Source organism: Candidatus Poriferisodalis multihospitum, from assembly GCF_028283155.1.
Classification (GTDB): Bacteria; Actinomycetota; Acidimicrobiia; order Acidimicrobiales; family Poriferisodalaceae; genus Poriferisodalis; species Poriferisodalis multihospitum.
Window position 1 is genome coordinate 1 of the sequence record NZ_JAPYOK010000100.1, and the last position, 57671, is coordinate 57671.

Sequence of the window (57671 nt, forward strand, 5' to 3'; positions counted from 1 at the left end):
CGGCCCGGTCCGAGCCGTCCAGCACCAACGCAGCAGCACACAAGCTCATCCGCCGACACTAACCAACACCGCAACCAAACCCACGACAATCCACTAGGACCTCCTACGGCGGTATCACGTCTCCCGGCAGACGCTCCGGCGATTAGGGACTGCGCGCTGCGGTCGGCGCAGCGGCAGGGTCGCGGCCCGATGGGTCGTTGTCGGCGGGTTCGAGGGGTTGGAGGCGAGGTCGGCCGTTGGGTGGTATGTGGATCTTGCGGCCGCGGGTGTGGAGGTGTCGGTGGCAGGGTTCGCAGAGTGATGCGAGGTTGGGTATCTCCGTGAGGCCGCCGTTTTCGTAGTGGTCGATGTGGTGGGCTTGGGTGTGCTCTGCGGTGAGTTCGCAGCCGATGCAGCCGCCGTCGCGTGCGGCGAGGACGAGTCGTTGGGCATCGCTGGCGTTGCGGGTGCGGCCCAGAGCGAGCTGGGACCAGTCGGCGCTGAACATCGCGGGCAGCACCTCGGCGTCGAGCGCATGTTCCACGAGCATCTGCGCTGACAGGGGAGTGCCGTCATCGAGGCGGTGATTGGCGAGCCGGTCATTGACAGCGTCGTAGTCGGCGATGACGATTAAGTTGGCGGCGGGGCGCCGAGCCGTTTCTTTGCCGATCGCCAGATCGTAAAGGGCATCGGCGGTGAGCTGTGCCTTGGACGGAGCATCACCGCTTCCGTCGTCAGCGCTGCTCTCATCGTGGCGCCGGCGCATCGAGCGCACCGCGGCCTGCAGCGCCCCGCTGAGTCGTCGTCCTGTGAGGAAATCGAACTTGCCGCGCAGATGCCACATGCCATCGTCACCCATGCGCAGCGACGCCGAGCGCTCATGACGTTGCATTGCTAGCTCGGCGTCGATGGGGCTGAGGCCGTTAGCGGCAGCCTCGGCCGCAAGATCGGCTTCGACCTCCAGGCTGCGGTATGCGAGCGGGTGGCGTGCGATGGTGTCGGAGGGATATGCACGGGCGAGCTCTAGGAACTCGTCCTCGCTGCGGCGGTGTTTCTTGGGCGCTTCCCGGGCTATCACCTTCGCGTGTGACATGTGGATCTCGCCTGCCTGCATCGCGTCGAGCGTGTCGGTGAATCCTTCTGAGACCAGGCTCTCGGCCAGGCGGGCCTCGCTGCGGGCCTGCGCGCAGTTCATGCGGGTCTGGTCGCGCAGGACATAGGCGGCGGATTGTGCGCCATTGCGCGCTGCCAGCTCGCCGACCGCTGCTAGGTAGCGGCCCTCGACACGGGCACGCTCTTTCGCCAGTTCGACGACCAACTCTTTGAGGTCGCAGCCGCTCAGCGCCCCCAGCACGCTGGGGGCGCCGCCTGCAACGCCTCTTGCAGCGCCGCTGTCAGCCCACATCTCTGCCTCACCGGGCCAAGCCGAATCAGCGCCGACCCACGCAGATGTCGTGCTGTTGCCGTCGTCGTGCGCCTCCCAGTAGCCGGGAGCGAGTTCTCGCACAACGTCGCCGAACATGACGAGAGCATACACGCATTTGTTCTCAATTGCAAACACTCGCGCGCACAGATTTCGGTGAAATTCGGAAATCTGCAAGAATCGATTCCACGCAATATTCGGCCTGCGTGTGCATGCCGGAGGCCTCGCCTGCTCCGCCATTATGTATTTTCGCTGAGTGCTCTCTCTAGGAGTAGCTTGACGAGTCCTTGCGCGTCTTCATCGAGTTGAGCGACGTCTGCGACCCGAAAACGATAGCAACCATGTTTGCTTCGGTAGTCCATAAAATCGAGCGACGAATCGTCTAGCAACTCAGTCAGCGATGAGTCTTGCTTGCATTTTGCCTCTACTAGTACATGCTTCTTTCGAGGCCTCAGATACACTAGATTCATCACTGTTTGACTCGCGGCGTTCACGAGCCCGATATAGGCCCTATTGTAATTCAGAGTGAATTGCTGAGTCTCGGAGATGTTGTTGAGCACCTGCAACAGTTTGTCGGTGAATTGTAGAGACGCCGTGCTCGCCCTAGCCTCCCAGTACTGACGGTCGGCGGGAGCAGCCACGGCCTCGTCAGGTGCCTCAAGCGCCCTGTGGTCGAGTACCTTCGTGAAGGTCAAGGCGACGCTACCGTCAGTCATTTCATACGCTGTCGCTTGGAGAGCCACGATCGGAATGAACCGATTGAAGAGGCTAATGACATTGAAGAATCTCGCTGTGATTTCTTCGGCGACAATAACGGCGATATGCTGTCTATTCTGATAGCGAAGACGTTCTAGGTCCCAGTACTCGAGCGTTCGGATGATGTGTGACTCGTCAACAGGGCCGAGCTGTAATTCTATCTCGTACCATGTCTCATCCGCTTCATCGGAGAAGAGCAGGTCCAACCGTCCCCCGCTCGGCTGCATTCGCTCCTTGTCTCGCAGTACCACATCACCGAGTCCGAGCAATTCTGGTTGGGCAACCAGTTTTTCCTGAAGCCATCGCTCATTCAATCGATTATCCGATTTCATCGAGATGCGATTGAGTTTCGTGAGCTTGGGTTCCATATCTATTCTCTGGGATTCGAAGCGCGAGTTACAGGAGCGGGACACAGGGGTTTTGGGCTGCCTTGCCTATCGCGATAGTGTCATGAAGGCTACACACCGGTCCACTCGGGCGGGCGCTTCTCGGCGAACGCTCGCCCGCCTTCCTTGGCGTCATCGCTGTCGCCAACGATCCTGCGTATCGACTCGCCCATGCGCAGGGCCTCGGTCCAGCCCATGCGCTGGCTGCGCCACGCCACTTCTTTCACGGCTCGCACGGCAAGGGGCGCTCCTTGGCACAGCCGCTCGGCCAGGGAGCGGGCTTCGTCCATGAGCGTGTCGTGCGGAACGACCTTCCATGCGAGCCCCATCTCGTGAGCTTGCTCGGCGTCGAAGTTTTCGCCGGTCAGCAGGATCTCCATGGCGTTTGCCCAGCCGATCTTGTGCGGCATCCGCATCGAGCCCACGATGGTCGGCACGCCGATCCTCACCTCGGGCATGCCGAAGATGGCGCGGTCAGATGCGATGAGAAAGTCCGCCACCAGGGCCCCGGTGAGCCCGTAGCCGATGCACGCGCCGTTGATGGCCGCGATGATCGGCTTGTACAGCTCGAGGCCGCTCTCGAGGCTGTTGATGGTGGGGATCTCGAAGTACGACCCCGACCAGGTGCCTGCTGAGCCCTTGGTCGGATCGCGCAGGTCGGCGCCGGCGCAGAAGGCCCGGCCCTCCCCGGTCATGATCGCCACCCACGCGTCTGGGTTGTTGTAGAACTCCATCCACGCAGCGTTCAGGCACTGCCGCATGTCGCCGTTGATGGCGTTCATGGCCTCGGGCCGGTTGTAGGTGATGGTGGCGATGTGCCCGTCGAGCTGGTACGTGGCAGCGGCGCTGGGGTCGGAGATGTCGGGCACAGGGCCCTTGTAGGAAGGATCCGTCATGGGTGCCGTTCTAGCGCACCCACCCGTGCGGCCACCTGCGACTCCGGCTAGCTCAGCAGCGCACTACTAGCGTGACTGCCGCTCGCGACGGCACTCGCGACAGATGGGGAGCTCACGATGCGCACCGGCCAGCAGTACAAGGAATCGCTCGCAGACGGACGCCTGACGTACTTCGAGGGCAAGCAGGTCGACGACTTGGAGACTCACCCGATCCTCGGCCAAACGGTCGACGCGACTGCTGCGGGGTACGACCGCTTCTACGACCCCGCACCCGATGCCACTTCGCCGCTGATGACCGTGCCGCGCAGCGCGGACGACCTGCGTGAGATGATCCCCATGCTGCATTCGGCGGGGATGATGGCCCATGTCACCTACACGTCCATCCAGACGCTGAAGACGGCCGCAGGTCGCATGGTCGACACCAAGCCCGACTACATCGAGCGGATGGATGCCTTCATCGGCGAGGCGCAGCGCGACGACGTGCGGATCACCCAGTGCATCACCGATGCCAAGGGCGACCGCAGCCGGCCGCCGGCCCGCCAGGACGACCTCGACTCCTATGTGCGCGTCGTGGACCGCCAGCGGGACGGCGTGGTGATCCGCGGTGCCAAGCTGCACATCACCGGCGCCTCGTTCGGCCACGAGCTGCTCACTATCCCCACCAAGGCCATGAAGCCCGGCGAGGAGGACTGGTCGATCGGCTGCTCGGTGCCGGTGAGCGCCCCCGGTGTCAAGATCATCAACACCACCTACGCACCTCGGCATGAGGACCCCCGGGCGTTCCCGGTGTCGGGCGAGCATCACTATCCCGAGGGCTTCGTGATCTTCGACGACGTGTTCGTGCCTCACGAGCGCGTCTTCCTCGATGGCGAGACGCACTACGCCGCCGTGTTCGCCCATGCGTTGGGACTGTGGGAGCGCCTCGGCGGGCTGTCGGCTTTCGTGGAGGAAGCCGACCAGCTCGTCGGGCTGGCCCAGCTCGTGGCCGAGGCCAACGGCACAGCGGGGATCGGCCACGTCAAGGAGAAGATCTCCGAGTTGATCATCCACGCCACGCTGATCCGCGCTGCGCTGGAAGCGGCCATCGCTCACTGTTCCATCGGGCCCGAGGGTGCGGCGTTTCCTAACGAGCTCTACACCAACGCCGGCAAGTTCCAAGCGGCGGCGAACTACAGCGCCATGGTTCGCCACCTCCACGACATCGCCGGCGGTGCCGTGCTCACGTCGCCGGTGCCGGCCGACTTCGAGAATCCTGATGTCGGCGCGCTGGCACGCAAGTACATGTCCACCCGCCACGATGTCGACGGCGAGTACCGGGCACGCCTGATGCACACCATCCGGGACCTCACCGCCGACTCCTACGGCGGCTGGAAGTTCGTGACCAACCTGCAGGCCGGAGGCGGTCTGTACGCCCAGCGCATCGTGACGCGCAAGCACTACGACCTCGACGCGGCCAAGCAGAAGGCGCTGGCCGTGGCTGGGCTCGCCGACGCCGAGCACTAGTGCCGAGCGGCCCCCCTGACGGGGGTCGCGAGAGCGGCTCGCCTAGCTTGACGATGTGAGCGAATCCTCATCCGAGCCGGCAGTGATCGCCTCGACGACATCGCTGACACAGCAGTTCGGATCGACGGTGGCGCTGGACGCGCTCGACATTCGGATGCGGCCCGGCGTGACCGGGCTCGTCGGGGCGAATGGTGCCGGCAAGACCACGCTGCTCAACGCTTTGCTCGGCCTGCGTCCGCCGACCTCGGGTTCGGCCACGGTGCTGGGGCTCGATCCCCGCAGCCAGGGCGCCGCACTGCGCGCACAAGTCGGATTCGCGCCCGAGCGCGATGTGCTTCCCGACGAGATGCGGGCCGTCGATTTCGTGCGCCATCTGGCACAGGTACGCGGCCTGCCTCGCAGCGAAGCCCGCACCCGGGCATCGGACAGCCTGTGGCTGGTCGGGCTCGGCGAGGAGCGCACCCGCACGCTCGGCACCATGTCCACCGGTCAGCGCCAGCGCGTCAAGCTGGCGCAGGCCGTCGCGTCCGACCCGCAGCTGGTGCTGCTCGACGAACCCACCTCCGGGCTCGATCCGACGCAGCGCACCGAGATGCTCACGCTCATCGGCGAGATCAGCAACGAGCACTCGGTCAACGTGGTCTTGTCGTCGCATCTGCTCGAGGAGGTCGAGCGGGTCTGCGACCACATCGTCGCCCTCGACGCGGGGCGCTTGATTGCCGACGGGCCGATCACCGAACTGGTCGGCGACGGCGAAGGCATCACCTTGGAACTGGTCGACATCGCCGAGCCGGCGGGCTCGGTGGATGAGGTCGAGCGCTTGCTCACACGGGCCGGCGTGGAGGTGGAGCGCACCGGCACCACGCTGCGACTGGGCGGTCAGGGTCGGGATGAGCTCAGCGACCGGGCGCGCGACGCGGTTGCCGAAGCAGGTGCGCGCATCCGGCGCCTCGAAGCCCGCCAGCGCACGCTTGCCGATCTGTTCGAGGGATCGGCAATATGAGCGACACCACCGGAACCGCCGTCCACCGGGCGCAACCGCCAGAGGCAATCGGGGGCGCGGCACAGATTCTCGACCAGCGGTACCGGCCCTACAGCGGCGCCCGCCACGGACTCGCCGGCGCCATGCGGTCGGTCGTGGGGTCGTCGTGGAGATTCACGCTCGGCTTCGGCCGTCCGGCGCGCCACAAGTTCCTGCCTTGGCTGGCTGTGGTGATCGCCTTGGTGCCGGCAATCGTGTTCGTGGGGATGGCCACGGTGCTCGACATCGACCTGATCTCTGAGCAGATCCTGCCCGACTACCACGAGTACTACGTCCTCATACAGGCAGCGTTGTTCTTCTTCTGCGGGATCGTCGTTCCGGAGATTCTGGTGGCCGACCGACGCAACGGGATGCTGTCGCTGTACCTGTCCACGCCGCTGCGTCTGTGGAGCTATCTCGCATCGAAGGCGGCTGCGGTGACGGCGACGCTGGCGGTCATCACCGTGGGGCCGCTGCTGTTTCTGCTCGTCGCTTACACCATCGAAGGATCCGGCCCGGACGGGCCGGGGGACTGGCTGATCGTGCTCGTGCGCATACTGGGCGCCGGCATCGCCATCGCCGCCACGATTGCCGCCGCCAGCCTGGCTATCTCGAGCTTGACCGATCGGCGGGCATTCGCCGTGATTGGCGTGGTCCTGCTGCTGCTGGGCTCCAATCTGGTGACCAGCGTCCTGGTCGAAGTCGCCGAGATGGACGCCCGCATCTATGCGTTCAACCTCGGCGAGATCGGTGCTGCGCTGAAGGACCGGATCTTCGGCGTCGGACCGCCGCCGCTTGGCGACGACGAAGGCTCGCCTGGCCAGCGCATCAGCGAGCTGTCGACGCTGTTCGTCATCGCGGCGAATGCCGCGTGGGTGGCGGCAGGTGCATCTGTGCTGTGGTGGCGCTATCGCCGCATCGAGGGGGGTCGATGAACTCCCGACCTCGCCCCGCTCCTGCACCGGCCCCCATGCCTGACGCCGCCGGCGACGAACAGGCGTCCGCGCAGGGACCGGGCGCCGCTGCGGTTCCTGTGCCGCCCGCAGGCATGGTCGAGGTGCACGGTGTATCGAAGTTCTTCGGCGATGTGGTGGCCGTGTCCGATGTGACCTTCGCCGTCCGTGCCGGCGTCACGGCACTGCTGGGGCCCAACGGCGCAGGCAAATCAACGCTGTTCCGCATGATGTGCGGGCTCACGCCGCCATCGAGGGGAACGGTGCGCGTGCTGGGAGCTGATGCCCGGCGCAATCGCGATGTGCGCGGCCGGATCGGGCTGTCGCCGCAGCAGGACGCCCTCTTCGACCGGCTCGACGCGCTCGAGTTCGTGACGATCGCAGCCGCCACGCAGGGTGTGGCGGATCCTGAAGCGGCCGGGCGACACGCTCTGGGCATTGTGGAACTCGATCCCGACGATCATCGACCGGTGTCGGGCTATTCCAAGGGCATGCGGCAGCGCACCAAGCTGGCCGCGGCTCTTGTCCACGATCCGGAGGTGCTGATCCTGGACGAGCCGCTCAACGGTCTCGATCCAGTGCAACGACGCCGCATGATCGAGTTGCTCGAAGACCTCGGCGCGCAGGGGCGCTGCGTGCTCGTCTCGTCCCACGTGCTGGAGGAGGTCGCCCGGCTCGGATCGAGAATCCTGGTGATTGCCCAGGGCCGCCTCGTCGCCAGCGGCGATTACCGCGAGCTCCGCGAGCTGATGGACGATCGCCCGCACCGCATCAGCATCGAATGCGACAAGCCCCGCTCCTTGGCCGGCGCGTTGGTGGAGTCGGGTACCGCCGTCGGCGTCCGTGTCGAGGGGGACGCCGTCGTCGCCCACACCTTGGACGTGGACCGGCTTGGGCGCGAGATCGCGCCCTTGGCCCGTCGCCTCGACTCACGCCTGCGCTCGGTGCTACCCCTCGATGACGACCTCGAGTCGGTGTTCCGCTACTTGGTGGAGCGACGATGAGCAACCCCGAAGGCGCCGCAGCCTCGACGCCAGTGCTACGGCGCGTCGGCACCGCGCGCGCGACCGCGCTGTGCTACCGGGTTCTGATCCGCCAGATTGTCTCGGTGGGTCGTATAGCGGCGCTCAGCGCCCTGGGGGCGATCATGATCGTCGTCGGCTGGGTGGTGGGCAACTCGTCGAACAGCGGCGCCGGTGCAGACAGCGGGATGATCTACGACGGCGCGAGCTATGCCGACGGGTTCGGTCTGATCGTCATCGTGCCCATCGTCTCGCTGGTGTTCGCCGCGGCCTCGCTCGGCGATGCGCGCGACGACGGCACGCTCGTGTACCTGTGGCTCCGGCCCATGGGCCGCATGCCGCTGGTGGTGGCGGCTGCCGCGGCGGCAGTGACAGTCTCGCTGCCGCTGTGCGTCATCCCGACCACGCTGGGCGGCTGGTTCGCGACTGACTTCGTTGCCGAATCAGGAGGCGTCGCACTGGGAGCGCTGGCCGCAGCGGCGCTGGGCACCGTCGCGTATTCGTGCCTGTTCGTGCTGTTGGGCCTGCTGTTCCGCAAAGCCGTGCTGTGGGGGATCGCCTACGTGCTGCTGTGGGAGGGGCTGGCGGTCGGCTTGGGCGATTTCGCCGAGCGGCTGTCATTGCGCGGCTACGCCCGCTCGCTGCTCTCGCAGATCGCTGACGTCGATCTCGGCTTCACCACCTACGGGCTCGTGACGTCGATCATCGTGCTCGCAAGCGTGTCGGTTGTCAGCCTCGCCCTCGCCGCCGTGCGACTCAGCCGCCTCAACGTCGACTGACCGCGCCAAGGTGGGCAACCGGGGGTCATACCTCCGCAGCGGGAGCGCGACACAATGGGCGGGTGCGCCTGGTGATTCAGATCCCCTGTCTCAATGAGGCAGAGACCCTGGGTCAGACCATGAGCGAGCTGCCGCGCCAGGTGGACGGCTTCAGCGAAGTGCTGTGGCTGGTCATCGACGATGGCTCCACCGACGACACGGTGAAGGTGGCTCGGAACCACGGTGCCGACGCCGTTGTCAGCCTCACGCAGAACAAGGGGCTCGCCGTGGCCTTCGCCAGTGGCATCGATGCGGCGCTGCGCATGGGCGCCGACGTGATCGTGAACACCGACGGCGACAACCAGTACGAAGCGGACGACATCAGCAAGCTGACCGAGCCGATCGTGGCCGGCCGCGCCGACCTGGTGATCGGCTCGCGAGACATCCGCAACCACCCAGAGTTCTCGCCGCTCAAGAAGCGGCTGCAGTGGCTCGGCTCGTGGACGGTCCGCCAAGCATCGGCGACCGACGTGGCCGATGTGACTTCTGGGTTCCGCGCCTACAGCCGGGAGGCTGCGCTGGCGGCGAACGTCGTGTCGCGGTTCACGTACACGCTCGAGACCGTGATCCAGGCCGGCAAGTCGGACCTTGCGGTCACCGATGTGCCGGTGCGGGTGAATCCCACCACCCGGCCGTCGCGCTTGTTCAAGTCCAAGCGCCAGTACGTGCGCAGGGCGGCCGGCACCATCGCCCGCGTCTACGCGATGCACGAACCGCTGCGGGTCTTCGCTGTGCCGGCGGCACTGTTCGCTGCGGTCGGCATGTTCCTGTTCGCCCGCTTCGGGTGGTTCCTGGTGACCTCGGACGGCTCAGGACATGTGCAATCGCTCATCATCGGCGCCGTCGCGCTGCTCGTGGCCATGCAGCTCGTGATGCTGGGCGTTCTGGCCGACCTGCTGCGCGCCAACCGTGTGATCGCAGAGCGAACGTTGCGCCGAGTCCGCGCGATAGAGCTCGACGTCGGAACACTGAAGCAGCCAGATTCTGAAACCGGGGAGCCGCGCAGATAGGTGCGCCGGCCATGGCACATGTGCTTGCTGGCTGGAGTGCTACGAAACAACGACCACCACGTCGCCGGCGCCCACCGTGTCGCCCGGTTCGACCTTGATCTCGGTGACGGTTCCCGACCGGTCGGCGTTGATGCTGTTCTCCATCTTCATGGCTTCGAGCACCACTACCCCTTCGCCGGCCGTGACCTCCTGGCCAACTTCCACCAGGATCTTGACAATGGTCCCCTGCATCGGGACGGTCACCTGACCGGTGCCGGTGCCCGCCGAAGCGCCGCCGCTTGCGCGCCGGGGGCGAGCAGCCGTGTTGGCCGCATTGCCTGTGCTGGCTGGATTTGGCGGCGCTGTCTCGGGCACCCACGCGCTCACCGAGAACCGCTTGCCGTCCACTTCCACCACCACGTCCCGTCGCACGCGCGGCAGGTCGTCGCCGTCGGGCGCAGCGGGGGGTTCTGCGTCGGTCTTGCCGGTCACACCGCTCAGGTCGAGCCGTTCTTCCACCCACTTCGTGCTGTGGATGCCAGCCTGGAAGTCCTCTGAGGCCATGATCCGCGTGTGCGCTGCTGAGGTGGTCGCGACGCCGCCGACGCTCAGCTCGCTGAGGGCCCGCTGCATGCGGGCGATGGCCGTCGGACGATCGGAGCCCCACACGACGAGCTTGCCGATGAGGTTGTCGTAGTACTGGCTGACGGTGTCGCCGGCTTCGTAGCCGCCGTCCCAGCGAATGCCGAAACCGTCCGGCACCACCAGAGACGTCAGCGAGCCCGGGGACGGCAGGAAGCGACCGCCCGCCGGATCCTCGGCATTGATGCGTGCCTCGATCGCGTGGCCGACCGAGGTCACCTCGGACTGCGTGAACGACAGCGGCTCCCCGGCGGCCACCCGGATCTGCTCGCGGACAAGATCGATGCCGGTCACCATTTCGGTGACCGGGTGCTCCACCTGCAGCCGAGTGTTCATCTCCAAGTAGAAGAACTCGCCGTCCTGGTAAAGGAACTCCACCGTGCCGGCATTCGTGTAGTTGCAGCCGCGGGCCACGGCCACCGCCGCGTCGCCCATCGCCTTGCGGACGGCATCGTCGAGCAGGGGCGCAGGGCTCTCCTCCACCAGCTTCTGGTGCCGGCGCTGCGCGGAGCAGTCACGCTCGCCAAGCCACACGGCGTTGCCGTGGTGATCGGCGATGATCTGCATCTCGATGTGGCGGGGCCAGGTGAGGTAGCGCTCCATGTAGCACTCGCCGCGCCCGAAGAACGCCTCGGCCTCCCGCTGCGCCGATGCCAGGGCGGCTTCGATCTCGTCGGGGCTGCCGACAACTTTCATGCCGCGACCGCCGCCCCCGTACGCCGCCTTGATGGCGATGGGGTAACCGTGCTCGTCGCCGAATGCTGCGACTTCGTCGGGGGAGGTGATCACCTCGGTGGTGCCGGGCACGCCGGCGACGCCGGAACGTTCCGCAGCCAGGCGGGCCGAGATCTTGTCGCCCATCACCTCAATGGCCTCGGGCGGCGGCCCCACGAACGTGACACCCCGCTCGGTGATGGCGCGGGCAAAGTCGGCGTTCTCGGAATAGAAGCCATATCCGGGGTGGACCGCATCGGCGCCGCACCGGGCGATGACGTCGAGGATTGCCTCGGTGTTGAGGTAGCTCTCCGCCGCGGTCTGACCGCCGAGGGCGAACGCCTCGTCGGCGAGCCGCACATGCATGGCGTCGCGGTCGAGTTCGCTGTACACCGCGACGGACGGAATGCCCAGCTCGCGGCACGCTCGGATGACACGCACCGCTATCTCGCCCCGGTTGGCGATGAGGAGCTTGCTGAACACGGATCAGGTCCCCGAACGGCAGGACATAGAAAGGCGACGCTATTGCTCCCTGCTCATGTTCGCTACCGGTACTGTCGCTGCGTGCCTGCCGAGCACGAACCGGGGGAATTCGACTCGCCGCACTTCGGGTCGGTCGCCGGCACTCGCTTCGGCGATGTCGTGTGGCGCGACGAGATCGGCTCGACTAACACTGAGCTGCTGGATCGAGCACGCAGTGGGGCACCCGAAGGAAAGGTGCTGATCGCCGACCTGCAGACCGCCGGCCGCGGCCGTCGGGGCCGCCGCTGGACGGCGCCGCCGGGCACCTCGCTCATGATGTCGGTGCTGCTGCGCCCGCCGCCGGGACCGCTGCCTCCGACTCGGGCGGCCCTGGTGACGCTTGCCGTCGGTCTGGCGGCCGCAGACGCGTGCGAGCAGGTATGCGGAATCCGGCCGCTGCTGAAGTGGCCCAACGACCTCGTGATAGCTGGCCCGGCGGGTCCTGACGCGGACGGTCACGGCGCCGTTCGCCACGATCGCAAGCTGGCGGGCATCCTGGCCGAGTCCATCAGCACGCAGGGACTGCTGTCTGCGGTGGTCGTGGGCATGGGCCTCAACACCGGCTGGCCGGAGGTGCCCGCGGAACTGGAAGGCGTCGCGACGAGCTTGAACCTGGAATCGGGGGCTCCGGTGGACCGGACGCTGCTGGCACGCCGGGTGCTGGAGGGTCTGGAGGCTCGCTACGAGTTGCTGTGCCGGGCCGCTGACGGCACCGGCGCGGCCATCGTGCTGGACGAGGCTCGTCGGAATTCCGCCACGCTCGGTCATCGCGTGCGCGTCTCGCTTGATGCCACAACGGTGGCGTCCGCCAACGATGCGCGCAGCCTCGAAGGTTTGGCGAGCGACCTCGATGCTGAGGGCAGGTTGCTGATCACCGACGATGTCGGGACGGTCCATACGGTGGCGGTCGGCGACGTGGTGCACCTGCGCCCAGCGTGAAGCGACATACGGCCCCCGATCGGCGCAGGACAGAAATCTCCTGCGTTGAGCGTCGGCGTCGGGTAGAACCGCAGTGCGGGCCGCGCTTGCCGCCGCTCGCGACACCCCCGACAGAGTGAGGACGCTGTGCCGCTGACTGTTTCAACTGACGCCTTCGAGGTTGTGACCGACCCCGCTGCTGCGCCGTCCACTGCCGCCGTGGACAGGCCGGTGCGCAGCGATGCGCTGGACACGCTGGGCGCCACGCCCAACTACCTGGCAGCCAGCGGCTTCGATGGCGCCGTCGGCAGGACCGCGCTGATGGCCGGCATCGCCGACACTGCTGACGACACCATGCCCATCGCCGTCGGGCTCGGTTCCGACGATCTCACTGCGGCGGACGTCCGCAAGGCGGCGGCGAATCTCTGGCGGGCGGCATCGAAGGTTGACTCGCTGACCTCGGCACTGGCGACCGTCGCGGCTGACGATCTCGGTACCGATGTCGCACTCGCGGCAGTGGCCGAAGGCATGCTCCTGGCCTCCTACGGGTTCAACGAGCACAAGGGCGAACCGCCCGAAGCCGACGCACTCGGCCAAGTTGTGCTCGCAGCGCCCGACGGCACCGACACCGCGGCCGCCTTCGCCCGTGCCGCCGCTGTGGCCGGCGGCATTGCCCTGGCCCGCGACCTGGTCAACCAGCCAGCCGGCGCGCTCACCGCAAGCGGCCTCGCCGATGCCGCAACCGAGGCCATCGAGGCGGCCTCCGCAGACGGCGATCCCGCGGCAGGCACTGCATCGGTGGAAGTGTGGGACCGCGAACGACTCGAGGCGGAGCGATGCGGTGGGCTCCTGGGTGTCAACGCAGGCTCGACAGAGCCGCCGGCGCTCATCCGCATGCGCTGGCAGCCGACCGCTGAGCCGCGCGCCACCGTGCACCTCGTCGGCAAGGGCATCACATTCGACACGGGCGGGCTCAACCTCAAGACCTTCGAGGGCATGGAGTGGATGAAGATCGACATGGGCGGCGCTGCCGCGGTCATCGGCGCGATGAGCGCGATCGTGCGGCTCGCGCCCGATGTCGCGGTCACGGGCATCTGCTGCTGCACCGACAACCAGCCCGGACCCACGGCCACTAAGCCCGGCGATGTGCTGCGCATCCGCAACGGCAAGACCGTGGAAGTGCTGAACACCGACGCCGAGGGGCGGCTCGTGCTCGCTGACGGTCTGTCGCTCTCGGTCGAAGAGGAGCCTGACCTGGTTGTCGACCTCGCCACGCTGACGGGTGCCTGCATGGTGGCGCTCGGCGACAAGTACGGCGGGCTCATGGGCAACGACGCCGCAGCGATCGAGCGTGCCGAGGCTGCGGCAAGCGCCGCTGGCGAGCTGCTCTGGCATCTGCCCCTGCCGCCGGAGTACCGCGAGCAGCTCGACTCGCCGATTGCCGACCTGCGCAACATCGGCAAGAACCGTTACGGGGGCACGCTTCACGCCGGCCTGTTCCTGTCGGAGTTTGTGGGCGAGACGCCGTGGGTGCACTTCGACATCGCGGGGCCCGTGCGCACCGACGCCGATGCCGGCGAGCTGTCCAAGGGAGCGTCCGGCTTCGGTGTGCGCACGCTGGTGGAGCTGATCTGCGGTTGGTGACCGGGGGTTAGCCGCCGCGGTGTGTGCTGGGTCGGGTGCATCGCTGCGCCCAAGCCCATGCCGTTGCCTCGTTCGCGGCATTGGGCGCGAGCCCCAGCGTCACCAGGCGCTCGGCTGATTCGTGCAGGCCGTGGCCGAGCATCAACATGCAAGAAGCCAGCAAGCGTGTCTCGCCGACCGAGAAATCCGCGCCCCCATCGGTGCGCGACCAGCGTCCGACCTCGTTACGCAGTTCTTGGGGCATCCGGTCGTGCAGCCGACGTGGCACGGGCGGCAGCAGGCGGCGAACCATCAGCACGGCGTCATCGGCGAACTGCGCTAGGTGGAACATGGCGCAGCGGTCGATAGTACGCATGAAGCTGCTCGTGCGGCCGCCGCGGTGCTGGAGTCCGAGTCGCCGGGCGGTGGAGTCGAGATCCAGCCGCAGGTCTTCGCCTGGGGCCAGCTCGTCGAACTCCCGTGCGAGCAGGCGCAGAAACCAGACGGCGCTCGGGCCCAGGATGGCGACCCAGAAGCGCTCCACGTAGGCCGAGCGCGGGTCGTGGCCACGGCGCCGCAAGCTGGGGTCATCCCACGGCCGCGCCAAAAGGACACGCAGCGGCTGGCTTGTGGCCGCGGGGACCAGCGGCTCGCTCTGCACAGTCGCCGTGCCGCCGACGAGCTGCAGGTTGACCGCTGCAGCGTCGCTGCTGGCAGTCAGGGGCGGGGGAGTCGTCGGCAGGTGATCGGTTCGCATCGAGGTCTCCTTCAGCATCCTGTGTCGCGTTCGGCGGCGATCGCCGTTTGTGCACAGCGAACGTGTTGTATATCAAAAAATACTTATACAACATGAAATATATTTTTAATCACACAAGACTCGTGAAACCCCGTACCCCGCGATCAGTCAGACTGAGAGGCATGAGCCCAGCCGAGACGGACACGGGGCCCGATTCGAGTTCTGACACTGATGACGATGTCCGGACGGTGGCGGGATGGATCGACGAGGCGAGCGCCATCACGGTGCTGACCGGCGCCGGGATCTCCACTGACTCGGGAATCCCGGACTTCCGCGGCCCCAATGGCGTATGGACCAAGAACCCCGCTGCCGAGAAGCAGGCGACGCTGCAGAACTACCTGGCCGATCCCGAGGTGCGCGTGCTGGCCTGGCGGGCGCGCATGGATCACCGTGCGTGGGGTGCCGAGCCCAACGACGGGCACCGAGCACTTGTGCAGCTCGAGCGCCGCCGCAAGCTGGTGTCGCTGCTGACGCAGAATGTGGACGGGCTGCACCACGACGCCGGCTCGGATCCCGACAAGATCGTGGAGGTGCACGGCACCATCCGCGAGGTTGCGTGCCTGGAGTGCGACTACCGCGCTGACATGGGGGCGGTGCTCGACCGGGTGCGGCTCGGCGAGGACGACCCGCCGTGTCCGGTGTGCGGCGGGATTCTCAAGAGCGCCACGATCAGCTTCGGCCAGCAGCTCGTGGCGCGGGATCTGCTGCGTGCCCAGATTGCTGCTGAGAATTGCGACCTGATGCTGGCGGTGGGCACGACGCTGGCCGTCTATCCGATCGCTGCGGTGGTGCCGGCGGCGAAATCGGCAGGCGCTCGTGTTGTGATCGTCAATGCGGAAGCCACCGAGATGGACCACCTCGCCGACATGGTGCTCCGCCGGTCCATCTCCGAGGTCCTCCCCCAGATCTGCGGCGATCGGCGGCGGCACTAAAACCCGACTGAATTAGTAGGATTTAGGGCCTGAGCCTGGTCACAGGACTGGGCGCTATCGAACGCGACACCAAGCGACGAACAGGGAGGCCCCGATGCCTTCGTTCCGCGAACTGCTGACAGCGACCAAGCGCGAGATCACCGAGATCACGACGGCCACGGCTGCCGAATGGATCACCGACCGTTCGCCTGTGGTGCTCGATGTGCGCGAGCCCGACGAATACGAGCAGGGTGCGCTGGCCGACGCCATCCACATCCCACGCGGGCACCTGGAAGCGCAGATCGAGAACCGGCTGCCCGATCACGATGCCGAGATCATCATCTACTGCGCCGGCGGCGTGCGCTCGGCCTTCGCGGCCAAAACGCTCACTGAGCTGGGATATCCGAACGCGGTGTCCATGGACGGCGGCTTCGGCCAGTGGAAGGACGAAGGCCGGCCGTGGTCGACGCCGGCCTCGCTCGGCGCCGAGCAGCGCAACCGCTACCAGCGGCACCTGCTGCTCCCCGAGGTGGGCGAGGCCGGGCAGCTCAAGCTGCTCGACGCCAAGGTGCTCATGCTCGGCGCAGGCGGCCTCGGCTCGCCCGCGGCGCTCTACCTGGCAGCCGCCGGTGTCGGCACGCTCGGCATCATCGACATGGACGTGGTTGACGAGTCGAACTTGCAGCGCCAGATTCTCCACAATGTCGACCGGGTCGGCGACCGCAAGGTGGATTCGGCCAAGAAAACCCTGACTGCACTGAACCCCGACGTCAATGTGGTCACCTACGACACGCGGCTCGGCGCCGACAATGTGCTGGAGATCCTGTCGGGCTGGGACGTGATCGTGGACGGCGCCGACAACTTCCCGAGCCGGTACCTGCTCAACGATGCCTCGGTGAAGCTGGGCATACCCATAGTGCACGGCTCGATCTTCCGCTTCGAGGGCCAGGTCACCGTGTTCGACCCGCAGCATGGGCCGACCTATCGCGACTACCTGCCCGAGCCGCCGCCGGCGGAACTCGCCCCGTCGTGCGCGGAGGCCGGTGTGCTCGGCGTGCTGCCGGGAATCGTGGGCTCGATCCAGGCCCTCGAGACCATCAAGCTGATCCTCGGCGTCGGTGATTCGCTGTCGGGCCGCATCGTCGCCTTCGACTCGCTGGAGATGACCTTCCGCGAGTTCCGGCTGCGTCCGGACCCTGCCAATGAGGTCACCTACGCCAATCGCGAGCGCATCACCGTCAGCGAACTCGACGGCCTCTGCAGCCCCACACTGAGCTGATCCCCTCACAGATCGGGACTGCCGCGGCAGGCGGACTGGGGGGCACCGGTACGCTGCGGGACCATGGCCCAGAAGCGGTTCGTCGTGATCGGCGGTGGCCCGGCGGGTCACTCGGCGGCTACCTATGCGGCGCGCTACGGCGCAGACGTGACGCTGATCGAGCGCGACATCGTGGGCGGCTCCGCCCACCTGCGCGACTGCGTGCCGTCCAAGACCATGATCGCCACCGGTTCGGCGCTCAGCTTCGCCGGTCATCTCGACGAGCTGGGCCTCGCCAATGTGTCCACATCGGTGGATACCCCGCACCTCCGCCAGCGCATCGGCGACATCGAAGACCGCCTCGCTGAGGTTGCCCGGCAGATGCTGGTCAGCCAGGGTGTGCGGATCCTGTCGGGCTCGGGCCGCCTGCTCGGACCCAACGAAGTCTGCGCAGATACCGCCGACGGGGCGGTCGAGATGTCGGCCGATGTCGTCGTGCTGTCGACCGGCAGCCGGCCCCGCATCCCCGAGTGGGCGCCCATCGACGGCGAGCGGGTCCTGACCACCCGCGACGCTTATCCGCCCGCAGAGCTGCCCGAGCACCTTGTGGTGGTGGGCTCGGGGGTGACGGGCGTCGAGTTCGTGCACATGTTCACCTCGCTGGGCTCCCAAGTCACGCTGATCGTGAGCCGGCAGCAAGTGCTGCCCCATAAAGACCCCGAAGCTGCCGCGGTGCTGGAGCAGACCTTCAGTGATCTCGGTGTCGCCATGCTCAAGGGCGCACGTGCGGTGGACATTGTGCGTGACGGCGATGCGGTCGCGGTCGTGTGCAGCGACGGTCGCACGGTACGGGCAACGCACGCCTTGCTCGCCATCGGCTCGATTCCCAACAGCGACGGCTTGGGGCTGGAGAACACCGAAGTGCGAGTCGACGGCGAGGGCTATGTGGATGTCGACCACAACCTGTGCTCGTCGGTGCCGAGCATCTATGCGGCGGGCGACCTGTCGGGCAAGCTGCCGCTCTCATCGGTGGCGGCGATGCAGGGACGCAAGATCGTCGAGCACGCCATGGGCCTGCACGAGACCCGCCCGCACCGCCATCTCGACTACGACAAGGCGGCATCGGCCATCTTCACCGAGCCCGAGATCGCCGATGTCGGACTGGCCGAGGCGGAAGCATTCGCTACCGGCCGCAAGATTCGCGTCACGAAGGTGCCGTTCGGCGCGAATGCCAAAGCACTCATCGAGGAGAACCCCCGCGGTTTCGTGAAGATCGTCTCCGACCCGCTGACCGGCCAAGTGCTGGGCGGCTCCATCGTGGGCCGGCACGCGGCCGAGCTGATCTCTGTGGTGGCTCTTGCTGTCAGCGCGAACCTGCGCGTCCAGGACATCGCCGAGAGCCTGTTCGTATACCCGTCCCTGAGCGAGGCCCTCTCCGAGGCAGCTGAGTGAATCACCGCAGCTGGCGCACTCGCCTCATTCTGATCTCGCTGGCGGTGCTGACTCTTATCGGGGCGGTGGCGACTGGTGCGTCCGCATTCGTGCTGCTGCAGCTCGGAAGGATCGAACGACACGAGCTGGCGGACGTGCTGACATCCGCTCCCCAGCAGCCGGTGACCGCCGCCGACGTGCTCATCGACCAATCCCGCACGGCCGCGGCGAATCCCGATAGCGCGACCGCTGGGGACGGCGCGAGCATCGGCGACGATGCCAGCGGCGACGATGCCGTGCTCGGCGAGCAGGATGAGTTCTCGGGCTCGTCAAGCGCTGGGAACCTCGCCGCAGGCGAGCCGGTGCTGCCGGGCGGTCCGGACGGGGAGAACTACCTGCTGGTCGGCACCGACAGCCCCTTGGGACTCGCTGCCGATGATCCGTTGCGCGCCGGCCACTCAGACCAGAACCGGCTAGCGGACGTCATGATGGTGATCCGACTGCGCGACGACGGCACCGCGGCCATGATGTCCATCCCGCGGGACTTGGCAGCGGAGATTGCCGGCACGAGCGACATCGCCGGCACCGGTGTCATCGCCAAGATCAACAGCGCCTACAACCGCGACCGCACCACGGCAGCGCGCGCAGCCCGCCTGATCGACACCGTCGAGGAGAACCTCGACATCACGCTGCAGCACTTCGTCGAGGCAGATTTCCAGGCGTTCTTGCGGCTGGTCGATGCTGTGGGCGGCGTCGAGATGACCTTCGACCGGCCGTTGCGTGACCAGCCGAAAGAGAACGCCACCGATCCGACGGAGAGCCGGAGCGGGTTCGTCACCGGGGCGGGCACCCATGTCCTCGACGGCAGGCAGGCGCTTGCGTACGTCCGCAGCCGCCACCTCGAGGAGCAGTTGCCTGACGGGACCTGGCAGCGGCATGGCGCCTGGAATGATCTCGCCCGTACCGACCGCCAGCGCGGATTCATGCGCACCGCAGCTGCGCAAGTGGCACCAGCGTTGCTTGCCAACCCGATCAACCTGCTCGCGGTGCTGGACATCGCGGCCGACCATCTGTCCACGTCCGACACGCTGAGCATCGTCAACGACGGCCGGAGACTCGCGGACAAGTTCGCCGGCCTCGACGTCGATGTCGACGTCGAGGACTACGAGCTGCGAGTCGTTGACGTACACGACCCGGTGCGATGGTCGCTCGGGCTCGATCCGCTGCGCGCCGAGCACAATCAACGGGTTCTGGACGTGTTCCGGGGCATCGGCTGGGACGACATCGTCGAATCGCGCGTGCGGGTGCAGGTCACCGGGACGGCGCGGCACCAGGTGGCTGCACGGCTGAGCGAGCTCGGGTTCGACGCGCAGGCAGCGGGGCCGATGCCCGAAGGCATCTCGCACGCTCCGGAAGGCACCGTCGTCTATCTGGCCCCGCAGGGACGGCTCGCTGCCGGCCTGCTGGTCAGTCACCTGCTGCCTGTGCCAGACTTCGCCGGCCATGCCGAGCTTGACGCAACGACGGTGATCCTGCACATCGGCGACGAACCGCCTCGCATCGATCCCGGCTACCGGAGGGTCGACGTGCCTCCCGCCGACCAGCTGGCGCCATGAGCGGTACATCGCCCGAGTGCCGCATCCTCGTCGTTGGCGCGGGCTACGTCGGACTCACGACAGCCGCGTGTTTCGCCCACCTCGGCCACGACGTCATCTGCGCGGACATCGACCGGGCCAAGGTGGCGTCCTTGTCGGCCGGTGTCGTGCCGATTCGCGAAGCCAATCTGGATCGGCTCGTCGCGGAGGGCATAGCCGAGCGTCGCCTCCGGTTTGTGATCTCGGCTGAAGCCGTCGCAGGCACGTGCGATTTTGTCTTCGTCTGCGTGCCGACGCCGCTGCGTGCCGACGGCGAGACCGAGCTCAGCTACTTGCTGGCGGCACTCGATTCGGTGGCGTCTCGCCTGCAGCCAGGCTCGGTCGTGGTGACGAAGTCGACTGTGCCGGTGGGAACCGCGCCCAAGATTGCCGCGGCGCTCGGGCGCACCGATGTGGCGCTGGCGTCGAATCCCGAGTTCCTGCGAGAAGGCTCGGCGGTTGCCGATTTCCTGTCACCTGATCGGATCGTCATCGGGGCCGAAGATCCCTCAGTGGCACGCCGGGTTGCGGCGCTGTATGCGGGCGTCGAAGCGCCGGTGATCCTCAGCGATCCCACATCGGCCGAGACCGTCAAGTACGCGGCAAACGCGTTTCTGGCCGCCAAGGTTTCGTTCGTGAATGCGCTCGCAGCCGTGTGCGAGGCAGTCGGCGCCGATGTCGACACAGTTCTTGCCGGGGTGGGTACCGATCACCGCATCGGCTCGGCCTACCTGCAGCCCGGTCCCGGCTGGGGCGGCTCGTGCCTGCCGAAGGACACCCGTGCGCTGGTGTCGGTCGCCAACGACGCCGGCTACGTCTTCGACCTGCTCGAAGGCGTCATTGCGGTCAACGAGCAGCAGCTCGACCGGGTGGTGGCGAAGGTTGCCCGGATGGTCGTGGGCGAGTCAGGCGACGTGACGGATCCCACTGCCGATGACGGAGCCCCGGGATCTGCCGACCTTGACGGTGTCACAGTGGCCCTGCTGGGACTCACCTTCAAGGCTGGCACTGATGACCTGCGCGGCTCCCCTGCGCTGCGGGTCGCCGAGCGGCTGAGCGCGACGGGCGCGCGCCTCGTGGCGTACGACCCGGCACTGGTCGACCTCGACGACCGTCCCGACATCGCCTCGCAACTGCCAGCGACCCTGCACATCCGAAACTCGGCGCTCGAAGCCCTGCATGGTGCCGACGTAGCCGTCGTGCTGACCGAGTGGCCCGAGTTCGCGGCCCTCGACTGGGATCGGGCCGCGTCGGAGATGGCCGCAGCCCGCGTCGTGGACGCACGCAACCTGCTCGACGCGGACCAGCTGCGCGCTACAGGCTTCACCTACGAGGGCCTCGGCCGGCGCTGAGCGCCGGCGCATCGGGCCCGGCGCAGATAGAGCCTCGAGCGCCGGTAGCTTGTCGCCCCGTATGGCGAGATCAGCCGCTGCCAAAAAAGTTGCCAAAGCAGCGAGCGCCGGCGGAAGCGGCAGGAGCTTCCGCCCCCGGCGCGACATCCTGTTCCCGGCGGCGATGCTGCTCGTCGTCGCCTTGGGCGTCGTGCTGATCCTCTTCGCGCGCGTCCAGCGGGCCGAGAACGCGCCGGCCGGCCCACCGCGCATCGGCGATCACTGGCACTCGCTCTACGCGATCTACGACTGCGACGAGTTCATCTTGGACTTCTACCCCAACGACGCAGACGACTCCACCGGCATCCATACTCACGGCGACGGATTGATTCACATCCACCCATTCGTTTCAACAGTCACCGGTCAGTTCGCCACGATCGGGGCATTCATGCGCGAGATCGAGTTCGAACTGACCGACTCGAGGATCGAGCTGCCCGGCAGGACCTTCCTCGACGAGTCCGGCGAGGGCTGCGCGTCTCCTGATCCCGACAGCGACAACCCCGATGTCGCTGCACCGGCGGCTGAACTGCGCATTATGCGCTGGGAAACCCTGCAGGCAGAGAAGGCACTGGCATTCACCGAGGATCTGCGCGATGTGCGCTTGCTCGGCGACGGCCAGATCTTCGTGTTCGCCTTCGTTCATCCCAGCGTCGACGACGCCGACATCCCGCGACCTGACGACAACTTCCTCCGCTCCTACCTCAATTTGCCGCCGGCGAATCAGCCGCTTGCCGGCATCACGGATCAAGAAGGCCCAGTGCTCGACGACGACGGCGGGAGTGAGCCAGTCGAAGGCGATCTTCCGGCCACCGCTGAGCCCTCCGAGACTTCCGAGCCCGTCGAGTCCCCCGACCCTGCTCCCGAGGAAGAGCCGACTGGCACTGAACCGTCTGGTGCAACATCCTGATTCCTCGTGCCGGTAGTTCGCGATGAAGGCGATCGTGCTGCTAGGCGGCTTCGGCACCCGGCTGCGCCCGCTGACCAACGACACCCCCAAGCAGATGCTGCCGGTGTGCGGGCGGCCGATGATCGAATGGGTCTGCGAGCACCTGCACAGCCACGGGATCGATGACATCGTGCTCTCGTTGGGCTACCGGGCCGAGGCGTTCACTGTTGCCTACCCACGCGGTCGCATCGGACAGCTCGCCTATCAGGTGGCCGTTGAGCCCGACCCGCGCGGCACCGCGGGAGCCGTGCGGTTTGCCGCGGAAGCCAGCGGCATCACGGACACCTTCTTGGTGCTCAATGGCGATGTGCTGACCGATCTCGACGTGGACGCACTTGCGAGCCTCCATGCCAGCTCGGGAGCGGAAGCCACCATTGCGCTGCAGCCGGTCGCTGATCCCTCGCCATACGGCCTCGTGGCGGCAGATCCGTCGGGCCGGGTGCTGTCGTTCTCGGAGAAGCCGGATCCGGGTTCGGCCCCTGCAACGCTGCCGCGAGGCGGCGATCGGCCCACGATCAGCGCCGGTACCTACGTGCTGACTTCGGCGGTGCTCGATCGCATCGCGCCCGACCGGCCTGTCTCCATCGAACGGGATATCTTCCCTCAGATCGTCGCGGACGGGGCGCTGGCAGCGCTGGTCGCCGACTCGTACTGGCTCGACACGGGCACGCCGCAGCAATACCTCGCTGCCAACTTGGATGTTCTCGCGGGCCGGCGCGTCGCCGCCAAGGTGACCGATGGCATCAGTGCGGCATCGGACGGCATTCATCCCGATGCGCAGATACGCACGTCAGTCATCGGCAGCGGGTGCGAGGTCGGACCGGGCGCTGTCGTGCAGCGGTCAGTGGTGGGGGACGGCTGCCGCCTCGCCGCCGGCGCCATCGTGATCGATTCGGTGCTCGGCGCGGGCGCTGTCGTGGGAGCCGGGGCAACACTCTGCGATTGCTCCGTGATCGGCAGCGGCGAGCGGGTCGCCCCGGGCGCCGTGCTGCGCGCACAGCGCCAACCGTCGCCGGAGCTGGTGTCTGACAGTTAACGGAACAGGTCCTCGGCGGGATCCCTGATGATCTCTGAGCGCACCGAGGCACGCCGCAGCCAACTCGGGTCGACCCCGCGCACGATCGCAACCGGTACGCCCCGCGCCTTGCCGCACACCAAGTCGGCAGCGGAGGCGATCTCATCGGCCACGCACACTTCGGTGACCATCAGCTCTCGCCCCAGCGCATCTGCAGTGCCCTTCAGGTCGACGACGGCGGCGATGCCCGCGCAGCCGATGGCCACATCGGTGACGCCGCGCCGCCACGGGCGCCCGAATGTGTCGGAGATGATCACCCCGACGGCGCGGCCCGACAGCGCCCGTATGCGATCTCGGATCTTGTTGGCGGAGCGGTCGCTGTCGTCGGGCAGCAGCGCGGCGTAACCCCGTTCGACGTTGGACAGATCGATTCCTGCGTTTGCGCAGATGAATCCGTGCTTGGTCTCGCTGATGATGAGGTCGCCGCGCCGGCGCAGGATGCGGACTGACTCACGCTCGACGAGGGGCTTGTGCGACAGCGGATCGTTGGGGTCGATCTGCTCCATGGCGCCCTCAGCCTTGGAAACGATCTTCTGCGTCACGACGAGTACATCGCCGTCCTGCAGGCCGGCAGGTGACGCCTCGCAGGCGCTGGCGATGACGGCTCCGAGATCGGCACCGAGCGTGATCTCACCGATGCCTTCGAGCGGATGCAATTCGATGGTCATGTGCTCATTCTTGCGCCGACGCCTTCCAACGTCGCTCGGGCCAGCCCGGCCGCGCGGTCCGGGTCGGCCATGATCGTGTCGGTCACCACCGGTGTCATCCCCGCCTGGGCCACGGCGGGAGCGAGTTCGGCGTCGGCGTGATCGATCACCAACGTGCCTGCGAACTCGGCGTAGAGCCGTGCCACGCCGACGACGCTGGGCTCGTGGCCCAGCTCGCGCATCATGGCTCCGGCCGGCCCCTTGATCGATGCGCCGCCCACGATGGGTGACACGGCGATGACACTGCCTCGTCGGCCGCGCAGCGTCTCGCGCACCTGGGGCACATCGATGACGGGGCCGATCGAGACAAACGGATTCGACGGCGCGACCACCACCGTGCCGGCGCTGCTCAGCGCATCCAGCACGCCCGGTGCCGGCTTGGCCCCCTCGATGCCTGCGAAGCGAACCGACCGCACGGCGATGCCGTGCCGGTGAGCCACGAAATACTCCTGGAAGTCGATCTCGGTTGCTCCGTCGGGCTCAGCCGGCGTGATGCGGGTGGCGATGGGATCGTCGCTGACCGGCAGCAGCGTCAGCTCGAGCCCGAAGCTGGCAGCAATCTCGCCGGTCACCTGCGACAGGGATGCACCGTCGCTGCGTCGCTGCGTGCGGAACAGGTGCAGCGCAAGATCCAGGTCGCCGAGCTTGAACCAGTCCTGGCCGCCGAGGCGTCCCAGCTCGGTGAGCACGCGCCAAGTCTCGCCGGCCCGGCCCCAGCCGGTCTCGGGGTTGATCTGGCCAGCGAGCGTGTAGGTGACTGTGTCGAGATCGGGGCTGATGTCAAGGCCGTGCAGCGTGAAGTCGTCGCCGACGTTCACGATCGCAGTGACATCCGTGGGCCGGCAAACGCGCAGCAGCCCGCTGAGGAACCGGGCGGCGCCGACGCCGCCGGCCAGCACGGCGACGGATCGAGAGTTCGAGGCGATCATGCCGAGGCCTGTTTGGGCGGGCAGTCTGGTGCAGCTGTGTTGGCCTGCTGGCCGGCGGCCAGCGACACAGCGGTGGCACGCAGGCTTCGGCTCGTGCCGCCCGGAGAGGACGGTGCAGCGACACCCACCGCATCCGACGGCGTCGCGTAGCTGCTCGGGCTCCACACCTCGTAGCCACTGCCGTCAGCGCGTACCTGCACCTCATAGAGGGCAGTGTTCTGGAGGCCCGAGATGGTCGCGGGCGAGCTGACATCGCGCATCGTGATCCACTGCCCCCCGACGGGCCGGTACCTGATCCGGTAGCCAGATGGGCCGCTGCTGCCGACTGCGGCCGGGGCCCCCCAGCGGACTTCGAGGGCGCCGTTGAGCGGCTGCACTGTCACGTCACGCGGCGCTCCGGATGCGTCCGCGCGGGGATCGCACTCGCGGTCCAGGCCTCTGAGCGCGTCGGTCGCCGCCGCCGCTGCGGAATCGGACACCGCGGCGGGCCCGCCGAAGATCGTGAGCCGTACGGTGCCCGCATCGGGAACCGGGCCGGCCAGGAATCTGCGTGTCGCATCGGGCAGAGCCGGCTCGGACAGCAACAGCGGTGCCCGCCGCAGACCCAGCAGTGCGCCGCCGACCAGCGCGTCGGGGAACTTCCGGCCGTCCGCGAGGCCGAACTCATCGGACCCGAAGCAGCGGTCAGCTAGCGCTTCGGCGATCTCGGCGGCCGTCTCGAAGCGGTCCTGACCCCACAGGCGTTGCACTCTGATGCCTGCAGCGGTGAGCTCAGTCTCGACCGAGGGCGTGACCGCCGCCGGTCCGCCCGCAATCAGCACCTGTTGGATCGCGTAGTCAGTGGCGAAGTTCTTGACCGCTGTCGGCAGCCGGTCGGGCTCGGTGAGCAGCACAGGATGCGGGCCTGAGAAGGCAAGCGGCGACAACGCCAGGGCATCAGCAAATTTCTCCCCGGTCGCCAGCAGGGCGGTACGGCGCCCGTCCCCGCAGTAGTCACCGATCTCTCGGACTTCGATCTCGCGGGCGATGTTGACCACGGTCCGGTAACGGTCGGAACCCTCCAGCCGCTCGGGCCTGCCGCTGATCAAGGCGGCCAGCGCATCTTCGACGTCGTCGGAGATGGCAGTGGTGCCGCCGGCGATGATGATGTCGTCGATCCGGTGCCGCTGGATGAAGCTGCGGGTTGCCGGGTGCAACTCATCGGGCGGCGACAGCAAGATCGGTGCATTGCGCACGCGTGCCAGCGGAGTGGCCGCCAGCGCGTCGGCGAACGATTCGCCGGAGGCCACGATGGCCGTGTCGATGGGACCAGCGGCGGCTGCATACTCCTCGGCGATCTTCGCCGCGGTCTCATAGCGGTCGGCACCCCACAGCCGATCCGAATCGACACGTGACGCAGCTCCCGCTGCGTTTCCGGTCCCGACGATCGCTGTTGCAGCCAGCAGCATCGCCGCTGCCGCACGCAACGGGCGAAACCAGCCGTATTGCGGGCAGCGTGCCATCCGCGGCACCGTACCGGAACCCGTCGTCCATGCGGGTGAGGCCTCCGGTGGTGACTTCACAGCGTTGGCGGTGACCCGTACCCTGAACTGCGCCCCTACACGCCTGTCCTGCAATCGGAGAACCGGAGCCGACCCGTGCCGACGGCCCTCATCACCGGAATCACCGGCCAGGACGGCCAGTACCTGGCCGAGCACCTGCACGGCGAGGGCTACCGGGTGGTCGGGTTGATCACGGGCCAGCGCAATCCGCGCTCGGAGACGATGGCAGCCGATCTGCCCTATGTCGAGCTCGTGCCTGGTGACCTCGCCGATCTGGCGTCGCTCATCGCGGCACTCGAGTACACCCAACCCGACGAGGTGTACAACCTCGGCGCCATCAGCTTCGTGGCGCTGTCGTTCAAGCAGCCCGAGCTGACGGCCAACGTCACCGGATTGGGTGTGCTGCGATTGCTGGAAGCCATCCGACTGGTGGGCGGTGTGAACAACCCGATTCGCTTCTACCAAGCCTCCTCCAGCGAGATGTTCGGCAAGGTACGCGAGACACCCCAGAACGAGCTGACGCCGCTGCACCCGCGCAGCCCATACGGTTCGGCCAAGGTGTTCGGGCACAACACCACCGTGAACTACCGGGAGAGCTACGGGCTGTACGCCTGCAGCGGAATCCTGTTCAATCACGAGTCTCCCCGGCGGGGCCTCGAATTCGTGACCCGCAAGGTCACCAACGCCGTCGCGCGCATCAAGCTCGGACTGCAGGACGAGGTGGCACTCGGGAACCTCGACGCCAAGCGCGACTGGGGTTTCGCTGGCGACTACGTGCAGGCGATGCATCTCATGCTCTCCCAGCCCGAGCCCGATGACTACGTCATCGCAACGGGCCAGACGCACGCCGTGCGCGACTTCGTGCAGCTCGCCTTCGCCGCAGCCGGCATCGACGACTGGGAGCGTTACGTGCGGATCGATCCCCGGTTCTTCCGGCCTGCTGAGGTCGACCTGCTGGTCGGCGACGCCTCCAAGGCTGCGAGCGAACTGGGGTGGGAGCCGCAGATGTCATTTGAAGAGCTGGTGACGTCGATGGTCACGAACGACATCGAGATCGAGCGGCGCAAGCTGAAGTGACGACTCCGCTGCAGGATTCCTGCCCCGGGGGCAGCAGATGGCACCGGCGCGTTCAGGCGCGAGCGCCGGTCGCATCCGGCGCAATATCCGACCGGCAGCACCCGCAGGCCGGTACCACTACAGGGGTGCGGGAACTCCCCCAGAGGCTGAGCCGAATGGCGAAGCGGCGCCGGCTCGCCGGCATGGCGATGGCGTGTGCGGTGACGGCGGGATCCCTGGCGTTCGCGGTGCCGCCGGCCGGCGCACAGACCGCGGAGCTGGCCCCGAGTGTGATCGTCGTGGAGGGCCGGGGTTTCGGGCATGGCAACGGGCTCAGCCAGTGGGGTGCGCTGGGCTATGCCGTCGACCATCGCTGGACCAGCGACCAGATCGTCGAGCACTACTACAGCAACACCACCCGGTCCTCCGCGAGCAATCCCGACGTCTGGGTGCATCTCACCGGCAACGACCGCAACGACCTGCTGGTCACGTCGGCCTCGGCGTTCACCGTGGCAGACCAGCAGTTCGACGGCGGCGACGTCGTGCGGATCGGCGTCAGCTCCGGCGATTTCTGGGTGCGCTCAAGCGCCGGCTGCGGACGTCGTGGCGACCTCGCCGCCGATGGGCTCTCCGCGTCGAGCCGCCGCGGCGATCGGTACATCGAAGCTGTCCCGTCGAACAGCGACTACGCCGTGGATGACCAGTCGCAGCTTTTGGTGATGATCTACTGCGACAGCCGGGACCCAGCGGTGGAGTCGAGGCGGACCGCCTACCGGGGCACCCTCGGCGTGGTAGACCAGAACGGCCCGTTCTCGTTCAACCGCGTCCCGCTGGAGCAGTACCTGCGCGGCGTCGTGCCCCGCGAGAGCATTCCGGAGTGGGGCGCGGCGGGCGGCGGGCGTGGCATCGCCGCGCTCGAAGCGCAGGCCATCGCGGCACGCTCATATGTGCTCTCGCTGGCAGCCTCGCGTGCGCGCAGCGGAAGCCAGGGGAGGTTCACCGACACCTGTGACTGGTGGAACTGTCAGGTGTACGGCGGCGCTGCCCGCGACGGGAACGCGCTCGATCACGGAACCCGGTACATCCACACCAACACCGCAATCCGGAACACGGCGGGCCATGTTCGCGTCCATGACGATGGATCGATTGCCTTCGCTGAGTTTCACGCGTCGAGCGGCGGCTGGACGGCCGGGCTCGACGAGGGCTCCCGATTCCCTGGCGTTCAGGACCTCGGCGACTCGACGGCCGGCAATTCCAACCATGCATGGGAGTTCCGCATCAGCAGATCAGACATCGAGGCGGCCTATCCGAGCATCGGCAGCCTCGTCTGCATCCAGATCACCCACCGCAATGGCAATGGGGCGTGGGGAGGGCGGACCCGTGGCATGCGCATCGTGGGAACCGACGGCATCGAGGACTTCGAGGGGCACTCCGGCGTCGAGAACGGTCAGTGGAACCGGTGGGCACGCGATCCGTTCCGCAAGAGATTCTCCCTGCGGTCGGATTGGTACCGCTTCCCGCAGTTCCCCGACGGCCAGCCCTGCGAGCGGCCTGCTTCAGGCACCCCGGATCCGCCGGCAGAAACAGACGGCCCCGGCTTATGGGTGCTGAAGTCCGACGGCACTGTCATCGCCGATGGGACAGCGGAGCACCTCGGCAACGGGACGCTGCGGTCGTCATCTGATCGGTTCACGGCCATGGCTGCGCATCCGGATGGTGACGGTTACTGGCTCGCGAGCTCCGGCGGCGATGTCCAATCCTTCGGCGACGCCACCTATCACGGGAGCGCCGTCGGTGCCGGAGGGGCCGAGTTTGTGGTGGCGATGGCTGCGCATCCGGATGGGAACGGTTACTGGCTCGCGACCAGCCAGGGCAACGTGTTCGCCTTCGGAACTGCCGGGCACTGGGGCGCCATCGCGCATCTCTGGCTGGCTGCTGAGGTCGTCGACATCGAGGCCTCGCCGACTGGCGACGGTTACTGGCTGGCGCTCGACGACGGGCGCGTGCTGGCATTTGGCGACGCACGCGATCTCGGATGCGGACCGCTGCTGCGCTCTGGCATGGCCGGCATCGGTCTCGCAGCCTCACCGGACGGCGGGGGCTACTGGCTCGCAGGCGCCGATACAGCAGTGCATGCCATCGGCGCGGCAGACCACCATGGCGATCGCGCCGACCGCCAGAACCGGCTGCGCGCCGTCGGGTTTGCTGCTACGGCCACTGGCAACGGCTACTGGCTGGTGTGGAGCGACGGCACCAGCTTCAACTACGGGGACGCGCCCGACTACCGCACCTCTCGTGCCGGATTCGGCGTCGTCGCTGCCGAATCCGTGCGCTGAGAGACTGAGCGCGGAGTGAGCTGGCCGTGAGTTCGCCAACCTCGGAGGAGCTGCGGCCGTCTGCTGAGGCGGAACCAGCCGTTCTGGCACCTCCGCCTGCGGTTGCTGCCATCGTCACGACGGGCTCGCAGTGGTCCGATACCGAATTCACCCTGCGGGCGCTTGCCGCCCAGGACTACCCGCGGCTAGCGGTGCTGGTGCTGTGCGATGCCGAAGGGGAGCAGGGGCTTCGGGTCCGAGAGCTGCTTCCCACCGCCGCTGTTGCGGATCCCGTCTCGTCTCGCAGAAGTCGAGGCCGTGGGAGGCAGCGCGGGCGGATGGGCGCTGTCAACAACCGGGGGGCATCGCTGGTCCGGGGGGCCGACTACCTCCTCTTCCTGTCCGATCGCGTCGCGCTGGCATCCGATGCCATCAGCATTCTCGTCGACGATGCCGAGAACGTCCCGGGCCGGATCGTCGGTGTCGCCGGTCCCAAGCTGCTCGACGCCAGCGACGGTCTGACGCTGCGCGATCTTGGCGGCACCGCTGACCGCCTCGGGGTCCGGATTCCCGTCGCCGGTCAGGACGAACTCGACCAAGAACAGCACGATGAGGCCCGCGATCTGTTCGTGGCTCCCACTGAGGCGATGCTGGTGCGGGAGGACATCTTCCGCATCGTCGGCGGCTTCGATCCAGCGCTCGAAGGCGACGGCGCTGTTGTCGACCTCTGCTGGCGGATCCAGCTCTCAGGTGCGCGGGTCCGGGTGGTGCCGTCTGCAACCGGGACGGTGCAGTCAGATACAGCGCCGGCCGCTCACGGGCCCTCGGCGCGCCAGCATGAGCATCGAGCCCGGCTGCGCACCATGGCGAAGTGCTACGGGTGGGTGCACCTGCTGCCTGCCGTGATTCTTGCGGCAGTGCTGGCTGCGGGTGAGGTGGTGCTGGCCGCGCTGCGTGGGCGGTTCGCCCAAGCCTCAGACGTGGCACTGGCATGGCTGTGGAACGCCCGCCACCTCGGCGGCACGTTCGCACTACGCGGCGCTGCCAAGCGCTACCGGCGGGTGCGAGATGCCGATCTGCGCCGATTGCAGCAGGGCGGTTCGGTACGTGTCGCCGACTGGTTCCGCTATCGCCTGAGTCCAGAAGGCGGACTGGCGGCACGGACCACGATCGACGAGAGCATCCTGGGCACCTGGCGACGCAATGCGCACCGGACGGTGTGGGTGGTCTGGCTGGGGGTGCTCGGGCTGATCGCCTTCGGCTCGCGCCACCTGCTCACGGGCGGCGTCGGGGCATACGGCCAGTTCGCACACTTCCCCGACGCCGGCACGATGCTCGGGGCGTACCTGGACGGCTGGCGCGACAGCGGGGTCGGTGCAGCCGGGATCGGCCCTCCCGCGATGGGCCTGCTAGGCCTCGCTGGCGCTGTGCTGCTTGGCGGTGTCGGGCTTTTGAGGAACATCGCTATCTGGGGCTTGGTGCTCGCGGGCCCCGTCGGCATGTGGCGGTTGTGCGCCACCGGTTCGAGTGAAGACGGGCCGAGCCGCAATGGCCGGCTGGTCGCCCTTGTGTTGTACGCCGTGTGCCCGTTGCCGTACAACGCGCTGGCGGCCGGCCGCTGGGATGTACTGCTGGCATACGGAACTGCACCTGCGATCGTGCTGCTCACCAGCCGCCTGGTGGGCACCTCGGCTGCTCGGCCGCCACGCGACGGCTCCCGGCGCGGCACGGCAGCCAGGCTGGCCTCGCTCGCCTTGCTCCTTGCTGTTGTGGCAGCGTTCGAGCCGTTCATCGTTGTGCTGGCCGCCGCGGCGGGGGTGGCCCTCGCCTTGGTCGAGCTGGTGCGCCGTGCGCCGCGCCGTGAGCCGCTCGGCGCGCCGGTCGCCGGATTGCTGCGGGTAGCTGTGGCCGTGGCACTCGCAGCGGTGGCGCATCTTCCCTGGCTGTTCGAGTTCGGTTCATTGCGCGCCTTCCTCGAAGTCTCGCTCGGCGGCCGCACCTCGTCGACGCCGTTGTCGCTGGGGGAGCTGTTGCGGTTCCAGACCGGCCCGCTCGGCGACCTGCCGCTCAGCTGGGGTCTGCTGGCTGCCGCGGCAGTGCCGCTATTGGTCGGGAGCGGGGGCCGGCTGTGGCTGGCGGTGCGTGGCTGGCTGGTAGCGCTGGCCGGCTTCGCGTTCGCATGGGTCATCGTGGCCGGCTGGGCCGACCAGCTGGTCAGCAGCGCAACGCCGGAGCTCTCGCTCGCCGAAGTGTCCTTGGCATTCGGGGCTGTCGGCCTGTGCTGGGCCGCAGCAGCAGGGCCTGCAACGCTGGCGACCGCCGACTCAGACGCACCTCCACGGATCCGCAGTGCCATGGTCTTGCTGAGCGGCATTGCGGTGGGTGCCATGGTGCTCCCGACTGCGTGGGCGTCGATCGACGGCGACTGGTCGGCGCCGAGCTTCGATCACCGGGTGCCGCTCGGGCTGGTCGATGACCGGGACGTCGGGCCCGACTACCGGGTGCTCTGGCTCGGTGCCCCCGAGGTCTTGCCGTTGCGCGGCTCCGACCTCGGCGTGGAGGGACTCGCCATGGGGATGTCGGTGCGGGGGTATCCCGACATCCGGCACTCGTGGGCCACGCCGCAAGCACCCGGCGATGAACGCCTGGCTAACGCCGTACGGGTGGGGCTGGCGGGCGACACGCTGCGATTAGGGCGGTTGCTGGGTTCTTTCGGCGTCAGGTATGTCGTGGTAGTGGAACGCTCTGGACCGTCATACACCGACGGCTGGGACCGACCGGTGTCCGCGGCGGTCTCCGAAGCGCTCGCCTCGCAGATCGATCTGCGCCCGCTGGCGGCAGATCCCTCGGTGCAAGTGTTCCGCAACGAGGCGTGGTGGTCGTCGCGGTCACAGTTCTCCCGGCCGATTCCGGCTGGCTTCGCCGCTGACCCAGTGGATCTCGTCGTGAGCGACTTGACCGACGGCATCGGCGTGCTCACCGACTACCGGTCGGCTACTAGTCAGTTCGGACCGGTGGGTGCCGGCACCGTGCTGGTCACTGATTCCTACGATCCGGGCTGGCGACTTCACATCGACAATGCGGACAATGCAGGCGCTGCAGCAGTTGAGCCGGCACCGGCGCTGGGCTGGGCGATGCGCTTCGATCCGTCCCAAGCCGGCCAGGCTGAGCTGCGCTTCGAACGTTCTGCCGTGGTGTCCAACCGGATCGCTGCGCAGGTGCTGATCTGGCTGGCGCTGATCTGGGTGGCGATCGGCCAGCCGACCCCCCTCGCCGACCGACTCGCTGCGCTCATGAAGAGGTCAACGCGGTGAAGGTCATCCGATGGCTGCCCCGGCTGCTGATTCCGCTGGCACTCGCGGCAGCGCTGGTGATCGACACCCGCGACGACCGGGCGCCGACCTCTGTTGCGGCCGAAGGCCCGCAGGCGCAGGCGCAGGTCGCGGTGCCGCCCCCCGATGCGCTGACATCGAGCTGGTTCTGCCCCCTTGTCGGCCTGCGGGGACCAGTCCAGGGTTTCGGAGAGGTCACCACAGAGGTGCTGCTCACCAACATGACGGCCGAGGTGGCATCGGTGTCGGTCGAGTTCCGAGGACGCACAACGGGTCGGCAGTATGTGATGGCCGACGTTGCGCCGCATAGCACCGGGGTGGTCAGCACGTCTGACTATGTGCGTGACGAGGTCACCGGTGCACTGGTGGAGTCTTCGTCGGGCGGGCTGGCAGTAACGCGCAGGTTTGTCTCGCCGCTCGGGATCGACGAGGCTCGCTGTTCGAGCGTGCTGGCTCCGGATTGGTACGTGCCCGTCGGCGATACGCAGACCGACGCGCTGGCGGTGCTGGCCATCATGAATCCGCTGCCCCGGGACGCGATCGTCGATGTCACCTTTGCATCGGAAGCAGAATTCGGCCCGTTCGTGGCGCCGGCGCTGACGGGAGTGGTGGTACCTGCGTGGAGCACTGTCGCCGTCGATATCGGCGAGCATGCGCGCCGTCGAGACGTTGTGGCGGCATCAGTACGGGCCCGCGCTGGCCGGATCGCAGTGGACTCGCTCGTGGCCTACGACGGGAGCGTCGGCCGCCGCGGTCTGGCTGCGGAGCTGGCTTCGGTGGCCACCGGCCGGCGCTGGCTTGTGCCGGTGGCCGGCATTGACGACGGCACACGCTTGTGGGTGCGGATCTTCAACCCGTCCGACGATGTGGCGGAAGTCACTGCGTCCATCGTGTCCGACGACCCGCTCAGTGATCATCTGGCCTTCGCCGTGGCATCGCACGACGTGGTGGAGTTGAAAGTCACCCCGCCCAGTGAGCTGGCACCGGGACTGGAAACGCTCCTCGCCACACCAGGAGTCCCCTTCGGTGTGTCGGTTGCCTCGCAGAATGACGTTCCCATCGTCGTGTGGGCAGAAGCGCTGGTGGGCAGTGCGGCGAGCCCGCTCACCGACCTCAGTGCCGATCAGGATACTGCCTCCGAAGCCGAGTCGGAGGACGAGTCCGTCACGGTGGTGGCCCAGACTGGCGGCGCAACCGACGCCACAGAGTCTGGTGCCGCTGCCGGAGTTGTCGACGAACCGGCAGTCGAGGCCCGCCCTCCGGTACTGCGGGCGCGGTCGGGCCTTGCTTTCGTGCCGGGTGTCGTCCAGACGGGCGACCGGTGGCTGGTCGTCATTGCGCCGCAATCCGGTGGCGAGGCGTTTGTGACGATTATGACGGATCCGTTCGCGCCGTCCGAAACCGGTGCCCCCGATGACGGCGATTCAGCTGAGTTGGCAGGCGGCCATGGCCGCGTGGTGGTCGCGACGCTGAGTCGCGAGACGGTGGCCGTCATCGACGTGCCGGCATCGGGTGTGATCACTCACCGGTTAGCCAGCGGCACGGCCCGCCTTCTCGTGTCCGACACGCCGTTCGCAGTGCTGCTGTGGCAGGCACGAGTGTCCGATGCAGGCCTGAGCGTGGCGCATCCGGTGGCCTGGTGAACGGCTGATGGAGCGCCTCGTCATTGCCGTAGTCCTGATCGTTGTCGCGATCGCGATCGCGTCGCTCGCCCAGCGCCGCCGCGGTGCATCGGCCACGGCAGTGCCGAGGTCGGAACTGCCCCCGGTCGTCGATCTCGCGGCGGTGGGCATCCCGGCCGGCCCGGCGCTGGTGGTCTTCACCGAAGAGACCTGCCGCACCTGTCAATCAGCCCTCGCAGTGGTGCGAGGCCCCGCTGGCGCAGGGTTGCCAGTCGCCGAAGTGCCGTTCGGCGTCGAGCAGGAGCTGTATCGCCAGCACGGCATCGACACTGTGCCGACAACGGTGGTAGCCGACGTCGACGGCCGCGTGGTCGATGGCTGGGTCGGCAGCGTTGACCTGTCCGGCCTGGCCGCGGCCCTGGCGCAGGCAGTACCCCGCGCCGATTAGCCAGCTACGAGCGCGGTGATCTGCTCGCCCGTGATGGTTTCGTGCTCGAGCAGGGCCGCGGCAATGCGGTCAAGGGCAGAGCGGTGCTCGACGAGCGCATTGCGTGCCCGGTCCTGCTGTGTCCGCAGGATCCGCTCGACTTCCTCGTCGATGACCCGGGCGGTCTCGTCTGAGTAGTCGCGTCCCGACACGAGATCCTCGCCGAGAAAGACCTGCGCGTGCGAGCCCCAGGCCATGGGCCCCACTCGGTCGCTCATGCCCCACTCGGAAACCATCTTGCGCGCCAGCTCGGTGCCCTGTATGAGGTCGTTCGCCGCCCCAGTCGAGGTCACGCCGAACACGGTTTCCTCTGCCATGCGGCCGCCGAACAGCACTGCCAGCCGATCCTCGATGTACTCCTGGCTGTAGGCGTGTCGTTCCTCGGGCAGCTGCATGGTGACACCCAGCGCCTGACCGGTGGGCAGGATGGTCACTTTGTGGACAGGGTCGGCGTGCGGGAACAGGGTGGCGATCAGCGCATGCCCGCCTTCGTGGTAGGCGGTGACCTCCCGCTCTCGCTCTGTCAGCGCCACCGACTCGCGACGCTGGCCCATCAGCACCCGGTCGCGCGCCGCTTCGAAGTCTGCCTGGGCGATCGATTCCGAGTCGCGCCGGACGGCGTGCAGGGCCGCCTCGTTGACCAAGTTCGCCAGGTCGGCGCCGCTCATGCCGGGCGTGCCCTTCGCCAGGGTGTCGAACTGCACGTCGGAGTTGGTTTTCTTGTCCTTCGAGTGCACCTCCAGGATGGCGAGGCGCTCGGAGAATTCCGGCAGTGGCACCACCACTTGGCGGTCGAACCGGCCGGGCCGCAGCAGGGCGGGATCCAAGATGTCGGGCCGGTTGGTGGCCGCCATCATCACGATGCCGCCGCTCTCCTCGAATCCGTCCATCTCGGCCAGCATCTGGTTGAGCGTCTGCTCCCGCTCGTCGTGGCCGCCGCCGAGACCCGCGCCTCGCTTGCGGCCGATCGAGTCGATCTCGTCGATGAAGATGATCGCCCGCCCCAGCTTGCGAGCGCTCTGGAAGAGGTCTCGCACGCGGCTGGCTCCGACGCCCACGAACATCTCCATGAAGTCCGAACCGGTCACCGACAGGAAAGGCACACCGGCCTCTCCTGCCACCGCCCTGGCGATGAGCGTCTTGCCGGTGCCAGGCGGGCCCACCAGCAGCACCCCTTTGGGGACCTTGGCACCGATCGCCGTGAAGCGTTCGGGCGTTCGCAGGAAGTCGACGACTTCGGTGATCTCCTGCTTGACGCCGTCGTAGCCCGCAATGTCCTCGAACTTCGTCGAGGGGCGCTCGGTGGTGTAGGTCTTGGCCTTGCTCCGGCCGATCGACATGATCCCCGACATCTGGCCTTGCGCCCGCCGCTGCATCCACCAGAACAGCAGGAAAATCAAGCCGAACGGCAGCAAGAACGGCAGCAGGCTGACGAGCAGGTTGGGCCGATCCGTGTGGAACTCGATCGACACCTCGCGCTCTCGCAGGGTTCGCAGATCGGTCTCGGGAAGCTCCACAGGTCCCTCGGAGGAGAACCTGGTGCCGTCGGTGTACTCGCCGGTGATGGCGCCGGTGCCGTTGGTGACCGTGACGCTGCTCACGGTTCCCGAGGACACCTCGGCGATGAACGCGCTGTAGTCGATGGGCTCGCCGCCGTCATTGCGCAGCAGCCCGGGCAGGAACATCACCGACAGCAGCACCATGGCGAGCAGCCAGATCGACCAGCGGGGCCAGCGCTCGCCGCGCCGGCGGGCTCCGGAGTCGGCCGGAGACGGCGCGCTGTGCCTGGGCCCGTCTTTCGGGGTGTCGTCGGCCGGCGCGTCGGAAGGCTCGCTGGCACGCGGCTTTCGCGCGCGGGAGTGCCGCTCGCCCGAGGGCACCTCAGATGCCATGGGTTCATGCTAAGAGGCTGAGCCGCTATGCGGCGATGCCGTGGCCCGAGCGGCCCGTGAGCGCAGCGAACAAGAGCGAGGAATACAGGGCTTGGCAGTCGCCGGACCCCTGTTGGCCGGGCCGCGTCGTCGCCTCTCCGCCCGGCCTCTAGCCTGCGCGGGTGGCCGCACTGACCACGCGCCCCCCGGCTACGGGGTCGGTGTTGCGAGCGTGGGTTGAAGCTGCGGTGGTCGTGGCGAGCTGCGTCGCGGTGGTGGCGTGGCTCGATCCAGGCCGGATCCTCTCGGTGGCGACGCCCACCGGCGGGGACATGGGCGCCCATGTGTGGGGACCGGCCTTCTTGCGCCATGAGCTGTTGCCGGCGGGCTCGCTGCGCGGCTGGACGATGGAGTGGTACGCCGGCATGCCCGCCATGCACTTCTACATGGTGCTGCCGTACCTGATGATCGTGGCGGCGAACGTGGTGCTGCCCTACGGCGTGGCGTTCAAGCTGGTGGCGATCAGCGGCATCGTGTCGATGCCGGCCGCTGCCTGGCTCATGGGTCGGCTGGCGGGATGGGCGCAACCGCTGCGGATGCTGCTGCCCGCAGCGCTGCTGCTGTTCGTCTTCGATGTCAACTTCACGATTTACGGCGGGAATGCAGCCTCGACGCTGGCGGGGGAGTTCGCGTTCTCGATCGCGCTGTCAGCGACGCTCGTGTACTTGGGCATGCTCTGGCGCTCGCTGGAGCGGGGGACCGGGCGCGCCCGGGCGAGCTCGGTGTTGGCGTTCGTGGCCCTGTGCCATCCCATCCCGCTGGCGTTCGCGGTCACCGCCAGCATCCTGATGGTTGCGGTGCGCGGCCTCCACGCACTGCCTGGCCGCATCGGCCGGATCCCGGTGCTGGGTGCGTCCATTGCGGCGATCATGCTGTGGGCCGCCATCTGGAACCTTGCCGAGTCTCCGCTGGCTCGTCTGGCGGTGCCTGCGGGCGCTGTTGCGGTGCTCGTGGCCATGGAGTGGCGCCGGTCGTGGCACGCGCTGGTCATCGGCATCATCGGCGGAGCGCTGTCTGCGTTCTGGACGGTGCCGTTCGTCGCCCGGCGGGCGTACCTCAACGACATGGGCTGGGAACGGCTCACCTCGGTCCGAGAGAATTTGTTCTTCACCGACAAGATCAGCGGCGACGGGGCGCACCACAGCATCACCTGGCTGCTCGTGCTTGCGGGTGTCGGGGCCGTCATCGGTCTCGCACGCTGGTACCGCCCGGCGCTGACGTGGACGGTCATCGCCTTCACGATGGCCATGGGGTTTGTCCACTGGCCCCAGCACCGGCTATGGAACGCACGCATCTTGCCGTTCTGGTACCTGGCGGTGTACGTGCTGGCGGCGATGGGCCTGTGGCTCATCATCGACACGCTGACTCGTCGCCGCGCTCCTGCTGCGGTTACTCCAGATGCGTACGCCTCGGATGCAGACGCTCCGGCCGCAGACGCTCCGGCCGCCGGTCTCCCGGCCGCTGCGGCGCAGGGGCCGGTGGCATCCGGACATGGCGTGTTGCCGTGGGTCCGGACAGTCGTGCCAGTCGTCGCCTTGGCGGCGGCAGCAGGCCTGCTGTCATTGCAATTCGGCAACTGGCCCGCTGCGAGGCACCACGCCGACGGCGCACATCGCTTGGGGCCTTTCACGGTGTCCGCAGAGGATCGCAACTTCGTGCACGGCTGGGCCGACTGGAACTTCCGCGGCTACGAGGGCCGCCCGGCGTATCCCGAGTACCACGAATTCGTCACAGCGATGAGCGATATCGGCAAGACACCTGCATACGGCTGCGGGCGCCTGTTGTGGGAGTACGACCGGGACATCGTGGGTGCGTACGGCACGCCGATGGCCCCGATGCTGCTGCCGCACTGGACTGACGGCTGCATCGCCTCCATGGAGGGTCTCTACTTCGAGTCGTCGCCCACCGTGCCGTTCCACTTCCTCATGCAGTCGGAGCTGTCGGCGTCGCCCTCGCGTCCGATGCGCGGCCTTCCCTACAACGCCTTGAATCTCGATTTGGGCGTTCCCCACCTGCAGATGTCGGGCGTGCGCTACTACGCAGCGTTCAGCACCGAAGCGACCGCAGCAGCCCAGAATTCTGCTGACCTGCTGCACATTGCCACGGCGGGGCCGTGGTCGATTTACCTCGTCGCCGACAGCGACCTGGTGTCGCCGCTGCCGTTCGAGCCAGCCGTGGCCGACGATGTGTCCCAAGCCGGACGAGCGTGGACCGATCCGGCTGCAATCTGGTGGAACGACCCGGCGGCGTGGGCTGTGCCGATTGCTGCTGATGGGCCCGAGCACTGGTCCAGGGTGTCGCTGCTGGCGCCCCCCAATCCAGACGGGGCGCCGCCTGCGTCGTTGACGCGATTCAGCGCGGCACCGAGGCGCGCCTTGCCGCCGGTCCAGATCAGCAACCCCGAGGTGGAGCGGGACCGGCTGTCGTTCTCGGTGGATCGGCCCGGCATTCCGGTGCTGGTGAAGGTGTCGTACTTCCCGAACTGGTCGGTGCACGGTGCTGAGGGTCCGTACCGGGTGACACCCAACTGGATGGTCGTGATCCCCACCGACGAGCGAGTCGAGCTGAGCTACGGCGCCACTGCGGTGGAGTATCTCGCTTGGCTGACAACGCTGCTCGGCGCGGCAGCGCTCGCGCTGGTCGCCGTACGGCCCCCGGTGCGCTTCTTCCGTCGCTCAGAGGCTGAGTCCCCGCCCCGCGCGGGCCGTCTGCAACCTCCCACCGGCATTGAGCCGGCGGTCTCGGTAGTGCTGCCGGCGTACCAAGCAGCGCACCTCGTCGGCGCAGCCGTCACAGAGGTCAGCGCAGCTCTCGGCGGCCACGTAGCTCTGGATGGCCCACTCGAGATCGTGGTGGTCGATGACGGTTCGACCGACGGCACAGCAGAAGCGGCCCGGCGAGCAGGCGCTGATGTGGTGGTGTCGCTGGAGGCCAACCGGGGCAAGGGTGCTGCGGTGCGCGCCGGGATGCTGGCAGCGAGCGGCCGTCTGCGTCTGTTCACCGATGTCGATCTCGCCTATCCGCCCGGGCAGCTCGCTTCGCTCATCGATGCGCTGCGTGACGGGGCCGATGTCGCGCTGGGCAACCGGCGCCACGCCGAAGCACGCACGATCAGCCCGGCGCGGCCTGCCAGGGTGTTCGCGAGCCGGATGTTCAACGCCTTCACGCGCCTCGTGCTCCTGCGTCGCTACCGAGACACGCAGTGCGGCTTCAAGGGCTTCACCGCCGGGGCTGCAGAGGAAATCTTCGGCCGCGCAGTCATTGACGGGTTCGCCTTCGACGTCGAGGTGCTCTACCTCGTCGAGCACCTCGAGCTGACGACCGCCGAAGTGCCCGTCACCGTGGATCACTCAGCCGATACCACCGTCCGGCTGGTGGCCCAGTTGCCCAGAGTCGTGGCCGACATCGGCCGCATCCGTCACCGCGCCGCCGCGGGCGCCTACGACGCCCCTCGAGTGCCGCCATCCGGCATGCCTGCCGGCCCGGCCCCTCAGGCTTGAGCGTCCTGAACTGCAGGTGCGGGATCGCTGACCGGGCTCTTGGGGTGCGGCCTGCGCTCATTGCTCGCTACGACGGCCATGAGCGGGGCCGGCCGTGCCTGACCCGGCGTGCGTCGGGTCGGCGGCGCATGGTGCCGTGACCGCGATCGCGGAATGGTCACGCCGCTGGGACGCGTCTGGGAGAACAGGCCAGCTTCGTCGAGCAGCACCCGGTCCTCGTATTCGTCGAACCACAGCGCTTCGGGATTCCGCCCGACGATGGTGACCTTGCCCCGGTCCGGCGCGTGGGCCGGATTTCGCAGCACCTTGAAGATCACCACGCCGTTCTCGGCACCCGGCAAACCGGCAATCGGCTCGTCGGTCACCGCTGAGACCTCTGTCTTGCCCTTGTAGTGCACGATGGTGAGTCGGGCGTGCGACTCCACTCCCGACAGCCCGCGCTGCGAATCGTTGAGGAGCTGCCACGCGGTCTCGATGGGCACATTAAATGCCTTGTAGGCAATGATGTTCCGTCCGCAGAAGAAGTAGTGGTTCTCGACGCCGACGCCCTTGAGCGTGCGCTGGAGAATCCGCAGTGCATCGGCATCGTCGTTGACCCCAGCGATGATGGGAGTCTGGTTCTCGACGCTGATCCAGCCGCGTTCAACCAGCGAATCGATTGCCTGCCTTGTGTTCGGACGCCACTGAAGGAATCCCTTCTGATCGGCGATATACCGCCCGTCGGCATCTTTCAACAGGAACTCGTCGGGATGGTTGAAGTGGATCATGAACCGCATCGCGACATCGGGATACACCTCATGGAAGCGGTCGATCATCGCGAAGAAGGCGTCATCGAAGCGATCCGGGTAGAACGCCAGCTCCTTGGTGCCCACCCGGATGGCCTCGGCGCCCGCTTCGGCCAATGCCGTGAACCATGCCGCCAGCTTGGAATTCGGCAGCACCATGGGGTCGCCGCCCGACAGGAGAATCTCACGCAGCTTCGGCCTGCCGGTTTCCGGATGAGTACCGCCGTTCGCTGCAACAGCGGCATTGTGTGTCTGGATGTACTCGGTGATCTCGCCAACTTGGGCGAGGCCCTTTTTCTTGACTGTGCCGTCCGAACGCTCAATCTCTTTGCGCCCAATCAATTCCTCGCGATAACAGAATCGGCAATGGGCCGAGCACGTCGAGATCACATACAGCAGCGCCATCTCATACTTATGCAGCAGTCCTTCGATAGGGCTGTAGTCAAGTTGATTCGCTGGGTCTGGATCACCCTCAAGATCCACTGTTTCATCAGGTGAGGCCTTGACCAGCTTTTGTAGTGCTGGGCTCGACTTAGCCATTTCAAAATAATGCCGTGTCAGTTTGACGGGCATTCTTACTTCTACGTCACGATCAGTGCCACGCAGTTGGCTTAAATCGCTGAGCTCTTTCTCACTATAGAATGTGCGGAAATCCTCAGGCGCGGAGCCACTCATGAAGGGTTCGAGACCATTGACAATTTGACGGTCGTACCTGGGGTTCTCGACCTCGTCAAGCACCAATTGTTCCCGTTCTGTTGGCTGGTATTTACTCTTCGTCATCGCCTCTCTCGCTTGCTTCAGGCAGGGTCGCATCCCACTCTCTGCTCCCACCCTAGGGAAACGACCGTGCAGATTGCAAGGGGCTTGTCCGCGAGGGCCGCGCACTGCTGCGCGGTCTTTTAGGCTTTGCGAGCGTATGACGGCCCGAATCGACCCTGTAACTGCTGGCGTTTTGGCAAACATTGTCAAGGCATATGACATACGTGGTATTTGCCCTGAGGAGCTCAGCCCGTCAGTGGCGCGAGGCATCGGTTACGCCTTTGCGACGTGGTCGACAGCGCCGCAGATTGTCATGGCACGCGACATGCGGCCGAGCGGTGTTTCGCTGGCTGAGGCGTTCGCCGATGGCGCTCAAGCGGCCGGGGCCGACGTCATCGACATCGGGCTGGCTTCCACGGATCTGCTCTACTTCGCCTCCGGCCACCTGGGCATGCCGGGCGCAATGCTGACGGCGTCGCACAATCCGGCGTCCTACAACGGCATCAAGCTGTGCGGCCCGGGCGCTGCGCCGGTGGGTGCGGACAGCGGACTCGACGAGATTGCTGAGCGGGCGGCACAGGGCGACTCGTCGCCGCCAGGCGGCGGCCGGCGCAGCCGCCGCGATCTGCTTGACACGTTCGCCGCTCACGTCCGCTCGTTCGTCGATGCCTCGGGGCTCGGGCCGCTGCGCGTGGTGGCCGACACTGCGAATGGCATGGGGGGTCTGGTGGTGCCGGCCGTCTTCGACTCGCTGCCGTTCGAGTGGGAGCTGATGTACGGCGAGCTCGACGGCACGTTTCCCAACCATCCGGCCGACCCGATCCAACCGGAGAACCTGGTTGATCTGAGCGAGCGCGTGCGCAGCACCGGAGCCGACGTCGGCCTCGCATTCGACGGCGATGCCGACCGGGTGTTTCTCGTGGACGAGCGGGGCAGAGCGGTCAGCGGGTCGTTGCTCACTGCGCTGGTGGCCCAGGCCATGCTGCGTCGCAGCGGGCCGGGTCCGATCCTGCACAACCTGATCTGCTCACGCGCCGTGCCCGAGGCGATAGCCGAAGCGGGCGGCCAGCCGGTGCGCACCCGGGTAGGTCACAGTTTCATCAAGGCAGAGATGGCACGCACCGGGGCCTCCTTCGGCGGCGAGCACAGCGGTCACTACTACTTCGCTGACAACTACCGGGCCGATTCCGGCCTCATAGCGGCGCTCATCGCACTCGAGCAGCTGAGTGCCGCGCAGATGCCGCTCTCGGAGCTGCTGGCTCCGCTCGACCGGTACTCATCTTCGGGCGAGATCAACACCCGTGTCGCCGACGTCGACGGGGTGCTGCGGCGGGTCGGTGCGTACTTCGCGACGTTCTCCCAGGACTGGCTTGATGGGCTGACGATTGATGGTGGCGACTGGTGGTTCAACCTGCGGCCGTCCAATACCGAGCCCCTGCTGCGGCTGAATCTCGAGGCACCTGACGCTGGGGCGGTAGCGGAGCGCGTGAGTGAGATCACGACGTTGCTGGCATGATCGCCGCATGGAATCGCAGACGCGGCCTCACGACGACGTCGCGCCGCGCTCGGGAGGCACGCGTGGGTCTTGATCCGGTCTTGGCGGACGTGCTGGCGTGCCCCCAGGACAAGGGACCGCTCTACTTCGTGCCCGACGACGAGCTGCTGTACAACCCGCGCCTGCGCAAGACATACGCCGTCGACGGTGGCATTCCGGTGCTGCTGATCGACGAGGCAACCGATGCCGACCCAGCCTCCGCGGCGGCGCTCGATGCCCGCATTGCGAGCGGCGAACTCACCCCGACATTCGAGCCATGACATCGTCGCACGATGACGCCCCGGCGACACCTGCCGCTGCGGCTGGCCCCGACTCCCTCGACTTGGCGCGAGCGGTCGCGAACCTGCCTGAGCAGTTGGAGGCAGCGCTGGCCTCGTCTGAGGCCACCCAGGGAGCGGTCGACGGCGGCCGCATCGCCAATGTCGCGGTCATGGGCATGGGTGGTTCCGGCGTCGCCGGTGACATCGTCTCGGCGCTTGCAGCCCCCCTGATGCCGGTGCCGGTCACCGTCGCCAAGGGCTACGAGTGCCCGGCGTTCGTTGGCCCGACCACGCTTGCCATCGCCGTCTCGTTCAGCGGCAACACCGAAGAGACGCTCGAGGCGGCCACGACTGCGCACGATGCGGGCGCTTCGGTGATAGCCGTCACATCAGGCGGGCGCTTGGCCGAGCTGGCTGGCGAGTGGGCTGCACCGCTCTACGAGGTGGACAGCACGATCCCGATGCCGCGGGCCGCGGTGGGCGCGATCTCTGTCGCCCCGCTCGTTGCACTTGAGCGAGCCGGTTTGCTCTCCGGCATTGCCGGATGGGTGGACGCAGCGGCAGCCCAGCTGCGGAGACGGCGCGGTTCCGCCGACGGTGCCAGCGCCGCGGCAGACTCGCTCGAGGGCATCGTGAGCGCGGTGGGCAACGGCGAGATGACTCCCGTCTTCTACGGCGGAGGTGCACTCGGTGCGGTGGCTGCGGGTCGTGCCAAGGCTCAGATCAACGAGAACGCCAAGATCCCCGCCTTCGCCAGCTTCATGCCTGAGCTGTGCCACAACGAATTGGCCGGATGGGACCAAGCCGGTCGCTTGGCCGACGGCTCGCCGCTCGCGGTGATCGCGCTGCGCCACGGTTTCGAGCATCCGCAGCTCGGTCGTCGCTACGACTTCACGAGCGGTGTGCTCGACGGCGCCCGCATCGTCGTGCCGCATGCCGAACTGCACGCCGCGGGCGACGGCCCCATGGCGCAGCTGTTCGACCTCATCTACCAGGTCGACGTCCTGAGTCTGCGTGTCGCCGCTGCGGCCCGGCGCGACCCCGGCCCGATCCCCCTGCTCGAAGAACTGAAGGCATTCCTTGCCTGAGACGGCAGGCTGTCGCTCCAAGAACGAGGTGATCCCATGAGCCAGGCGTCGAGCCTGATCGATGATTTCGAGGTAGCCGATCTGAGTCTGGCGGCTGCAGGACGGCTCCAGATCGAGCTGGCCGAGACCGAGATGCCCGGGCTCATGGCGCTGCGAGCGCAGCACATGGACTCCCAGCCGCTGGCAGGAGCGCGCATCACCGGCTCGCTGCACATGACCGTGCAGACCGCGGTGCTGATCGAGACGCTGGCCGATCTCGGCGCGCAGGTGCGCTGGGCGTCCTGCAACATCTTCTCCACCCAGGATGAGGCCGCGGCTGCGGTTGTGGTGGGGCGCGATGGAACAGTGGACTGCCCGCAAGGCGTGCCTGTGTTCGCATGGAAGGGCGAGACGCTTGCCGAATACTGGCGCTGCAACTTCCGCGCACTCCGCTGGCCCGAAGGACCCGGCCCGACGCTGATCGTCGACGACGGCGGAGACGCCACGCTGATGGTTCATCTCGGGGCTCGCTACGAGTCTCAGGGCGGCGTGCCGAGCCAGTCTGTCGACGGCCCGGATGCGGCATCGCCCGACGAGGTAGCGGTGCACGAACTGCTCGACGAGATCCAGCGCACCGAGCCCGGCCTCTGGACCGAGATCTCGGCCGGTCTGCGAGGTGTCTCCGAGGAAACCACGACAGGCGTGAACCGCCTCTACGAGATGGCAGCCCGCGGGGAGCTGACCTTCCCCGCCTACAGCGTCAACGACTCGGTCACGAAGTCCAAGTTCGACAATCTCTACGGCTGCCGGCACTCGCTGATCGATGGCATCAACCGGGCCACCGACGTGATGCTGGGCGGCAAGGTGGCCTTCGTGGCGGGTTACGGCGATGTCGGAAAGGGGTGCGCGCAGGCGCTGCGCGGCCAGGGCTGCCGGGTCATCGTCTCCGAGATCGACCCCATCAATGCGCTGCAGGCTGCCATGGAGGGCTTCGAGGTGGATCGGCTCGAGAACGTGCTCGACATCGCCGACATCTACGTGACCGCGACGGGCAACCGCGACATCATCTCAGCGGAGCACATGACGGCCATGAAGCACCAGGCGGTCGTGGCCAACATCGGGCATTTCGACAACGAGATCGACATGGCGGGGCTGGCTGCGATGTCCGACGTTCAGCGCCGTTCGATCAAGCCGCAGGTGGACGAGTTCGTGTTCCCGAGCGGGAACTCAGTGATTGTGCTGGCCGAAGGTCGCTTGGTGAACCTGGGCTGCGCGACCGGGCATCCGAGCTTCGTGATGTCGATGAGCTTCACGAACCAGGTGCTCGCTCAGCTTGAGCTGCACGCTCATGCAGAGGAGCTGGAGGCAGACGTTCACGTGTTGCCGAAGCGGCTGGATGAGGAAGTGGCTCGGCTGCATCTTGATCGGCTGGGCGCGAAGCTCACGCAGTTGACGCCTGGGCAGGCTTCGTATCTCGGTCTCGACGTGGACGGTCCCTACAAAGCTGACCGCTACCGCTACTGATAGTGCCGGCGCGCCCTCGCCGCTCGGTCGCCTCCGCGTTCACCTGACTGCGTCGAAACCTCTTTGGTGGCCGAATTCGGCACGCCTACGGTCCGGGCCGTGCTGTTCGAAGTGCGCTGCCCGGGCTGCAGCGCATTGGGGTGGTGTCCGTGTGCCGAGTGCATTGGGGCGCTTGCGGATCCCGAGCCGACGTCGGTTCCTGGCACAGACTCGGTTGCGCTGTTGTTCTCTCACGATGAGGTCGGGCGCGAGTTCATTCATGCGCTGAAGTACCGGGGCGAGCGGGCCATTGCCCGTTGGCTGGGCGATTCACTGGCGCTTGCTCATATGGATGCCCGAGGTGAGGCAGCACCCATTGACGCAGTGACTTGGGCGCCGACCACGGCAGCGCACCGGCGGGCTCGGGGTTTCGACCAGGCCGAGACGCTGGCTAGGGCCACCGCCAAGGCCCTGCGCGCGCGTCCGTTGCGATTGCTCCGGCGGATCGGCGGGACAGCGCAATCGGGCGCGGGCCGGGAAGCACGGTTGGCCGGTCCTCGCTTCGAGGGCCGCGCCGGTGCGGCGGGACGGTGCGTGCTGCTCGTGGACGACGTGGTGACCACTGGGGCCACGCTGCGGGCAGCTACAGCTGCGCTGGCGGATGCCGGTGCGGCGGCAGTTCATGTGGCAGCGTGTGCCCGACGGGGTCGCGACCGCTTCTCGGCGGCTGCCTAACATGGCACTCCCTTCAGTCGGAGCAAAGCAGCAGCCGCTGTGCAGATGCTCAGAAAGCCGAGGCAATGCAGATCACCATCACGGGCCGCAAAGTTCAGGTTCCCGACGATGTGCGGGCTGCGGTGGAGCGGAAGATCGGGGCACTGGATCGATTCGTCAGCGGGTTGGATCGTGCTGAGGTGGTCTTCCGCGAGGAGAAGAATCCCCGCATCGCCGAGCGAGAACAGGTGGAGGTGACGCTGCTCGGCCACGGCCACCATGTGCGTGCCTCCGTCGCCGGCGTCGATCAGCACCAGGCGGTCGATCTGGCGGTCGGCAAGCTGGGCAAGCAGCTCCGCAAGCTCAAGACCCGCGTCGTGCGCCGGCATCGTCCCAATCTGCACCGCGACGAGGCGCATCATCCGCTCGCACGTCTCGAGAACGACCTCGTCAACGGCGCTCCGGCCCCCGAGACCACCGAGGGGCCTGACGATCCCGAATGGGTACCGCGCATCGTGCGGCGCAAGAGCTTCGACCTCGAGCTGATGGATCCCGCCGAGGCCGTGACCCGCATGCAGCTGCTGGATCACGATTTCTTCCTCTTCGTGAATGCAGACACCAGCAAACCCAGCGTGGTGTACCTGCGCTCCGACGGTGACGCGGGCCTCATCGAGATCGACGCCTGAGAGTTGACCTTGGGCGGCTAATCCTCGGCTCTGGTGTCGGGGGGCAGCGGTAGCCTGCGCTTGTGGCTCTGTTTCAGCGCGTGCTCCGTGCCGGGGAAGGCAAGAAGCTGCGCCTGCTGACTGAGTTGGTGCCCGAGATCAACGCCGTCGAGCCAGAAATCGAGCGCCTCTCCGACGACGGGCTGCGAGCTCGCACGAGCGAATTCCGCGCCGAGATCGATCGAGGCGCTGACCTCAACGACGTCCTCGTCGACGCTTTCGCGGTGACGCGCGAGGCGGCACGCCGAGTCATCGGCCAGCGCCACTACGACGTGCAGCTCATCGGTGGCGCGGCGCTGCACTTCGGCTGGGTGGCCGAGATGCGCACCGGCGAGGGAAAGACACTCGTCTCGACGCTGCCGGTGTACCTCAATGCGCTCAGCGGCAAGGGCGTTCACGTAGTCACCGTCAACGACTATCTGGCCGCTCGCGACGCCGAGTGGATGGGACGCATCCACCGGTTTCTGGGGCTCGACGTGGGGCTCGTGGTGCCCGGCCCCTACGACGCGGCCCACAAGCGCCGCCAGTACGAAGCCGACATCACCTACGGCACCAACAACGAGTTCGGCTTCGACTACCTGCGAGACAACATGGCGCCGGCCCGGGGCGCTCAGGTCCAGCGCGGCCACAACTACTGCATCGTGGACGAGGTCGACTCGATCCTGATCGACGAGGCCCGCACGCCGCTCATCATCAGCGGCCGGGTCGCGGACGCCGCCAAGCTCTATCAGCAATTCGCACGCATCGCCGCCACCATGACCCGCGACGTCGACTATGAGGTGGAAGAAGACAAGCGCAACGTGGCCGTGCTCGAACCGGGCATCTCCAAAGTCGAGCGAGCGCTCAACATCGACAACCTGTACGACCAGGTCTCGGCCAATCTCGTCCACCAGATGAACGCAGCGCTGCGGGCCAAGGAGCTGTACCGGCGCGACAAGGACTACGTGGTCTCGCACGGCGAGGTGAAGATCGTCGACGAGTTCACCGGTCGCATCCTGGAAGGACGGCGCTGGAGCGAGGGCCTCCACCAGGCGGTCGAAGCCAAGGAGGGGGTGGCGATCAAGGAAGAGAACCAGACGCTCGCCACCATCACGCTGCAGAACTACTTCCGCCTCTACGACAAGCTCGCCGGCATGACCGGCACGGCCACCACCGAGGCCGCCGAATTCAACGGCACCTACGGACTTGACGTAGTGCCGGTGCCGACCCACCTGCCGGTGGCGCGCGACGACCAGAGCGATCTCATCTACAAGACCGAGGCCGCCAAGCTCGAGGCGGTCGTCGACGACATCTCCGAGCGGATCCGTTCTGGGCAGCCCACGCTGGTCGGCACCGTCAGCGTGGAGAACTCCGAGAAGCTGTCTGCAGCGCTCGAACGCCGGGGAATCGATCACAATGTGCTCAACGCCAAGGAGCACACGCGAGAGGCCGAGATCATCGCCCAGGCAGGCCGGCTGGGATCGGTAACCGTTGCCACGAACATGGCTGGCCGCGGCGTCGACATCCTGCTGGGCGGCAACCCCGAGGGTTTGGCACGGCGCGACATGCTGCGCGAGAAGCTCGACCCGGATGATGCGGACAACACAGCGGACCTGGTGGCCCGGGCCGAGCGCTACGAGCCCGATTGCCGTGCCGAAGGCGACGAAGTGCGCAAGCTGGGCGGCCTGTACGTGCTGGGTACCGAGCGGCACGAGTCGCGGCGCATCGACAACCAGCTGCGTGGCCGTGCGGGCCGTCAGGGCGACCCAGGCGAGAGCCGCTTCTACCTCTCGCTGGAAGACGACCTGATGCGCCTGTTCGCCACCGGTGCGGTGAATTGGGTGATGGACCGCACGCTGCCCGATGACGTGCCGCTCGAGGCGAAGATGGTCACCAAGGCCATCGAACGGGCGCAGAACACCGTCGAGCAGAAGAACGCCGAGGTTCGCAAGAACGTCCTCAAGTACGACGAGGTGATGAACGAGCAGCGCAAGGTGATCTACGCGCGGCGCGAGCAGATCCTCGGCGGCGACGATCTGCGCACCGAATCCTTGGGGTACCTCCACGATGCCGCCGAAGCTGCGGTGCTGGATCATTGCGCCAGCGAGGTCCCGACCGAGTGGGACCTCGACGGGCTGCTGGCCACGATCGGCACCTATTGGCCCACCGAGCTCGCCGCGGCGGCGCTGTCGGGCGACGGCGAGCGGGACTGGGGTGTCGATGACGCCGTGGAGCTGGTGTGCGCGGACGGCGAGCAGCACTACGAGGCCCGGGAGGCCGAGATCGGGTCCGAGGCAATGCGCGAAGTGGAGCGTCAGGTGATGTTGCGCCTCATCGACCAGCGCTGGCGCGAGCATCTCGCCGACATGGACCATCTGCGCGAGGGCATCCACCTGCGCGGCATCGGCCAGAAGGATCCCGTGGCGGAGTGGCAGCGTGAGGGCTTCGACATGTTCGGTGCCATGCTCGAGCGCGTCTACCGCGACTTCGTGACCTATGTAATGCACGTGCAGGTCACCTCGGCGCCGCTTGAGGGCGAGACATCCACCGAAGGTGCGGCACCGCCGGCTGGACCGTCACAGTCGAGGGCGGCGGACGGCGCAGCCCGGACGACCGACGTGCAGTATTCGGCGCCAGACCTCACACCGGCCAACGTTGGAGCCGGCAACGGCGCATCGGCTGCCGGCCCCGCGCCCTCGGCGCCGCGGGGTCCCAGCGGACCGTCGCAGTCGCGCCGGATCGCCGCCGCGTCAACCGGCACCGTGGTCAAGTCGGCCCAGGAGAAGCTGGGCCGCAACGATCCCTGCCATTGCGGATCGGGCCGCAAGTTCAAGCACTGCTGCGGTCGCTGAGGTGAGCCGATCCCTGGGTGACCTTGCCGACGCGTTGACCGACTTGGATCGACGTGTCAATGAGGCTTGTCAGTACCTCGGCATCGACGAGGCGCGTGCGGTGGCGAACGGGCTGGAAACCGAGGCATCGGAGCCGTCGCTGTGGGACGAGCCCGAGCGGGCCCGGGCGGTCACCACACGTTTGTCGCGTGTGCGCGACGACATCGAGCGCTGGGAGCGGGCACGAGCTGAGGTCGACGATGCGACGGCACTGGTGGAGCTGGCCACCGAAGAAGACGACGCAGAGTTGCTGCCAGAGATCGACGAGGCAGTCACTGCTGCCGAGAGCCGGCTCGCGGACATCGAGCTGATGGCGCTGTTCGGCGGCGAGCACGACGAGAACGACGCCGTGTGCGAGATCAACTCGGGGGCCGGAGGCACCGACGCCTGCGACTGGGCAGAGATGCTGCTGCGCATGTACCAGCGATGGGCCGAGCGCAACGACTTCTCCGTGGAGCTGACCGAGGCGACCGACGGCGGGGAGGCCGGGCTCAGCTCTGCGACGTTCCTCGTCAAGGGACGGCACGCGTTCGGGTTCCTTGCAGCGGAACGGGGAGTGCACCGGTTGGTGCGCATCTCGCCGTTCGACTCGCAATCGCGCCGGCACACAGCGTTCGCGTCGCTGTCGGTGGTGCCGTTCTTCGACGAGGTGTCAGAAGAGGTGCCCATCGACGAGAGCGATCTGCGCATCGACACCTACCGTTCGTCGGGCGCGGGCGGCCAGCACGTGAACGTCACTGACTCTGCCGTGCGCATCACACACCTGCCCACCGGGATCGTCGTGGCTTGCCAGAACGAGCGGAGCCAGCACCAGAACAAGGACCGGGCGATGCAGATGCTGGCGGCCAAGCTGGCCGACCTGCAGCGGCAGGAGCGGGAGGCCGAAGTCGCGGCCCTCGCGGGCGAGCAGCGCGACGTGGCGTGGGGCAGCCAGATCCGCTCGTACGTGCTGCACCCGTACCAGCAGGTCAAGGATCTGCGGACCGGCATGGAGATCGGCAACGTCGACGCCGTGCTCGACGGCGACCTCAGCGGCCTCATGGAGGCCTACCTGCGCTGGCAGCGTTCCCAGCAGGGAGCCAGCAGCCAAGACTGAGTGCGACGGGTGACCGGGCTGCGGCGGGCCGCTGGCGTACCTTTGGATTCAGCTTGTTCTCATCTGAACCTGCTGACATCTCGCACGTGGTGCTCGCACACGAGCGACTTCGGCAGGCAACACCCGGCTCCACAACCGCAGGGCGCGCATGATCCGCTTCGACAACGTCACGAAGATCTACAAGGGAGAGACGCGGGCGGTCAACGGGGTGACGCTCAACATCGAGAAGGGCGAGTTTGTCTTCCTCGTGGGACCGTCGGGCTCGGGCAAGTCCACGATGCTGCGCCTCATGACCTGCGAGGAGAAGGTCACCGCCGGCGACATCCACGTGGCCGGCAAGGACTTGTCCAAGCTGAACAGCTGGCGCGTGCCGTACCTGCGACGAAACATCGGCTCGGTCTTCCAAGACTTCAAGCTGCTGCCGAACAAGACCGTCTATCAGAACGTGGCCTTCGCGCTCGAGGTCATCGGCCGCCCCGAGAACGTCATCCGTACGCAGGTGCCCGCCATCTTGGAGCTGGTGGGCCTGGAGGACAAGCACCGGCGATTTCCCGACGAGCTGTCGGGTGGCGAGCAGCAGCGTGTGAGCATCGCCCGGGCATTCGTGAACCGGCCCCTGATCCTGCTGGCTGACGAGCCCACCGGAAACCTCGACCCCGACACCTCAGAGGAGCTCACGTCGCTGCTGGACCGGATCAATCGCACGGGCACCACCGTGGTCATGGCCACGCACGACCGGACGATCGTGGACAGCATGCGGCGCCGAGTGATCGCGCTGCGTCACGGCGAGCTCGTGCGTGATGAGCAGCGCGGCGCGTACGGCAGCGAGACCGATTCGCCAGAGGCGCTCGGGGTCCATCCTGTCGATGGGGCGAGTCCGTGAGTCGGATCCGCTACTTCGCGCGGGAGACCTGGACCAACATCCGGCGCAATCTCACGCTCACGTTTGCTGCGATTCTCACTGTCGCCGTCGGCGTGATGCTGGTGGGAATGGGGCTCATGGCGGGTTACGCCAGCGGGAACGCGCTCGATCGCTGGGAGGGCGGCGTCCAGTTCGAGGTATTTCTGAATCCCCAGATCGACCCCAGCCAGCTCGATGCGCTCGGCATCGAGCTGCAGACCCACCCCGAGATCGACCGCATCGAGTTCTTCAGCGCCGAGGAGGCCTACGCGCTGGTGTCCCAGCAGATGGCCGACCAGCCCGAGCTGCTTGCCCAGGTGTCGCCCGAGGCGCTGCCCGCGTCGTACCGCGTGGTGCCCCGATCGGTCGAGGCAGAGCTGATCGAATCGCTGGCCGCCCAGTTCCGCCAGCGGCCCGGCGTGATGTCGGTCCAGACAGGCCGAGAAGAGGTCGACGCCATTCGCACCTGGTTCACGTCGTTCCAGGGCATCGTGCTGCTGCTGTCGATCGTGCTGTCGGGCGCCAGCGTCATGCTCATCTTCAACTCGATCCGCGTGGCGATGTTCGCCCGCCGGCGCGAGATCGAGGTCATGAAGCTGGTCGGCGCCACGAACAGCTTCATCCGGTTCCCGTTCATGCTCGAAGGCATGCTGCACGGCCTCATCGGCGGCATCATCGGGGCGATTGCCGCGGGAGCACTGCGAGGTCACGTGGAGGGCCTGTTCTCGCGCTCGGACATCCTGGCGTTCTTCCGGTCATTCGTGGTCACGTCCGATCAGTTCACGACCGTGGTGATCGTCACGGTGATCGCCGGTGTGCTCGTGGGGATGATCGGCTCGGCGTTCGCAGCCAGCCGCTTCCTGGACGTGTAGCTGGGCCCGAACTCCACTGGCCGCTCGACGTTGGGAGCGGCTGGGCGTGTAGAAAAGCCGCCGACACCGCCGTCCGCCACCCGGACGGCCATTGCTTGAGGGGGCGTTGTGCCGCAGTTTGAGACGATCCTGTACGAGGTTGACGACCGCGTCGCCACCATCACGCTGAATCGCCCCGAGCGCCTGAACGCGTTCAACAGCCAGATGCTGCGTGATGTGATGGACGCCATCGATCTGGTCGATGCCGACGACGACGTCCGGGCGGTGATCTTCACCGGCGCCGGCCGTGGCTACTGCGCCGGGGCCGACCTGAGCGGGGGCGCTGACACCTTCGACTTCGACAGCCAATCAGATGAACGCAAGGCCGAGCGCGCCTCCGAGCGGGGCGAGGGCGGCGACCTGGCGTGGATGCGCGACGGCGGCGGGCTGCTCACGCTGCGCCTGTACGAGTGCAACAAGCCGCTGATCGCTGCGATCAACGGACCAGCGGTCGGCGTGGGCGTCACGATGACGCTGCCGATGGACATCCGCCTGGCGTCCAGCAAGGCCCGCATCGGGTTCGTGTTCGCCCGCCGCGGCGTGGTGCCCGAGGCCTGCTCGTCGTACTTCTTGCCGCGCGTGGTCGGCCTGTCGCGGGCACTGGAGTGGTGCTTCAGCGGCCGTGTCTTCGATGCCGACGAGGCGCTCGAAGGGGGACTGGTACGCAGCCTCCACGAGCCTGATGACCTGCTGCCGGCGGCCCGGGCGATTGCGGCCGAGATCGCCGAGAACACGTCGGCCATCTCGGTGACGGTGATCCGCCACATGCTGTGGCGCATGCTCGCAGCCGACCACCCGATGGAGGCCCACAAGATCGACTCCCGGGGGATCTTCCACCTTGGGCGGGGCGCCGACGCTCACGAGGGCGTTGCGTCGTTCCTCGAGAAGCGGCCGCCGGAATTCTCGCTGCGCCCCACCCAGGACCTGCCCGAGTACTTCCCCTGGTGGGATGAGCCCGAATTCAGCTAGCAGAGGCCGAGCCGGGGTCGTCGCCCCAGCCGGTGAGCGCGATGCCGGCGGCGCAGGCGGCGACCGCGAGTCCGAAGGCGGGACCGAAGCTGTCGAACCAGTCGGCCGTCGCACCGCCGAGCTGCGGTCCTGCGGCCAAGCCGAGGCCGAACAGGATCGTGGCCACTCCGTAGGCGGCGCCGAATTCATCGCCGGAGAGGCTGTCGCTGACCCGGGCTGCGATCGAGGCGATGACGCCGGTGAACGAGGTGCCGAATATGAACGCCGCCGTCCACGCCAGCGCCTGCCCGCCGGCTTCGAGCAGGGGGTAGGCGGTCATGAAGACGGTGGAGATCATCGACACGCAGAACCCGATGGTGACGGTGCGCCGCCTGCCGAGGCGATCCGCTGAGCGTCCGAAGATCGGCCCGCCGGCGATGCTGCCGACGCCGATCAATGAGAAGGCAATCGTGGCGTCCCGCGCGTCGAAGAGGTCGGCGTATCCCTCGAGATGGGCCACGATGAACGTGAGCACTGTCGTGACGACGAAGGCGTGCAGCGTGTAGGCGGTGATCAGCCGGCCGGCCTGGGGCACCTTGGCGAGCGCGGCGCGGGCACCTGCGAAGCCGGTGCGACCAGGCGTGCGTGACCATCTGCGTACGGCGACGGTGAGAGCGATCAATGCTGCGGCGCCGATGACGAGCTCGATCCGGTACACGTTGCGCGGATGGCTGAGGTCTGCCGCGACCAGCGCAGCCTCGCCGCTTGGGGTGCCGTCTGTACGGCTCAGGAACGCGTCGATGGTCGCCGCGGCCACCATGCCGCTGCCGACGCCGCCGGTCATCCAGCCGGCTGCAGCACCCCGGCGCTCGGGCCCCAGCAGCTCTGCGGCGAGCCCAGGGGTGCCCACCCACACACCAGCCGCGCAGAAGCCCGTCAATGCGAGCGCGAAGGCCGCGACGCCGACATTCGGGCTCCATGCCAGCAGGGCCAAGCCGGCCACGTTGCCGGCAAGGCCGATCCGCACGGCTCCGCTCAGGCCCGTGCGTCCCACCGTGAGCGCAACCACCAGCGAGCCCACCACGTACAGCAGCAGGTTCAGCGAGCTGAGAGCGCTGGCGACAGTGTTGGACAGGCTGAACCCGTCGCGCATGTCGGCGTAGAGCAGCGAATAGGTGAATCGGCCGAACGACTGCGACACCGCTGCCGACGCCGCCAGGATCAGCAGCGTGCCGATCCGGCGTGCGCGGCTGAACCCGTCGGCGTGGGCCACTGAGGTCATGAACAGCCCGGTTTCTGTCTCATGGCGCGACGAAGGCAATTCCCGGCGCGCACAGTTGTGGGCGGATCAGTCGTGCGGCCAGGTGACTGCTGGCAGCGGGGGACGCTGGCGGTAGATCGTCTCTGTCGTGATGACCCGTCGAGGCGAGCGTTCGGTGTCGGCGAACTTCGCCACATCGGCACGGATGACCTCGCGATCGTGGTCGTCTCCGAAGAAGCGTTCACGCATGTCGTCGAGCGAGGCGAACGCGACCAGGGCGAAGCCGTCATAGGACGGGCCGTTGAGGGTGGCCACAACGCTGAGCTGGGTGTAGTCCCACATGCCGGGGTGATGGCGCAGCGCCAGCGGAACGTGGGTGTCGCGCCAGTGGCTGTCGCCCTGCGCGTGGGTCAGCCGGGGGTGGTGGACCATGGGGAAGATGGCGGTGAGTCCCGGCGAGGCAGTACCCGGGTCGGACCCCAGCGGGCGTTCGCGGATGACGCGTGAGAACGCCAGGTAGGTGCCGACCGCCGCCGCTGGCGTCAGCAGGTCCGGATCATCGGTCATTGCCCGCACCAGCGTGCGGAAGGGGAACTCACGACGGTCGTCCGGGTCGGCGGCGTAGCACACGCCGTCGACGCTGGCCGCTGCGGTCGCTGCGGCATCCGGATCGTTTCCCGTGACGACGAGCTCGTGCATGCCAGCACGCTAGTGCTGGGCATCAAGCGCAGTGCGACCCTGATGACGCGCGGACGGTGGGCCGGCTCGCCCGGCAGGATGGGGGCGTGCTTGAGATGGACGAGGCCCGTTTTGCCGACCTGGTGGAGCAGGCGCTCGAAGACATTCCGGATGCGCTGCGCTCGCTGATGGACAACGTCGCCATCTTCGTGGAGGACCGAGGGGAAGATCCGGACCTGCTCGGCGTCTATGAGGGCATCCCGCTGACCGAGCGCCACGACTACGGCGGCTTGGCGATGCCCGACAGCATCGTTATCTACCGGCTGCCGATCCTGGAAATGTGCGAGACGGCCGACGATGTCGTCGAAGAAGTGCTGGTGACGGTTGTGCACGAGATTGCGCACCACTTCGGCATCGACGACGACCGGCTGCACGAACTCGGCTGGGACTGATCGAATCCTCAGGAGTCACAAGCGGCCGAGGCCGAGATCGAGGCGGCCGCGGGCAACGTTCGCGGCCAGCACCTCGGTGGGTCCCTCTGCCAAGCGCAGGGCGCGCACGCGCCGCAAGATGTCGGCCAGCGGGTGGCCGTCCACCAGCGCCGTTCCTCC

Annotated in this window: 46 protein-coding genes (1 of these 46 running past the window's edge); 33 read left to right on the forward strand and 13 right to left on the reverse strand. The window is 67.3% G+C overall.

Going from position 1 to position 57671, the window contains the following annotated elements:
• Window positions 1–142: 142 nt before the first annotated feature.
• The 3 genes from VI480_RS10955 to VI480_RS10965 all read right to left on the reverse strand — a co-directional run bounded on the left by VI480_RS10955 (window position 143) and on the right by VI480_RS10965 (window position 3440).
• Window positions 143–1501, reverse strand: coding sequence for an HNH endonuclease signature motif containing protein (locus VI480_RS10955; RefSeq protein ID WP_323672880.1), 1359 nt, complete (start codon window positions 1499–1501; stop codon window positions 143–145).
• Between the two features lie 140 nt (window positions 1502–1641).
• Window positions 1642–2526, reverse strand: coding sequence for a hypothetical protein (locus VI480_RS10960; protein WP_323672881.1), 885 nt, complete (start codon window positions 2524–2526; stop codon window positions 1642–1644).
• 89 nt (window positions 2527–2615) lie between these two features.
• Window positions 2616–3440: an enoyl-CoA hydratase/isomerase family protein gene (locus VI480_RS10965; protein WP_323672882.1), complete on the reverse strand. Its 825-nt coding sequence runs from the start codon at window positions 3438–3440 to the stop codon at window positions 2616–2618.
• 117 nt (window positions 3441–3557) lie between these two features.
• Here VI480_RS10965 and VI480_RS10970 point away from each other — a divergent pair, with 117 nt between their 5' ends.
• From VI480_RS10970 to VI480_RS10995, 6 genes are all read left to right on the forward strand, one after another.
• On the forward strand, window positions 3558–4943 hold the full coding sequence (locus VI480_RS10970; RefSeq protein WP_323672883.1) for a 4-hydroxyphenylacetate 3-hydroxylase N-terminal domain-containing protein: 1386 nt from the start codon (window positions 3558–3560) through the stop codon (window positions 4941–4943).
• A gap of 55 nt (window positions 4944–4998) precedes the next feature.
• Window positions 4999–5946 carry an ABC transporter ATP-binding protein gene (locus tag VI480_RS10975; RefSeq protein WP_323672884.1) on the forward strand — a complete coding sequence of 316 codons (948 nt, stop codon included), beginning with the start codon at window positions 4999–5001 and terminating at the stop codon, window positions 5944–5946.
• Window positions 5943–6899 carry a hypothetical protein gene (locus VI480_RS10980; protein WP_323672885.1) on the forward strand — a complete coding sequence of 319 codons (957 nt, stop codon included), beginning with the start codon at window positions 5943–5945 and terminating at the stop codon, window positions 6897–6899. The genes VI480_RS10975 and VI480_RS10980 overlap by 4 nt, the downstream gene beginning before the upstream one ends.
• 35 nt (window positions 6900–6934) lie before the next feature.
• Complete coding sequence (locus VI480_RS10985) at window positions 6935–7921, forward strand: ABC transporter ATP-binding protein (protein ID WP_323672886.1); 987 nt, start codon at window positions 6935–6937, stop codon at window positions 7919–7921.
• Complete coding sequence (locus VI480_RS10990; RefSeq protein WP_323672887.1) at window positions 7918–8718, forward strand: ABC transporter permease; 801 nt, start codon at window positions 7918–7920, stop codon at window positions 8716–8718. The genes VI480_RS10985 and VI480_RS10990 overlap by 4 nt, the downstream gene beginning before the upstream one ends.
• Before the next feature lie 71 nt (window positions 8719–8789).
• Entirely contained in the window at window positions 8790–9767 is a 978-nt protein-coding gene (locus VI480_RS10995; protein ID WP_323672981.1) for a glycosyltransferase family 2 protein, read from the forward strand.
• Window positions 9768–9806: 39 nt separating this feature from the next.
• Here VI480_RS10995 and VI480_RS11000 read toward each other — a convergent pair whose 3' ends face one another.
• Window positions 9807–11585, reverse strand: a complete 1779-nt coding sequence (locus VI480_RS11000) for an acetyl-CoA carboxylase biotin carboxylase subunit (protein WP_323672888.1) — start codon at window positions 11583–11585, stop codon at window positions 9807–9809.
• An 81-nt stretch (window positions 11586–11666) separates the two neighbouring features.
• Here VI480_RS11000 and VI480_RS11005 point away from each other — a divergent pair, with 81 nt between their 5' ends.
• Both VI480_RS11005 and VI480_RS11010 read left to right on the forward strand, forming a co-directional pair.
• Window positions 11667–12563: a biotin--[acetyl-CoA-carboxylase] ligase gene (locus tag VI480_RS11005; protein WP_323672889.1), complete on the forward strand. Its 897-nt coding sequence runs from the start codon at window positions 11667–11669 to the stop codon at window positions 12561–12563.
• 126 nt (window positions 12564–12689) lie between these two features.
• Window positions 12690–14186, forward strand: coding sequence for a leucyl aminopeptidase (locus tag VI480_RS11010; protein ID WP_323672890.1), 1497 nt, complete (start codon window positions 12690–12692; stop codon window positions 14184–14186).
• Window positions 14187–14193: 7 nt separating this feature from the next.
• Here VI480_RS11010 and VI480_RS11015 read toward each other — a convergent pair whose 3' ends face one another.
• Window positions 14194–14922, reverse strand: coding sequence for a hypothetical protein (locus tag VI480_RS11015; protein ID WP_323672891.1), 729 nt, complete (start codon window positions 14920–14922; stop codon window positions 14194–14196).
• A gap of 161 nt (window positions 14923–15083) precedes the next feature.
• Here VI480_RS11015 and VI480_RS11020 point away from each other — a divergent pair, with 161 nt between their 5' ends.
• From VI480_RS11020 to VI480_RS11050, 7 genes are all read left to right on the forward strand, one after another.
• Complete coding sequence (locus tag VI480_RS11020) at window positions 15084–15893, forward strand: Sir2 family NAD-dependent protein deacetylase (protein WP_323672892.1); 810 nt, start codon at window positions 15084–15086, stop codon at window positions 15891–15893.
• A gap of 94 nt (window positions 15894–15987) precedes the next feature.
• Window positions 15988–17151, forward strand: coding sequence for a molybdopterin-synthase adenylyltransferase MoeB (moeB, locus tag VI480_RS11025; protein ID WP_323672893.1), 1164 nt, complete (start codon window positions 15988–15990; stop codon window positions 17149–17151).
• 63 nt (window positions 17152–17214) lie between these two features.
• Window positions 17215–18582: an FAD-dependent oxidoreductase gene (locus VI480_RS11030; protein WP_323672894.1), complete on the forward strand. Its 1368-nt coding sequence runs from the start codon at window positions 17215–17217 to the stop codon at window positions 18580–18582.
• Window positions 18579–20177: an LCP family protein gene (locus VI480_RS11035; protein ID WP_323672895.1), complete on the forward strand. Its 1599-nt coding sequence runs from the start codon at window positions 18579–18581 to the stop codon at window positions 20175–20177. The genes VI480_RS11030 and VI480_RS11035 overlap by 4 nt, the downstream gene beginning before the upstream one ends.
• Window positions 20174–21547 (forward strand): UDP-glucose/GDP-mannose dehydrogenase family protein, encoded by a 1374-nt coding sequence (locus VI480_RS11040; protein WP_323672896.1) that lies wholly within the window; start codon window positions 20174–20176, stop codon window positions 21545–21547. The genes VI480_RS11035 and VI480_RS11040 overlap by 4 nt, the downstream gene beginning before the upstream one ends.
• Window positions 21548–21608: 61 nt before the next feature.
• Window positions 21609–22493 (forward strand): hypothetical protein, encoded by an 885-nt coding sequence (locus tag VI480_RS11045; RefSeq protein ID WP_323672897.1) that lies wholly within the window; start codon window positions 21609–21611, stop codon window positions 22491–22493.
• Between the two features lie 22 nt (window positions 22494–22515).
• The gene (locus tag VI480_RS11050; protein ID WP_323672898.1) at window positions 22516–23568 is read left to right on the forward strand and encodes an NDP-sugar synthase; all 1053 of its coding nucleotides are present in this window, start codon (window positions 22516–22518) and stop codon (window positions 23566–23568) included.
• Here the strand turns inward: VI480_RS11050 and cofE are convergent.
• Genes cofE through VI480_RS11065 form a run of 3 tightly spaced genes read right to left on the reverse strand, consistent with a single transcriptional unit; the run spans window position 23565 to window position 26745 of the window.
• Entirely contained in the window at window positions 23565–24275 is a 711-nt protein-coding gene (gene cofE / locus VI480_RS11055; protein WP_323672899.1) for a coenzyme F420-0:L-glutamate ligase, read from the reverse strand. The two genes, VI480_RS11050 and cofE, sit on opposite strands and share 4 nt — an antisense overlap.
• A complete protein-coding gene (gene cofD, locus VI480_RS11060; protein ID WP_323672900.1) occupies window positions 24272–25243 on the reverse strand; it encodes a 2-phospho-L-lactate transferase in 972 nt (323 codons plus the stop codon). The genes cofE and cofD overlap by 4 nt, the downstream gene beginning before the upstream one ends.
• Window positions 25240–26745 carry a cell wall-binding repeat-containing protein gene (locus VI480_RS11065; RefSeq protein ID WP_323672901.1) on the reverse strand — a complete coding sequence of 502 codons (1506 nt, stop codon included), beginning with the start codon at window positions 26743–26745 and terminating at the stop codon, window positions 25240–25242. Before VI480_RS11065 ends, cofD begins: the two co-directional genes overlap by 4 nt.
• A gap of 135 nt (window positions 26746–26880) precedes the next feature.
• On the opposite strand from VI480_RS11065, the gene VI480_RS11070 reads away from it, so the two are divergent.
• The 5 genes from VI480_RS11070 to VI480_RS11090 all read left to right on the forward strand — a co-directional run bounded on the left by VI480_RS11070 (window position 26881) and on the right by VI480_RS11090 (window position 35557).
• Window positions 26881–27861: a GDP-mannose 4,6-dehydratase gene (locus tag VI480_RS11070; RefSeq protein WP_323672902.1), complete on the forward strand. Its 981-nt coding sequence runs from the start codon at window positions 26881–26883 to the stop codon at window positions 27859–27861.
• A 155-nt stretch (window positions 27862–28016) separates the two neighbouring features.
• Complete coding sequence (locus VI480_RS11075) at window positions 28017–30176, forward strand: SpoIID/LytB domain-containing protein (protein WP_323672903.1); 2160 nt, start codon at window positions 28017–28019, stop codon at window positions 30174–30176.
• A 26-nt stretch (window positions 30177–30202) separates the two neighbouring features.
• Window positions 30203–33469 (forward strand): hypothetical protein, encoded by a 3267-nt coding sequence (locus VI480_RS11080; protein WP_323672904.1) that lies wholly within the window; start codon window positions 30203–30205, stop codon window positions 33467–33469.
• Window positions 33466–35130 (forward strand): hypothetical protein, encoded by a 1665-nt coding sequence (locus tag VI480_RS11085; protein ID WP_323672905.1) that lies wholly within the window; start codon window positions 33466–33468, stop codon window positions 35128–35130. Before VI480_RS11080 ends, VI480_RS11085 begins: the two co-directional genes overlap by 4 nt.
• 7 nt (window positions 35131–35137) lie before the next feature.
• Entirely contained in the window at window positions 35138–35557 is a 420-nt protein-coding gene (locus VI480_RS11090) for a thioredoxin family protein (RefSeq protein WP_323672906.1), read from the forward strand.
• On the opposite strand, the gene ftsH is transcribed toward VI480_RS11090, so the two are convergent.
• Window positions 35554–37488 carry an ATP-dependent zinc metalloprotease FtsH gene (gene ftsH / locus VI480_RS11095; protein ID WP_323672907.1) on the reverse strand — a complete coding sequence of 645 codons (1935 nt, stop codon included), beginning with the start codon at window positions 37486–37488 and terminating at the stop codon, window positions 35554–35556. The genes VI480_RS11090 and ftsH overlap by 4 nt on opposite strands.
• Window positions 37489–37649: 161 nt before the next feature.
• Between ftsH and VI480_RS11100 the strand changes: the two genes are divergently transcribed.
• The gene (locus VI480_RS11100) at window positions 37650–41027 is read left to right on the forward strand and encodes a glycosyltransferase (RefSeq protein WP_323672908.1); all 3378 of its coding nucleotides are present in this window, start codon (window positions 37650–37652) and stop codon (window positions 41025–41027) included.
• Here the strand turns inward: VI480_RS11100 and VI480_RS11105 are convergent.
• On the reverse strand, window positions 41018–42592 hold the full coding sequence (locus tag VI480_RS11105) for a hypothetical protein (RefSeq protein WP_323672909.1): 1575 nt from the start codon (window positions 42590–42592) through the stop codon (window positions 41018–41020). The two genes, VI480_RS11100 and VI480_RS11105, sit on opposite strands and share 10 nt — an antisense overlap.
• A gap of 136 nt (window positions 42593–42728) precedes the next feature.
• On the opposite strand from VI480_RS11105, the gene manB reads away from it, so the two are divergent.
• The 11 genes from manB (at window position 42729) to VI480_RS11160 (ending at window position 55142) form a co-directional block, all read left to right on the forward strand.
• A complete protein-coding gene (gene manB, locus VI480_RS11110; RefSeq protein ID WP_323672910.1) occupies window positions 42729–44087 on the forward strand; it encodes a phosphomannomutase/phosphoglucomutase in 1359 nt (452 codons plus the stop codon).
• Between the two features lie 62 nt (window positions 44088–44149).
• Complete coding sequence (locus tag VI480_RS11115) at window positions 44150–44386, forward strand: Trm112 family protein (RefSeq protein ID WP_323672911.1); 237 nt, start codon at window positions 44150–44152, stop codon at window positions 44384–44386.
• Window positions 44383–45474: an SIS domain-containing protein gene (locus VI480_RS11120; RefSeq protein WP_323672912.1), complete on the forward strand. Its 1092-nt coding sequence runs from the start codon at window positions 44383–44385 to the stop codon at window positions 45472–45474. The genes VI480_RS11115 and VI480_RS11120 overlap by 4 nt, the downstream gene beginning before the upstream one ends.
• 36 nt (window positions 45475–45510) lie before the next feature.
• Complete coding sequence (gene ahcY, locus VI480_RS11125; RefSeq protein WP_323672913.1) at window positions 45511–46977, forward strand: adenosylhomocysteinase; 1467 nt, start codon at window positions 45511–45513, stop codon at window positions 46975–46977.
• Between the two features lie 222 nt (window positions 46978–47199).
• Window positions 47200–47691 (forward strand): ComF family protein, encoded by a 492-nt coding sequence (locus tag VI480_RS11130; RefSeq protein ID WP_323672914.1) that lies wholly within the window; start codon window positions 47200–47202, stop codon window positions 47689–47691.
• A gap of 65 nt (window positions 47692–47756) precedes the next feature.
• The gene (hpf, locus tag VI480_RS11135) at window positions 47757–48356 is read left to right on the forward strand and encodes a ribosome hibernation-promoting factor, HPF/YfiA family (RefSeq protein ID WP_323672915.1); all 600 of its coding nucleotides are present in this window, start codon (window positions 47757–47759) and stop codon (window positions 48354–48356) included.
• 62 nt (window positions 48357–48418) lie between these two features.
• Window positions 48419–51226: a preprotein translocase subunit SecA gene (gene secA, locus VI480_RS11140; RefSeq protein ID WP_323672916.1), complete on the forward strand. Its 2808-nt coding sequence runs from the start codon at window positions 48419–48421 to the stop codon at window positions 51224–51226.
• Window positions 51227–51239: 13 nt separating this feature from the next.
• Complete coding sequence (gene prfB, locus VI480_RS11145) at window positions 51240–52361, forward strand: peptide chain release factor 2 (protein ID WP_323672982.1); 1122 nt, start codon at window positions 51240–51242, stop codon at window positions 52359–52361.
• Between the two features lie 148 nt (window positions 52362–52509).
• Window positions 52510–53244 (forward strand): cell division ATP-binding protein FtsE, encoded by a 735-nt coding sequence (gene ftsE, locus VI480_RS11150; RefSeq protein ID WP_323672917.1) that lies wholly within the window; start codon window positions 52510–52512, stop codon window positions 53242–53244.
• Window positions 53241–54134, forward strand: coding sequence for a cell division protein FtsX (locus VI480_RS11155; RefSeq protein ID WP_323672918.1), 894 nt, complete (start codon window positions 53241–53243; stop codon window positions 54132–54134). The genes ftsE and VI480_RS11155 overlap by 4 nt, the downstream gene beginning before the upstream one ends.
• 108 nt (window positions 54135–54242) lie before the next feature.
• The gene (locus VI480_RS11160) at window positions 54243–55142 is read left to right on the forward strand and encodes a crotonase/enoyl-CoA hydratase family protein (protein ID WP_323672919.1); all 900 of its coding nucleotides are present in this window, start codon (window positions 54243–54245) and stop codon (window positions 55140–55142) included.
• Here the strand turns inward: VI480_RS11160 and VI480_RS11165 are convergent.
• Together VI480_RS11165 and VI480_RS11170 are read right to left on the reverse strand one after the other, a co-directional pair.
• The gene (locus VI480_RS11165) at window positions 55135–56403 is read right to left on the reverse strand and encodes an MFS transporter (RefSeq protein ID WP_323672920.1); all 1269 of its coding nucleotides are present in this window, start codon (window positions 56401–56403) and stop codon (window positions 55135–55137) included. The genes VI480_RS11160 and VI480_RS11165 overlap by 8 nt on opposite strands.
• A 66-nt stretch (window positions 56404–56469) precedes the next feature.
• The gene (locus tag VI480_RS11170) at window positions 56470–57081 is read right to left on the reverse strand and encodes an EthD domain-containing protein (protein WP_323672921.1); all 612 of its coding nucleotides are present in this window, start codon (window positions 57079–57081) and stop codon (window positions 56470–56472) included.
• Between the two features lie 86 nt (window positions 57082–57167).
• Between VI480_RS11170 and VI480_RS11175 the strand changes: the two genes are divergently transcribed.
• Window positions 57168–57512, forward strand: a complete 345-nt coding sequence (locus tag VI480_RS11175) for a metallopeptidase family protein (RefSeq protein WP_416246681.1) — start codon at window positions 57168–57170, stop codon at window positions 57510–57512.
• A 15-nt stretch (window positions 57513–57527) separates the two neighbouring features.
• Here VI480_RS11175 and VI480_RS11180 read toward each other — a convergent pair whose 3' ends face one another.
• On the reverse strand, window positions 57528–57671 hold the 3' end of the coding sequence (locus tag VI480_RS11180) for an acyl-CoA dehydrogenase family protein (RefSeq protein WP_323672922.1). Its footprint extends 981 nt past the window's final position; the window shows 144 of its 1125 coding nt (coding positions 982–1125); its start codon lies off the right edge, out of view; it ends in the stop codon at window positions 57528–57530.

Excerpts from the sequence above, each read along its gene's own strand:
- VI480_RS11030 (WP_323672894.1), top strand. The coding sequence starts at position 17,215 with ATGGCCCAGAAGCGGTTCGTCGTGATCGGCGGTGGCCCGGCGGGTCAC.
- VI480_RS11040 (WP_323672896.1), top strand. The coding sequence starts at position 20,174 with ATGAGCGGTACATCGCCCGAGTGCCGCATCCTCGTCGTTGGCGCGGGC.
- VI480_RS10955 (WP_323672880.1), bottom strand. The coding sequence starts at position 1,501 with ATGTTCGGCGACGTTGTGCGAGAACTCGCTCCCGGCTACTGGGAGGCG.
- ahcY (WP_323672913.1), top strand. The coding sequence starts at position 45,511 with ATGAGCCAGGCGTCGAGCCTGATCGATGATTTCGAGGTAGCCGATCTG.
- VI480_RS10960 (WP_323672881.1), bottom strand. The coding sequence starts at position 2,526 with ATGGAACCCAAGCTCACGAAACTCAATCGCATCTCGATGAAATCGGAT.
- cofD (WP_323672900.1), bottom strand. The coding sequence starts at position 25,243 with ATGATCGCCTCGAACTCTCGATCCGTCGCCGTGCTGGCCGGCGGCGTC.
- VI480_RS10965 (WP_323672882.1), bottom strand. The coding sequence starts at position 3,440 with ATGACGGATCCTTCCTACAAGGGCCCTGTGCCCGACATCTCCGACCCC.
- cofE (WP_323672899.1), bottom strand. The coding sequence starts at position 24,275 with ATGACCATCGAATTGCATCCGCTCGAAGGCATCGGTGAGATCACGCTC.
- moeB (WP_323672893.1), top strand. The coding sequence starts at position 15,988 with ATGCCTTCGTTCCGCGAACTGCTGACAGCGACCAAGCGCGAGATCACC.
- VI480_RS10980 (WP_323672885.1), top strand. The coding sequence starts at position 5,943 with ATGAGCGACACCACCGGAACCGCCGTCCACCGGGCGCAACCGCCAGAG.
- VI480_RS11020 (WP_323672892.1), top strand. The coding sequence starts at position 15,084 with ATGAGCCCAGCCGAGACGGACACGGGGCCCGATTCGAGTTCTGACACT.
- VI480_RS11090 (WP_323672906.1), top strand. The coding sequence starts at position 35,138 with ATGGAGCGCCTCGTCATTGCCGTAGTCCTGATCGTTGTCGCGATCGCG.
- VI480_RS10990 (WP_323672887.1), top strand. The coding sequence starts at position 7,918 with ATGAGCAACCCCGAAGGCGCCGCAGCCTCGACGCCAGTGCTACGGCGC.
- hpf (WP_323672915.1), top strand. The coding sequence starts at position 47,757 with ATGCAGATCACCATCACGGGCCGCAAAGTTCAGGTTCCCGACGATGTG.
- VI480_RS10970 (WP_323672883.1), top strand. The coding sequence starts at position 3,558 with ATGCGCACCGGCCAGCAGTACAAGGAATCGCTCGCAGACGGACGCCTG.
- VI480_RS11105 (WP_323672909.1), bottom strand. The coding sequence starts at position 42,592 with ATGACGAAGAGTAAATACCAGCCAACAGAACGGGAACAATTGGTGCTT.
- ftsH (WP_323672907.1), bottom strand. The coding sequence starts at position 37,488 with ATGGCATCTGAGGTGCCCTCGGGCGAGCGGCACTCCCGCGCGCGAAAG.
- VI480_RS11165 (WP_323672920.1), bottom strand. The coding sequence starts at position 56,403 with ATGACCTCAGTGGCCCACGCCGACGGGTTCAGCCGCGCACGCCGGATC.
- VI480_RS11050 (WP_323672898.1), top strand. The coding sequence starts at position 22,516 with ATGAAGGCGATCGTGCTGCTAGGCGGCTTCGGCACCCGGCTGCGCCCG.
- VI480_RS10985 (WP_323672886.1), top strand. The coding sequence starts at position 6,935 with ATGCCTGACGCCGCCGGCGACGAACAGGCGTCCGCGCAGGGACCGGGC.
- ftsE (WP_323672917.1), top strand. The coding sequence starts at position 52,510 with ATGATCCGCTTCGACAACGTCACGAAGATCTACAAGGGAGAGACGCGG.
- VI480_RS11045 (WP_323672897.1), top strand. The coding sequence starts at position 21,609 with ATGGCGAGATCAGCCGCTGCCAAAAAAGTTGCCAAAGCAGCGAGCGCC.
- VI480_RS11065 (WP_323672901.1), bottom strand. The coding sequence starts at position 26,745 with ATGGCACGCTGCCCGCAATACGGCTGGTTTCGCCCGTTGCGTGCGGCA.
- manB (WP_323672910.1), top strand. The coding sequence starts at position 42,729 with ATGACGGCCCGAATCGACCCTGTAACTGCTGGCGTTTTGGCAAACATT.
- VI480_RS11015 (WP_323672891.1), bottom strand. The coding sequence starts at position 14,922 with ATGCGAACCGATCACCTGCCGACGACTCCCCCGCCCCTGACTGCCAGC.
- VI480_RS11170 (WP_323672921.1), bottom strand. The coding sequence starts at position 57,081 with ATGCACGAGCTCGTCGTCACGGGAAACGATCCGGATGCCGCAGCGACC.
- VI480_RS11120 (WP_323672912.1), top strand. The coding sequence starts at position 44,383 with ATGACATCGTCGCACGATGACGCCCCGGCGACACCTGCCGCTGCGGCT.
- VI480_RS11075 (WP_323672903.1), top strand. The coding sequence starts at position 28,017 with ATGGCGAAGCGGCGCCGGCTCGCCGGCATGGCGATGGCGTGTGCGGTG.